This window comes from Janthinobacterium sp. NKUCC08_JDC, from assembly GCF_019345575.1.
GTDB classification, from domain to species: Bacteria; Pseudomonadota; Gammaproteobacteria; order Burkholderiales; family Burkholderiaceae_D; genus Janthinobacterium; species Janthinobacterium aestuarii.
In genome coordinates, this window is record NZ_JAHKQW010000014.1 from 1 (window position 1) to 57671 (window position 57671).

The following is a 57671-nucleotide window of genomic DNA, read 5'->3' on the forward strand; positions in this document are numbered from 1 at the left end:
GCCTTGCGCGCAGGCCGCCACCGCGCATGGCGCCGCGCCCACCGCCAGGGCGCGCACGCTCGCCTTCCCATTCGCTCTCCCATTCACCTTCCCACTCGCCCTCGTCCTCCCCCTCTTGCGTCCCTTCTTGCGACCACTCCTGCGACCATTCCCCCAGCCACTCCTGCTCGCCGGCCGCTCCCGCCTGTCCCCCAAAGGGCAGCATTTCAAACGCTTCGTTCATATCGCCTCCTCGTATGATGTTCAAGCAAGTTCATTGCCTGTTCCAGTTGCCGGGGCGTCTGGTCGGCCCGCAGCAGAAAAGTCAGCGCGCCGGGACCGTCCCCCGCTTGCGCCAGCGCCAGCACGCCCGCGGCGCGCAAGGCTAGCTGCAAATAGGCGCGCCCGGGCAGGCGCTGCACGGGAAAGCTGCCGCCCCGGCAAGCGATGCCGGCCGCCGCCATTCCCGCCCGCCATTGCGCCACCCTGTCCGCCAGGCTGGCGCGCAAGGTGTCGCCATGGCGCGCGTTGAGCGCCAGCGCCCGCCGCGCCGCCGCCAGCACGGCGGCCGAAGGCGGACTGGCATGCACGCGCGTCTGGCTATGCGCCGCGAAGCGCCGCAGCAGCTTGCGGCTGCCGGCCAGCACGGCCAGCGGCACGCCGAAGCCCTTGGCCAGCGAGGCGCCGATGATCAGCGATTCCCCTTGCAAACCATGCAGCCGCGCCGAGCCGCCGCCCTGTGTACCCGCCACGCCCAGCACCTGCGTGTCGTCGAGCAGCAGATAACCGCCGCCCTGGCGCGCCAGGACGGCATAGCCGGCCAGCGGCAAGACCTGTTCGCTGCCCGGCACATAGCCATCGGCCAGTATCAATGGACGCCGCCCTTGCCTGCCCCAGGCCGCCACCAGTTGCCGCAGCGCCGCCATCTCGCCGCTGGGAAACACTTGCTGCGGCAAGCCCAGGGCCTGCGCCCGCTCGGCGCCCCAGCGCGCGATGGCGTAACTGCCGCCATCGACAAGGATCACCAGGCGCTCGGCAGCCAGCATGCCGAACAGGTCCCAGAACAGGTGCAGGGTCGACGGCAGCACGCAGGCCGCCTCGCAGCCTTGCAGGGCCGCCAGATCCGCGGCCAGGGCCAGCGCGCCGGGCGGCTCCTGCAGCGCCGCCGGCTGGCCCAGGGTCAGGCTGCTCCACGGCGCCAGCGCGGCCGCCGGATGGCGCATGCCCAGATACAGGGCACTGGTAAAGTCGAGCATGCACGCGCCCCGCTCCCGCCCTAGACGCTGCGCAGCTGCTGGCTCAGGCGCTGGCGCAGCAACACCGAGGGCATCGTCGATTCGACCACCGGGTCGCTGCTGTCGACGGACAGGTCGACCCCGGTGGCGGCACGGTAGCCGTGGATATAGCCCTGCACTTGCGGGCGCCAGAAACGCGCCCAGTTGAACGCCTGGGTCGGCTCATAGATGTCGCTCCAGTTGCCGTAGCGCACGGAGAGCAGCAATTGCTCGCCAAAGATGGCCAGGTTACGGAAATGCATCACGCTCGTATCCGTCCAGCCCTGCAGTTTCTTCATGGCGTCAACCCTGTCCATCCACGGTTCCGGATACGCGACCATCACACGCGTCGGTAAAAATTCACGGAATTCGGGGCGCGCCAGCATCCATTGCTGCATCAGCATCTCGATGCGCGCCGTCGACGGCAAGTCGCCGAACTGGTTGTGCGCGCCCTGCGACAGGATCAGGTGGATTTCTTTCAAGGCATTGAGCACAGGGAAGGCGTCGGCCTTCACGGTGGTGTCGTCATCCTGCTTGTAGAACGAAGTCAGCAGGCGCAGCAAGTGGTGGAACGCTTCCAGGAATTTGGAGCGGCTATCGGCTGGCCGGAAGTGCTGCACTGCCTTGCCGTCCAGGCGCACACCGTAGTGATGGTCATACTCATAGTTCCGGCGCATCACGGTCAGCCGATGCTGTTCATCCTGCGTGTATCCCCACAGCAAATTATTCAGCGGACGCAGCATATCGATTTCCGTGTTCGACAGGGGATCGAGATGGTTGCCCGGCGCGCGCAGGTTCTGGAAGCGTTGCGCGATGGCGTTCATGGTTTGCACCAGCATGCCCTCTTCATGCCAGTACGACCAGATCAGTTCCAGCAGGCAAGGATTGGCCAGCTTTTCCTGGATGATGCCAAAGCACAGGTCCACTTCGCCTTCCTGGCCGCGCGGGATGCTGATGGGAATGTCGGGCAGCTTGCGGCGGATCACGGCCAGGTAGGGCAAGGTCTGGAAGCCGTCGATGTTTTCCAGGTAGTCATTGCGCAGCACGGTTTCCAGGTCACGCCCCTGGGGGATGTCGCGCCGGTCCAGGTAAGCGTTGTCCTCTGCCGGATTGAAGGCCAGCGGCTGGTTCAGCACGCCGCAATTGACCATCACGAACGCTTCCGTCGCCACTTTCAGCACGCGGTAGGAATCGGCATCGGAAAACGGCAGCGCGCGGCGCTGCTTGAGCTGCTGGAACATCTCCGTCTTTTTGACGAAGCGTTCCTGCTCGAAGCCGCGCACGCTGGCCAGGTCGCCGCAAAACAGGCTGTCCATGAAATGCAGGTAATTTGTAAACGACATCGCCTCGGTGCTGTTGCGTATCAAGGTCCACAGCGGCAAGTCTTCCGTCGGCTCCGTTTCCGTGCGCGTCAGTGACACGCCCACATTGCCCGAGATCGGTTGCGGCTGGCGCTCTTCCGTCTCGTATTCCGCATCCAGCGCCAGCATGGCGTTCGGGCTCAGCCCTTCCGGCACGGGCAAGGCGCTGCGCAGTTCGGGCCGCTGCGACAGCATCATCTGCCCCATGAAGCGGTGCATGCCGGCGCGCCGCACCGGGGTGGAGAAAGCGTTCGGCGTGCCGCGCAGGGGTACCCATGGCGCGGCGGCCAGCACCTGCACCTGGTCGCGACCATCGGCGCTTTGATCGCCGTCAAACGAAATGGTGGCCACGGCGCGGTCGCCCACCCTGCCGAAATTGCAGTCGCTGGGATGGCAGTCGGCCGTTTCAAACGCCAGCGTCACCTGCGGATTGAGCTGTGGCGTGAAGCACAGCACGGCGCTGCAGCCGGCCTGCACCGTCACGCACTGGGGCGGCGTGGCGGGGAAATTGCCATACACCCCCACGTAGCTGCCCGTCGCCAGGTCGGTAAACACGGTGCCGCCACGCCCGTCCGTCCAGCGCACGCCCACCAGCATGGCGGGGTCGGGCACCCAGGTGCCGGCATTGAACAGATGGCAATCAGCATCATTGCCCCGGTACAGGCTGATGGCGGCATTGACGACCATGGCCCCGCTGTCCTGCTCGTGTACGGTGACGGCGATGCTGCCGCCGTGGTGTTTCGGACCCGCCTGGCCCGCCCCTCTGTTCTTGCCCATATTGCTGCTCATCTTGCTGCTCATGTCATTCTCCTCAATGGATAATCAAACGGGATGCCAGGGGCGGCAGCGGCCTGCCGGACTGGCGGCCATGCCGCACGACATCGGCGCACAGCTCCGACGTGTCCAGGGTGCTGCGCAGGGCCCAGTGGGTCAGCAAACGCCCCAGCAGCTCGCTTTCGTCTTCCGGGCTCAAGGTGCCGCTGGCGCGCGCCTGGCCCAGCACGGCGAAGACCAGGGTCGGCGCGGCCTGGTACATCTGCGCCGGCGCCAGGGTCCAGCTGCGAAACAGCTGCGCCAGCATGGCCGGCTGGCGTGTGCGCACGGCCATGGCTTCGACCAGCGAGCCGCCGCGCAAGGCCGGCGGCCGGTGCTGCACCAGTAAGCCCACGAGGGCCGCCATGCTGGCCTGCAACTGTTCCAGCAGCCGCTGCCGGGCCGGCGGCAGGCCGGTCAGCGGGTAGTACGACAGCCACAGCTGCTCCAGGCGGTCCCATTGCGGATGCGGATACAGAGCCCGCCCCATGGCGCAGCTCAGGCGTACCCGCAGCCATGGCACCGGGTGCGGATCGTCGATATTGAGGCGGAAGACAAACACGCGCGGCAGGCTGACCACGCCGATCAGGCCCAGCGTGGCGGCCACGCCGACCCGCGCCAGCGACCAGAAATCGGCCACGATCTCGGAAATCCACCGTTCCCACAGCTGCCACACGTGCACGGCACCGCTGCCGCCGTGCTGCATGGCTTGCAGCACGGGCCGCAAGGACGCCACCAGATCCAGCAGCGCCGCGCCCTGGTGGCCCACCTCGTGCACGAGCGACGAGGCGATGCTGCTGCCGATCATGCGTTCGCGCGGCAGACGGATGATGGCGACGGGATTGTCGCCGCCGCCGGGCAGGCGCGTGCGTGCGCGGCGGATGGCCGCGCCCGGGCCCCGGTCCAGGTAGCAGATCACGGGCGGCGCCTGGTACACATTGCCGGGCAGCGCCAGCGCGTCGGCGGCAACAATGTCGAGGCCGGCCAGCCACACGCCCGTCTTGTGCTCGCTGCGCTGCGTGATGACTTCGTTGAACAGGTCGAACTGGGTCAGCGCGGCATTGAATTTCAGGCGCAGGAAGGTGAAGCGGCGCTGTGCCTCGGCGGCCGTGGCCATGCTGGCACCGTCGGCGTGCTCGCGCCGCAGCCACCACTGGAACTGGGCCACCATGCGCCGCAGTGCGCGCCGTCCCTGCACCAGCTGGCTTTCGATGGCCGACTGGGCGCTGGGCATCAGGGCGGCCGCCAGCACCGTCGGCTCGATCAGCGCGAACGGTTCCAGCCGCGCCAGCCGCGTCAGCAGCGAGCGTGCTTCCTGCGCCAGCATCCAGGCAGCGTAAGCGCCGATGGCCATGATGTCAGACGCCGTACAGGACGATTTTGTGGCCCTGGCGCGCCCAGCGTCCGCTGGACTGGCGCATGCCGCCCTGGCCTTGGCCCTGGCCGCGTCCGCTGCCCTGCGTCATGCCGCCGCCCGCACCGGCACCACTGCCGCCCTGCGTGGCGAGCTGGCTGCCGGGGCGTCCCAGCAGGCCGGGCGCGAACTGGCGCGCCGCCGCGCTGGCGGCCGCCTGTGCGATGGCGCGCGGGTCGCCTGAACCGCGTGCCTGCGCGGCGCGGTTGACGGTATCGGCGGCCAGGCGCACGAATTGCTTGGCGCCCTCGAATTCACGGTCTTCATTCGACGACGCTTCCGCTTCCAGCCCCAGCGCGTTGCCGGCGGCCGAGGCCAGGCCGCTGCCGATCTTGGCCCCCAGTGGGCCGCCGAAATAGCCGCCGATGGCGCCACCGGCCAGCGGTATGGCTTTTTTCGCTACACCCTTGAGCACGCCGCCGATGGCTTGGCCCACGGGCGACTTGATGATGCCGCCCGCCACCGAGGCCGCCTTGCGCAGGAAATTGCCGAGAAACTGTTCCAGTTCGGCTTCATTGCTGACCGACAGCAGTTCATTGGCCAGTTCCATCTCCTCGGTCTCGGAAAACATGGCGCTCGCGCCCCCCTCGCCGCTCCACTCGCCTTGGCCAAACTCGAACTGTTCCGCTTCAAAGCCGGACATCTCCTGCCCGTATTCCAGGGTCGTACGATCTAAGTCATGCATGATGAGCTCCTAAAAGTTAGCACCTTGGTTGAGACCTCAGTTGACACTACAGCGCCGGACAGATGGTCGTCCGGCTAACAATCGAGCACGACGATGTGCCCGCCCTCGCGGCGCCAGCGGCCACCGTCCCGCACCGGCGTTTGCGCCGCCTGCCTGAGCAAGCCTGGCGCCACGCCGCGTGCCACTTGCAACAGGGCCGTTTCCACCCGCGCCCTGGGCGTGCGCGCGCCCGTGCCGCCGTCCTGCGCCAGCGCCGTATTGACGGCATCGATCAGATGCACGACCTGGCGCGCCAGTTCGAATTCCTTGTCTTCCGGGCTCAGTCCTTCCAGTTCCATGCCGAAGATGCCGGCGGCGCGCCGCTTGAGCGCCTGCGACGAACCGCCATGCAGGGGCAGCAGGGGCGCCACCACCTTGCCCAGCAACTGGCGCAGCGGCCCTTCCAGCGGCGTGCCGCGCACTTGCTGGCCCGCGGCCGTGGCGCCCAGCTGGCGCGCCAGAAAAGCATCGAACTGGGCCGGCGCCTGCAATTCCAGCAACTGCGCCGCCAGTGCCAGTTCATCTTCCTGCTGCAAAGGCAGCGTGCCCGGTGCTTCAGGCAATTCCATTTCGGGACGATAGGCGAGCAGACGGCTGGTCATGGCAGGCTCCGGCAAAACACAAGGGAAGGCACGCGGCCCATGCCCTGTTATCGCAAGGGCCGTGCCAGCAAGGACAAGGGAAAAGGAGGAGGAAGCGGCGAACGGCGTTTCGCCGATAGCGTAAAAACCATGGTTTCCGGCGAAGCTGTTTTCGCTCTGTCCATGAGCTTTCAAACAAGCTTAATTCGATGAAATTGATTACGTCGTCTATCCACCACAGTGGCCACGATCGGCAAAAAATATTTTTTATTTTCAAACAGTAAAGTTCGCTCTACAGCATCAAAACCAGCCGTAACACCACGCCAACGTCCGGCAACTGAAAACGTGGCCAACACGTAAATAGTTAATTGAAAACAGGATTTTGGTAGCTAAGGCCTACAATTAACGGGCTAGAATTTTATTGCCTGAAAGAAACTGAATGACTGACCCTACTTTGCGCCGTTTGCTGGCCATCACATTGTTCAGCCTGCTTTCCGCCTGCGGCGGTGGCGGCGACAGCAAAACCAGCTCCACCCAGAACTCGGACGTCTCGGCCGTGTCGCCAGCGACCACCGCCCCCGGCGATACGGCGGCCCCCGGCAGCACGACGGGCGATACCATCCCGCCACCGCCCCTGACCACGCCCCCAGCCAGCCGGACGGCCGTCACCTTCACGCGCCAGGAAGCGTCGCGTTTCCTGGGCCGCGCCACGTTCGGGCCGAATATGGCCGCCATCGATGCGCTGGCCGCCAGCGACAGCGAGGCCTGGTTCCGCGCACAGTTTTCCAAGCCGCAAACCTTGCACCGGAAATATATCGACGCCATGCTGGCGGCGCAGGCGGCAGGCGGGCAAGCGGTCGGCTTTACGGGGATGTATGAAACGTTCTGGCAGCAGGGCATCCGCGGCGAGGATCAATTGCGCCAGCGCATGGCCTTTGCCCTGTCCGAAATCTTCGTCATTTCAATGCAGAACGAGTCCGTGCGCCCAAGAGTGCGTGGCGTGGCCAGTTACTACGACATGCTGGGCCAGCATGCTTTTGGCAACTTCCGCAATCTGCTGGAAGGCGTGGCCCTGCATCCGATGATGGGACTGTACCTGTCCCACCTGCGCAACCAGAAGGAATCGGCGACGCGCACGCCCGATGAAAACTTCGCCCGCGAAGTGATGCAGCTGTTTACCATCGGCCTGTACCAGTTGAATGGGGATGGCAGCCTGAAACTGTCCGGTGGCAAGCCCATCGATACCTACACGCACGATGATGTGGCGGGCCTGGCTCGCGTCTTTACGGGCTGGAGCTGGGCCGGTCCGGACCAGAGCGACGCGCGCTTCTATGCCAGCACTACCGACCCCGACCGTGACTGGAAGCCGATGCAGAACTACGCGGCCTTTCATTCCAGCGGCGACAAGCGCTTCCTGGGCCAGAGCATTTCCGGCGCCAGCAGCGGCCAGGCCGACCTGAAACTGGCGCTCGACACCCTGTTCAACCATCCGAATACGGGGCCGTTCTTTGCCCGCCAGCTGATCCAGCGCCTGGTCAGCAGCAATCCCAGCGCCGCTTACGTGGGCCGTGTGGCAGCCGTGTTTGCCAACAATGGCAGCGGCGTGCGCGGCGACATGCAAGCCGTCATCCGCGCCGTGCTGCTCGATCCGGAGGCGCTGGCCCCAGGCGGCACCACCCTGCGCACGGGCAAGCTGCGCGAGCCGCTGATGCGCCTGGCTGGCTGGATGCGCGCCTTCGATGCCAAGCCGGCCAGTGGCCGCTACAACCTGTATTACCTCGACGACCCATTGAGCGGCCTGGGCCAGAGTCCCTTGAATCCGCCCTCCGTGTTCAGTTTTTTCCGCCCCGGTTATACGCCGCCCAACTCCACCCTGGCCAGCGCGGGCCTGGTGGCGCCGGAACTGCAGATCACGGCAGAGCCATCGGTGACCGGCTATCTGAACTTCATGCAGGAAGCCATCAATAGCGGCGTGGGCGACGGCCGCGATATCAAGCCCGACTACACGCGCGAACTGGCGCTGGCCGCCGACCCGGGAGCCCTGCTCGACCGCATCAACCTGCTCCTGATGCATGGCAGCATGCCTGCCAGACTGCGCGGGCAAATCCTGACCGCCGTCAATGGCGTCAGCATCCCTGCGGCCACGGCCAGCAATGCCTCCCAGGTAGCCGCCGCCCAGGCCAGCCGCGTCAAGCTGGCCATTTTCCTGACCATGGCCTCGCCGGCCTACCTGGTACAAAAGTAAGAGCGATCACATGCAAAACACCCCTTTTTCCCGCCGCCGCTTCCTCGGCTCCATGCTGAGCCTGGCCGGCACCACGGCCGCACCCTTCGCCCTGAATCTGGCCGCCATGGGCAACGCCGCCGCGCAATCGGCCGGCGACTACAAGGCCATGGTCTGCCTGTTCATGGCAGGCGGCAACGACGCCTTCAACACGGTGCTGGCCACCGATCCCACGTCATGGGCTGAATACACGCGCCTGCGCAACACGGGCGGCGGCGATTCCATCCATCTGCCCGACGTGGGCCAGACGGGCGGCGTCTTGCCCATCGTGCCCGCTACCGCGCAAACGGGCCGCGCCTTCGCCCTGCATCCCCAGCTGGCGCCTTTGAAAGGCCTGTTCGACAATGGCCGCGCCGCCATCGTGGCCAATGTGGGCACGCTGATCCAGCCGGCCACCCTGGCGCAATACAAGGCGGGCAGCGTGGCCTTGCCACCCAAGCTGTTTTCGCACAACGACCAGCAATCGACGTGGCAGTCGGGTTCGCCGGAAGGCGCCACCGTGGGCTGGGGCGGCCGGGTGGCCGACGTGGCCGGCTCGCTGAATACGAATGCCATGTTTACGGCCATTTCCGCTGCAGGCAATACCGTCTTCCTCAGCGGGCGCCAGGTGCGCCAGTTCCAGGTGGGCCAGGCAGGCGCCGTGCCCATCCGTGGCATGAGCGGCAGCCTGTATGGCAGCACGGGCGGCGCGGGCGCGCTGCAAGCCATCATCAACGAGGCGGGCAGCGACCTGATCGAACAGGAACACGTGGCCGTCGTGCAGCGCGCCATTTCCAGCCAGAGCGTACTGAGCGGCGCCATGCTGGCGGCCGGCACGGGCGGCGTGCCCAATCCGCCGCCCTACATCAATCCGAACACGGGCGCGTCCGGCGTCAATCCGCTGGCCGTACAATTGCAGACGGTGGCGCGCATCATCGGCGGGCGCGGCGCCCTGGGGGCAAAACGGCAAGTGTTTTATGTGACCCTGGGCAGCTTCGACACGCATGACCGGCAAAAAGTGCTGCATGGCGACCTGATGGCGCGCCTGGCCCATGCGCTCGCGTACTTCGACACAACCCTGGCAGCCCTGCAGGGTGTGGATCTGCGGCGCCAGGTGACGACGTTTACGGCGTCGGACTTCGGCCGCACCTTCAGCAGCAACGGCGATGGCACGGATCACGGCTGGGGCGCCCACCACTTTGTCGTGGGCGGTGCCGTGAAGGGCCGCGACATCTATGGCGCCTTCCCCGTCACGGGCGTCGGCCATGCGCTCGACGTCGGTTCCGGCGCCCTGCTGCCGACCACGTCCGTCGACCAGTACGGCGCCACCCTGGCCAAATGGTTCGGCGTGGCCGACAGCCAGCTGGCCGAGGTGTTCCCGAACATCGGCAACTTCAGCCGGCGCGACCTGGGTTTCATGACGGTGACTTAACCGTTCACGGCGATCACCAAGGTGGCGACGTAGCCATCGGTGGCATTGCCCGACACCGTGGCCATCTGCAGGCGGGTGCCGTCGCTGAAAACGTTGTCGCTCGCATAGCTGATCTGCGCCAGGTTGCGCACGCTGGCCGTGTAGCCGCTGGTTGCGTAGGCCTCGTTCAACGTTGCCATCGGGAACGTGAATTGCGAGGTCTTGATGCGGTTCGAGGCAGAGGCCGCCCTGGCCAGGCTCGGGTAGACCTCAAGATGCACGTGCGGCATGCGTCCCGCGTAACAGCCGGGAAAGATGGTCGTAAAGCTGACGTTGCCGGTGCTGTCCGTTTCCTGCACGCCGCGCAGGTAATTTTGCGCCGTGACGCCGCTCGAATACAGCGAATACAGACCGTCGCGGTCGCAATGCCACAGATACACGGCGTAGCCGGCCAGGCTGGCGCAGCCGCCGCTGGCGTTGAGCAGCTGCAATTCGATAGTCAGTGGCACGCCCGCCGCCACACCGGTGGCGCCATTGAAACTGGCGCGGATATCGCCGCGCATGACGCCCGACTGGTTCAGCACGTTGACGATGCTGCCGCCATGCGTGTTCGTGCCATCGGCCGGATAGGGCCCGCCCGTTTCTTCGGGGATCACCGTGCAGGCGCCCGCAGTCGGTATTGTGACGGTGCCGGCATTGCTGCCTGCCGTCGTATCGCTGGCGTCCGAGCTGCCGCCGCAACTGATCAAAGGCAAGGTGGCGGCGCCGGCCAGCAGCCAGCGCAGCACTTGCCGCCGTTCAGCCGCCTGCCGGCGCATCATTTCGAGGTCGGATGCCAGACCGTGATCATGTAATTCCATATATATTCCATCAAATGGGGCAAGCCCGCTAGGGCGGGGCTCAGGCTGGCGCACAGGTACAACACCTGCGTGGCCCGTCGCGAGAGCGCCTGGATGCGCATGCTGGCTCTCCCTGTGCTCGCGCCTGCCGCTTACTCGGCGCGCTCAAGGTGGCGCGGGCCCGGGCGGCCGTCGTGCAGCTGCTGCGCCTGCTGGCGCTGTTCCGGCGTCAGCACGGCCAGCAATTGCTGCTCGAGACGCGCATGTGCGTAGGTGGCGGCAAAAACCTTGTCCTGCTGTGCTTCGTTCAACTCGATGCCATGCAGAAACGGCGGCAAGCCGGGCGGCGGTCCTGGCTGGGCCAGCGCCAGCAAGGGCATGCTGCAGGCGGACAACAGCAACAGGGATAGCATGATGCTCAGGTATTTCATCGGGATTTCCTTTCGTAACGGTCAGCCCTGATTGTCGGCGCCTGGCGTGTAAAGCAACGTCAGGGCCGCGTAAAAGCACGTAAAGGAAGGGCAGCAAATGTAAGCGAACGTGTGTAAAAGCGGGTAAAACCACGCTGAACAGCGCCTGTTGACTGCTATCATCGGACGATATTCACCCGAAAAAAGCACAGGCATGAGCAAGGTTTTGTTAATCGATGACGACGTGGAACTGGTCGGCATGTTCCAGGAATACCTGACGCAGGAAGGTTTTGACGCGCGCGCCGTGCATGACGGCGAAAGCGGCGCGGCCGAAGCGCTGACGGGCCTGTACGCGATCGCCATCCTCGACGTCATGATGCCGCGCATGAATGGCCTGGAAACCCTGCGCCGCATCCGCGCCGGCAGCAACCTGCCCATCCTGATGCTGACGGCGCGCGGCGACGATACGGACCGCATCGTTGGCCTGGAGCTGGGCGCCGACGATTACGTGACAAAACCGTGCACGCCGCGCGAGCTGACAGCGCGCATCCGCGCCATCCTGCGCCGCGCCCAAGCGGCGCCGCACGATGCGTCGGGCCTCGCGCCCCTGACCGTGGGGCAACTGACGATGTGGCCCGAACAGCGCCGCGTTGCCTGGGCCGGCGCGCACCTGGAGCTGACGAGCACGGAATTCAATTTGCTGGAAGTGCTGGTGCGCCATGCGGGCAAGCCCGTGAGCAAGAATCAATTGTCGGAACTGGGTCTGGGCCGCCCGATGGCCCGCTTCGACCGCAATATCGACGTGCACTTGAGCAGCCTGCGCCGCAAGCTCGGCAGCCTGGCTGACGGCCGTTCCTGCCTGCAGACCGTGTACCGCCTCGGCTACCAGCTGATCAAGGAGTAAGCGTGGGCCGTTTGTTCTGGAAGTTTTTTCTGTGCATCATGCTGGCGCAAGTGACGGCCACCATCGGCATCGGCGGCACCTTCTGGCTGAAAAACCGCGCCGCGCAGCAGGAGCGGGCCCTCGACATCGACACCAGTCCGCCCGCGCAAATGATCATCGAGGCCGCCAGCGCCACCCTGGAAGCGGGTGGCAGCCAGGCATTGCGGCAATTCCTCGGCAAGCTCGAACGCATGCGCGTATTTGCCGTCGATGCCAAAGGACAAGAATTGATGGGCCGCACGGTGCATGCCACCATGCTGGCCAAGGCGCGCGCCATGCTAGGACAGGGAGAGGGCCAGGCCCATCCCGTCGTGCGCGACGCGGCCGGCAGCGACGGCAAGCGCTACCTGCTGTTCCTGCCCTCGTCCGAACGCTTCCGCAATGCCGAGGCGGGCGCCGCGCGCGACACGCTGAACGCCGTCGCCATGAGCGGCCCGCGCGCCATGGGACCCGGTCCGCAGCCCCACGCAGCGGGCGCGCCGCCGCCGCGCGGCGAATTCAGCCGCGGCCCGCCCCCGCGCATGGACACGCCCTACCGCACCTTTATTCCCCTGGCCGCCGCCATCGCCGCCAGCCTGCTGTTCTCTTTCCTGCTGGCCTGGTATTTTGCGCGCCCCATCCGCGACCTGCGGCAGGCGTTCGAGGCCGCCTCGCACGGCAACCTGGCGCCGCGCTTTCAGGCCAACGGCAAGCGCGGCGATGAATTGACGGACCTGGGCCGCGATTTCGACCGCATGACGGGCCGCCTGCGCAACCTCATGGATAGCCAGACGCGCCTGCTGCATGACGTCTCGCACGAACTGCGCTCGCCGCTGGCCCGCTTGCAGGCCGCCATCGGCCTGGCGCACCAGCAGCCGGAAAAGATGGCTGCCTCGATGCAGCGCATCGAACGCGAAAGCGAACGCATGGATAAACTGATCGGTGAGTTGCTGACCCTGTCGCGGCTGGAAGCCGGGGCCGGGCACACGCACAGCGAAGACGTCGGCATCGCCGACCTCGTGCACGACATCGTGGACGACGCCCGCTATGAAGCGCGGGCGCGCCAGCTGGATATCGCGCTGGCGGGCGACGCGGCCATGGCCGACGCCAGCGTCACGGGCCAGCCCGAATTGCTGGCGCGCGCCGTGGAAAACGTCGTGCGCAATGCCATCAAGCACAGCCCCGATGGCGGCACGGTGGAAGTGGATCTGTCGCGCCAGACCGGCTGGCTGCGCATCGCCGTGCTGGACCGGGGCCCCGGCGTGGCCAGCGCCGATCTGGCCCGCATCTTCGAACCGTTCTTCCGTGCCAGCAATACCCAGCACAGCACGGATGGCCACGGCTTGGGCCTGGCCATCGCCCAGCACGTCATCAGCGCCCATGGCGGCCGCATCGGGGCCAGCTTGCGCAGCGGTGGCGGCTTGTGCGTGGAAATGCTGCTGCCCGTCAAAACGCCAGGCTGACCTGTCGGCGAGCCTGGCGTCTTATTTGTGATGTGCTGTTAGGCCTGCGTATCGATGATGCTGCCCAGGGTCGACGCGCTTGACCTGGCCGGGCTGGCCGCCGTCTCGGCGCTGCCGGCCGTCTGAGCATCCTGTTGCGCCGCCTGTTGTGCTGCCGCCGCTTGCAACTGAGCAATCTGCGCCTGCAAGGCCTGGATTTGCTGCGCCAGCTGCTGCTGCAGCTTTTGCGACGCCTCCGTCTGCTCGCCCTTCTGCGATTCCGTCAATTGCTTTTGCGCCGCCGTGATCTGCTTTTGCAGCGCCGCGATCTGCGAGCCGCTGCCCGCACTGGCGCTACCGGCCGCGCCGACTGCGCCGCCCGAACCGATTGCCGCTACCATACTGCCTCCTCAGTGTTTCGATACCAAGGTTAACGGCAGGCATGGGGTGCGGAACTAGTGCGGCCGGTGTAAAGGCAGGTAAAGGCAAGTAAAGAGGCGGTCACCCCGCCCTGCACCGCAATCAGGTCTTCGGCAGAGTCACGCCGACCTGGCCCTGGTATTTGCCGCCACGGTCCTTGTACGACGTTTCGCACACTTCATCGGACTCGAAGAACAGCACTTGCGCCACGCCTTCGTTGGCGTAGATTTTCGCCGGCAGCGGGGTCGTGTTGGAAAACTCCAGCGTCACATAGCCTTCCCATTCCGGTTCGAACGGGGTGACGTTGACGATGATGCCGCAACGCGCATAGGTGCTCTTGCCCAGGCAAATCGTCAGCACGTTGCGGGGAATGCGGAAATATTCCACGGTACGGGCCAGCGCAAACGAGTTCGGCGGGATGATGCAATAGCCCTTGCCCGACACGTCGACGAAATTGTTCGCGTCAAAATCCTTGGGGTCGACAATGGTCGTGTTGATGTTGGTGAACAGCTTGAACTCGTCGGCGCAGCGGATGTCATAGCCATAGCTGGACGTGCCGTAGGACACGATGCGGTTGCCGTCGCGTTCCTTGACCTGGCCCGGTTCGAACGGCTCGATCATGCCCGTTGTTTCCGCCATGCGGCGTATCCATTTATCGCTTTTAATCGTCATCGCAGGGGTATCTTTCTAGAATATCGGAATGGCTGGGGCTGCACATCTGGTGCAGGTGCAGCCCGGATGGCAGGATTTTACGCGAAAATCCTCCGCTGTTGGCCCCCATCCCCTGAAAATCCTCGGCGATATTCTATTGTTTCGCCAGCAATGCCGTAATCATCTCGCGCACCACTTGCGCCGTCAGCTCGGGGTTTTCCATGGGAAACAGATGGCCGCCCGGCACCTGGCGGAAAAACTTGCCGACCAGCTTGCGCGTGGCCGTCAAGCCCGCCTGGCGGCATTCCACCGATTCCGTGCCGCCGATAAAACCGATGGGTACTGGAAAACCGTCCTTGACGAGGCCGCCGATATGGTGCGGCAAGCTGCGGTACACCTGCGTTTCCACTTCCCGCGTAAAGCGCAGCTGCACCCCTTCCGGATGAGGAACCAGACCGCTGTCGATGTAGTCGCGCAATACCTGCGGCGCCCAGATGGCGAACATGTCCTTGGCCGCGAAGTGCTCATACGCGGCTTGCGCATCGGGCCACAGCTTGCGCCGCCTGGCGGAAAAACGCGATGGAGAGAAGCGCTCGCCCAGCGCCGTGTTGCGCGCCAGCCGCACCAGCAAGGCGCGCCAGCCCGCCACCACGGGCGAATCGAGCAAGACCACGCAGCGTACGAGGTCGGGCCGCTGCTTGGCCACCATCACGCTGAGCATGCCGCCGAGCGAGTGGCCGACGAGGATCACGGGGCCGCTGTAGCGGCGCTCGAGGTCGTCGATATACTCGCGCACCAGTTCGGGCCAGCCCGTGCTGACCGGGTATGCGGGGTCGTGCGCATGCATGTCGAGCGCCTGCACGGTGTAGTGGCGGCCCAGCAAGCCGAACAGCTTGCGGTAGGTGCCGGCAGGATAGCTGTTGGCGTGGGCAAAGTGCAATTGCGGGAGGGTCATCGTGGGACGGTGCCGGTGAATGCGATAGGCAATTGTAATGGCATGCCAGCAAGACGGATCAGAGGAAGGCCTCTAATTGCGGACGCACTGGCGCCATGCCGGGCACGAACGAAGCCAGCACTTCGCCCAGCTCGGCCATCGATTCGACTACACAGAATGCCCCATCAAATGCATGCTCGCGGTTCATGTGATTGCGCACGATGATGCATTCCAGCCCGGCCGCATTGGCGGCGCGCAAGCCGCGCGGCGAGTCTTCCACGGCCACGCAGTCGGCGGCGGCCAGGCCCAGTCGCTGCAAGCCCAGCTCGTAGCCGTCGGGCGCCGGCTTGCTCTCGCCATACATTTCACGCGTCAGCACGAAGTCGAAGTGGTGCAACAAGCCCGTGGCCGCATGGCTGATCCGGAAATGCTGTTCGTAGGCGCTGGTGACCACGCCCATGGCCACGTGCGGACGCAGCGCCGCCAGTACTTGCCCGATGCCGGGCATGGCCAGCCGGCGTGCCTGGCGCAAGCGTTCGGCAAACAGCTCCGTGCGCTCGGCCCGCAGGCGCTCGACCAGTTCGATCTCGTGGCCTTGCCCCAACAGCAGGTGCCAGGCGCCGTAGTTATTGTCCAGGAACCAGTCAAAGAATTGCTTTGGCGTCAGGTCTATGCCGTAAGGCAAGAGCAAGTCGCGGTTGCTTTCGTAAAACAGCTGTTCGGTATCGACCAGCACGCCATCGTTGTCCCACAGCACGCCCTGGATGGTTTTCATGGCTTGTTGTCGCTCTTGTTATCTATCAATACTTACTTGAAGAAGATGTCGTAGGACAACTTGACGATCAGCAGCACCAGCAACACGAGGAAGAGGATGCGCACGAAGGCGGCGCCGCGGCGCACGGCGATCCAGGTGCCCGTCAAGGCGCCCAGGATATTGCATACGGCCATCGGTGCGGCCACCGCATACACCACGTGGCCGGCGGGAATGAAGAAGGCCAGCGCGGCCACGTTGGTGGCGATATTCACCAGCTTCGAGCAAGCCGAGGCAAGGATGAAATCGAAGCCGAAGACGCGGATGAACAGGAAAATCAAAAAGCTGCCCGTACCTGGCCCGAACAGGCCGTCATAAAAGCCAATGGCGCCGCCGATGACGATGGCGAGGATGCGTTCGCGCGGACCGATGGGACGCGCTTCGCGGGTCGTGCCGAAATCCTTCTTGATGAAGGTGTAGATGGCCATGATGATGATCAACACCAGCACCATCGGGCGCACCACTTGCTGCGGCACGTAGGACACGGCCGCCGCGCCGATGAAGGACATGACGAAGGCGCTGGCCACGGCCGGCAGCACCAGCAGCCACGGGATATGCACCTTGCCGACAAACGAACGGGCGGCAAACGTGGTGCCGCAGGCGGACGCCAGTTTATTCGTGCCCAGCAAGGACGTCGAGGCCATGTTCGGCATCAGGTTGAACAGGGCCGGCAGCTGTATCAGTCCGCCCCCACCCACGGCGGCATCGATGAGGCCGGCAAAGAAGGCAAATAAACACAGCAGCGAGATGGTCAGCATGATAGGCAAGAAGGAATGATCGACAGCGGCAGTATAGGCGCCGTGGATTTTTTCCGATGCAACTTCAAATTGCGGAAAACGCAATCAGGCGTAACGCTTGACGGAATGCGCCCCATGCGGTCTACTGGCCTCTTTTGCCGGGAGTCACGATGTCGATGAAACTGATGTGGGAGATCCGCGCCTTCTGCACCGTGGTGGAAAAGCGCAGCTTCATCCACGCGGCGCGCATGCTGGGGCGCTCGCCGTCGGCCGTCACGCGCGCCATCCAGTTCCTCGAGGAAGCCATCGGCGCCGAGCTGATCCTGCGCACGCAAAAGCAGTTCACCCTGACGACGGCTGGCGAAACGTATTACGCGTCGGCCAAGCACTTGCTGGAAACGCAGGCCGAGGCGGAAGACCAATTGGCTGAGCTGAGCAACTCGCCGCAAGGCTGGGTGCGCCTCTCCGCGCCGGAAATTTTGTCGCTGGGCTTCTTGCCGAAAGTGGTAGCGCAATTTTCGCGCGACTACCCGAACGTCTCGGTGGACATCCATTTCTCGGACAAATCGATCGACCCCATCCAGGAAAAGCTCGACTTTGCCATCCGCGGCGCCTTTCCCCAGTCGAGCGAGCTGATCGGCTACCCCCTGTGGAATTACCGCCGCTACATGTACGCCTCGCCCGACTATATCGCCCGCATGGGCGCGCCCGAGGAACCGGAAGAGCTGGCCGGCCACGACATCATCATGCACTCGGCCCCCCGCATCCTGCGCGACTGGCATTTCGTCTCCGGCGAACGCAACGTGCGCTACCAGGTGCAGCCGCGTTTCCGCTTCACGTCGGGCATCGCCACTTTTCAAGCGGCCTTGGAAGGCGCCGGCATCGTGCGCCTGGCCAGCTGGCTGGCGGAACCCGCCGTGGCCGCCGGCACCCTGCGCCGGGTTTGCACGGCGTACCGGCTGACGTCATCGAAGGAGCTCGATCCCAGCATCCATGCGGTCTACGGCACCTCGCGCATGGCCAAGGGGGCGCGGCTGTTTCTCGAATATGTGCGGCAGCGGGGGCTGGAGATACCGGATGAGCGGCACAGCTGACGCTGCGCCGATGAATGGCGGCTATGGCTTGATGCGAACAGAAACAGGGGTTTTCAGGACCCACGCCACGTCATAAATCGGCGCCGTGCCACGAAACGATATCGCGATGAGCTCCAGCGGCGTCACCGTGCCATGCGCGATAAACGTTTCCACATAGCCGTCGGAACCCACATGGTGGTAAGCCACCGCCTTCGCTTTCGCCAGCGGTGCCGGCCCGACACTGACCTGCCCCTGAAAGCGAAAAACCAGCACGCAGCCGGTTCTTTCCGCCTGCGAAAGTGCCCCCTGCAATCCCTGCGACAGCGTCACGTAGGCAAAAGCGCCTTGCAGCTGCCGCTGCTTCACTATGGCCTCGGCGGTTGGCACGTCCGTTACATGATACAAATACGGATGCCGCAGGCGAACGGCGTCTGCTTGCCGTCCCTGCAAATCATATGACAGCGTCTTCGACTGCTTGCTTTGGGAACGGATCCGCGCCTCAAAGCCGATCGCTGGCACAGTCGCCTTTTTCTTCCAACTAAACCAGCCCATCTTTATCCTTTCAGAATAATGCAGGCAGCTCCCGGGCTGCCTAGCCTGCCAAGCCATGACCGATATATACCATTAATGCAGCAGCGTCCGCTAGCGCCCATGCCAGTACCGCGGCCGGCTGGCCCGATACCGCGTCACGTCGATATTGCCCCCGAACTCCAGCACCGCCGCCCCCGTCACATCCGTGCGCAGCCGGGCAATGCCCATGTCGCCATAGCGCGCATACACTTGCGGCTTCGGATGTTTATAGCGATTCCTGTGTCCCACCTGGAAAATCGCCAGACTGGGATGGACAGCACTCAAAAATGCCGGCGTCGAGGACGTACCGCTGCCGTGATGGGGCGCCAGCAGCACGTCGGCCGCCAGTTCCCCCTCGGCAGAACGGGCCAGCAATTGGGCCTCCTGCGCCGCCTCGATATCGCCGGCCAGCAAGATCGCGTGCTTGCCAGCCGTGATTTTCACGGTGCAGCTGCGGGCGTTTGGCTTCAGGGCAATGTCCGTGTGACTGGCGGGCAATGGGTGCAGCATGGCGAAGTGCACGCCTTCCCAGGTCCAGCTCTGGCCCGCCGTGCAGTGCAGATAAGGCCGGTGCGATTCCCGCTGGAACTCGACGGCCGGATGGCCATCGAACAGCGACGAGGCCAGCCAGCCCACCTGCACGTTCTCGAGCAGGGACATGGCGCCGCCCGCGTGATCGAGGTCGCTGTGGGAAATGATGACACCGTCGAGTTTGGCGATGCCGCGTGCGCGCAAGTAAGGCACGATGACCCTGCTGGCGCCATCGGAATCGAGGCTGTAGGCGGGTCCCGTGTCGTACAGCAGACGGTGGCCATGCGTTTCCACCAGCACGGCCATGCCTTGTCCCACGTCGAAGGCCGTCACCCACAGTTGGCCCGGTGGCGGGCTGGACGGCAAGGCCGTCAGCAGCGGCAGCCAGCCCAGCATGCCGGCCCAGCGGTGCGGCCATCCGCGTGGCGCCAGCAGCCATGCCGTGCCAAACAATGCCCAGCAAAAACTCCACATTGGCGGCGCGGGCGCCGTCCACACGGCAAAGCGGCGCGCGCCCAGCCATTCGAGGACCTGCGCCAGCATCTGCACGATGGCGTGCGCCAGCTGCAACAGTCCATCGGACAAAGGCGCAGGCAGCAGGCTGCCCGCCAACGACAAAGGCGTGACGACCAGGCTGATGACGGGGATGGCCAGCGCATTGGCCACAGGGCTGACCAAGGACACTTGCGAGAACAGCAGCATCGTCAACGGCACCAGCCCCACCGTCACCACGTATTGCGTGCGCGCGCCCAGTGCCACGGCCGCGCGCAGGCGGCGCCAGCGGCCAGCCTGCTGCGGCATGGGCGCCGTGGTACGGCCCGCCGTCGCGTACAGCATGGTGGCGACGGCACCGAACGACAGCCAGAAACCGGGCCACAGCACGGCCCACGGATCGAGCAGCACGACCACGCCCAGCGCCAGGCACAGGATATGGACGATGCTGGTGATGCGTCCCAGCCACAAGGCCAGCGCCACCACCAGCAACATATACAAGGTGCGCTGCGCTGGCACGCCGAAGCCGGCCAGCAGCACATAAAGAAAGGCCGCCAGCGCACCGGCCAGCGCCGCCACCTTTTGCGCCGGCAGCCGCAAGGGCAGCTGCCAATCGGTAAAGAATGAACGGCGCCACAGCGCACCCGCGCCCAAGGCGAACAGTCCCGCGATCATGGTGATGTGCAAGCCGGAAATCGAAATCAGATGGCTGACGCCCGTGCGGTTGAACACTTGCCAGTCCGACTGGGGAATGGCGCGCTGATCGCCCACCACCAGCGCCACGATCACGCCCGCATACTGCTTGCCTTCCAGGCTGCGGGCGATGCGCGCGCGCAGGGCTGCGCGGCTGGCCTCCACCACGTTGCCGAAGCCGGGCACGAAGGCAGCCAGGCGCAGGTTCGGCATGTCCGCGCGCGGCTGCGGCCGCACATAACCGGTGGCGCGCACGCCCTGCTCCAGCAGCCACGCCTCGTAATCGAAACCCATGGGATTCGCATTGCCGTGCGGACGCTGCAGCCGCACCGTGAGGCGCCAGCGCTCGCCCGGCTGCACGTCGCCCACGGCGTTCGTCACTGCATCGCGAAAACCCGCGTACCAGGACAGGGCGATCAAGGGCGGCACCTTCGCCCCAACCGCCTTTTCTACGGCAAAGTTGAAGCGCACGCCCTGCTCGAAGCGGTAGGGCAAGCTGGCGATGGTGCCCGTAACAACAATGTCCTGCCCTTCGTCAGCCAGCGCCAGTTGCGGCGCCATGGCCGCCTGGGCCAGCCACGCGGCCCAGTAAAAGCCGAGGCCTACGCCAGCGGCGAGCGCAACAACGCAGCGCCAGCGCGCGTAGCGACGCAGCGCCAGACTAGCCGTCAACCCTGCACCAGCAATTACCCACAGCAGCGCGCCCGCCTGCGCAGGCAAGCTTGCCTGCGTCTGCAACCAGGCGGCGCCAGCGGCAAAGCCGAGTATCAGGGTGCGCATAGGGAGGCAGAATCAAGGCAGAATCAGCTCGTTGCGAAAAGGGCTCAGCTACTGTGATCGCTTTCGACTGTTTGCCGTCTGATCTGGCGCAATGATGCCAAGGATAGAAGTTCAGCACACCATCCGGCACCACCGCAGGCGAAACTTCCCCCATGCTAAGATGGCCATCCGGCGCCTGGGCGCCACGACTTAGCGGACCTGGCATGACCCCACTGACAGCGGCCGAAACCTATTTGCAAGACTTTCACCAAAGACAAGTCGGCGCGACCAGCGCCGCGTTTGCCCATCTGCCGGCCAGTTCGCCTGTCGGGAGTTGGGCTTCGTCCTACGAAGTGTTGACCAGCCTGATACCGGCCGTGGACACGCCCTTGACCGTACTCGACCTGGCCTGCGGCGATGGCCATCTGCTGGGTTTGCTGGCAGCCAGGCGGCAGCCCCGGCTGCAACTGCTCGGCGTCGACATGAGCCAGGGTGAACTGGCTGCCGCGCGCGCCGCCCTGCCGGCCTCCGTGCGGCTGCTGCATGGCCGCGGCCAGGCGCTGGAACTGCCATCGGCCAGCGTCGATTATCTCGTCTCGCACATGGCGCTGATGCTGATGGACGACATCGAACGAGTCGTGCGCGAAATGCGCCGCGTGCTGCGTCCCGATGGTCACTTTGCGGCCATCGTCGGCCGCACTTTCCTGCTGGGCGAAGTCAACGACGTTTTCATGCGCGTGTTCAAGCCCATCGCCAGCACCGAGCTGCCGCCGCTGCGCTTTGGTGACCGCCGCACAGGGTCCGAAGCGGGCTGGCGCGGGCTGCTCGATGGCGCGTTTGCGGACGTCGAATTCGACGACATCGACGTACCATGGACGCCCACGCCGAGCGAACTGTGGACGGCCCTGCTGGACACCTACGATATCGACCGCCTGGACGACGGCGCCAGGCAACGCCTGCGCAACGCGTTCCTGGATGCCGTGGCGCCGCTGCAAACCGGTGACGGATTGATCGCCACCGGCTGGGGGCTACGCGCCGTACGCGCTCGGGCGGCCTGAACTGCCATCGTCGCCAGTGACTGCCGGCATCACCGGCAACAGGCCGCGATAGTGGCTGCCACTGCGCGCAGCACTGCTACTGTCCATTGCAGGTTTGCTGGCAGGCGGACCGTTCGGCGTTGCACTCTGCTTGAGCGGTACCGCCAGCAATGCAAGCACGCCATTCGGCAGCACAGGCGCTAGCGCAGCTTGCAAAGGCTGGCGTCGCGGTCACCGCCAAACCAAGGCCGGACGCAAAAAGAAATGCAGCGAGCTTTTTATTCATGGTGTTCTCCAAAGTTGGATGGCTGATGAATCCCTGCGCGCGCCATCGACTGGCGCAGGGCCACATACACAAGTATGTCGGGTGTCATCGCAAGCTGGCCGTGCGTCAGCGCGAAGTGAAAAGTCCTGCGGCCGCCAGCGGATACTGGAGCACCGCCAAATCAAAGCCGTTCATATAAACGCGGCGCGTCCCGGCCGATAGCCAGACCAGCATCCATAATAATGCCGCGCATCGCCGTCAATTTCCGATATGTTGAAAACATGCGAAAATTCTCCTCGCGAAATCTGAGGTCATGATCAGCCCGCCATTATTAATTGTCAAGACAATTCAATTCATTTCGTACTATCGAATAATTTCTCGCGCAATGAAAAATACGGTCGCAATAAAATCGATAGAATGGGAAGGTTCGCTCAGTCATGCCGGCTGCTGCTGGCGCATGGGAGCGCGACGACAACGACTCACTGCCTGGCAGACGCAAGAAAACAATCTGCACGTGATACGAATATCATCACCATGGATATCAATAGAAACTTACTCTTTGTCATTATCGGCAGTTAAATTTTAATAATAAAATTCACAGAATAAAACAAACTTAATAAAAATACATTCACTAAATTCCGGACGAATAAAATTCAGAGAAAAGAAAATGATAAAACACGAAGCACCAGATATCGCACTCCGTGTTCAAGCAAATTGAATTCGACACAATGGAAGCGCCGCGCTGAATGCCTGCCAGTTTTTTATCCGGGCCGGGGAATCAGCACTTTAAGAATCAGCGCTCCTGCCACAGCCACTCCGTGCGCCGCAAAAAATCTTTGCCCGGCGCACGGTATAATCGGCCTCGCTTACTTCAACACCCAGGCACGACATGACTTCCTCCCCGCTTCCTCCCGATACATCCACCGACATCTCCGACAGCAGCGACGACAATAACGACGCTACCCTCGTCGCGGAACTGGGGGAGCTGGCCGAGCATATCCGCCTCGTCAAGATGGAAGGCCGCGTCTTCGTGCGCTTTTCCGGCGTAGTCAAGGCGGCCCATCTGGTGGTGCCGTATGCGCTGGTGCCGGCACAGGGCGTGCTGGCGCGACCGGCCAAGTGGCGCAAAATGGACCGCGAGGCCAAGCTGGCCCTTGTGCGCGAACGGGCCGGCGCGGCCGTGTTCGAGGAGCTGCGCCAGCATGTGATCGACTTCGTCGCCGATATCGCAGGCCTGAGCGAGGACGTGGACACGGACCCGATGGTTTTCCTGCACACCTTGGCCGACATGCAGACGTCGGAGCCGGCGGGCATGGTGTTCGACCGCATCCGCCAGCGCTTCAATCACGCCATCGAGCGCCAGCAGGAAGAACAGCACGCGGCGCGCACGCGCCAGAGCATCAACCTGGCCGAGTATCCGGCCTCGTTCGAGATGGCGCGCCGCCTGCCGCGCCGCTTCATCGCGCTGCTGGGTCCGACGAACTCCGGCAAGACGCACCGCGCCATGGAAGCGCTGGTCAAGGCAAAGAGCGGCATCTACCTGGCGCCCTTGCGATTGCTGGCCCTGGAAAACTACGAGCGCTTGCAGGAAGCCGCGCCGCACGGCAAACCGCTGGCAGTGAGCCTGATCACGGGCGAGGAACGCCGGGTCGTCGACGGCGCCACGCACGTGGCCAGCACGGTGGAAATGCTGGACACGAAAACCGTCGTCGAAGTAGCCGTCATCGATGAAATCCAGATGCTGGCCGACCCTGATCGGGGTGCCGCGTGGACGGCGGCCGTGTGCGGCGCGCCGGCCCACACCGTGTATCTGGTAGGAGCCCCCGAAGCGCGGCGCGCGATCGAGGCGCTGGCCGAGCGCCTCGAATGCCCGCTGGAAGTGCACGTATTAAAACGCATGGCGCCCTTGTCGATGGAGCCTACGGCCGTACGCAAGGTGCGCAACCTGCGCCGCGGCGACGCCGTCATCGCCTTTTCGCGCCGCGAAGTGCTGATGTGGCGCGACATGATCACGGAAACGGGGCTGTCGGTGGCCACCGTCTACGGCAACCTGTCGCCCGAAGTGCGGCGCGCGCAGGCGCAGCGCTTCCGCGACGGCACGGCCGATATCGTTGTCGGCACGGATGCGCTGGCGATGGGACTGAACATGCCGATCGCGCGCATCGTGATGACCACCTGCGTCAAATACAATGGCCGCGAAGAGGAAGAGATTTCGGCCGCGCTGGCGCGCCAGATCGCCGGGCGCGCGGGCCGCTATGGCGTGCATGAAGAGGGACTCGTGGCCGGCTACGACAACGAGACGCATGAAGTAATGCGCGCCCTGCTGAAGGAAAAACTGCACCCGCTGAACACGAGCGGCTTTGCCGTGGCGCCGTCGCTCGAGCATCTGCACCGCATTTCATCGGTGACGGGCGAACTGTCGCTGTCAAAACTGCTGCGCCGCTTCATCCACAATATCGACGTGCCGGACGGCTTCTTCTTCCCCCGCATTACGGAAGACCAGAAGGAACGCGCCGTCTGGCTCGATACCCTGCCCCTGTCCGTGGCCGACAAGTTTACCTTGTCGCTGGTACCGATATCGAGCAAGGTGCCGTCCTTGCAAACGGCGTGGGAACACTGGGCGAAGAATCTGTCGCAGGGAAAAGTCAGCACCCTGCGCCAGCATGCGTACGGCGGAGGGACGCAGAATCTGCAGCAGGTGGAAGACACTTGCCGCTACTACTCGGCGTATGCGTGGCTCAGCTACCGCCTGCCCGAATTCTTCCCCGATATCGACGTGGCGCAAAACCTGTCGCGCGATGCGTCGGAGCGGGTCGATTCCATCCTGCGCGCGCACAATGCGGCCTCGCGCGGACGCTCGAAGAAATTCAGGTAAACGTCAACGGATTGGCCAGAACCAGACCTCGCCACAATCCCAGTAGCATTCGGTGCCGCAGATCTTCACGTCGATGGAGGGCAACAGGATGTCGATATGCCCACCGGCACCACCCAGGTAGCCGGGAATGCGGAAGAAGGCGACGATGCCCTGGCGCTGGCCGATGCCTTCGATGGCCGCATCGGCAGCGAATTTTTCGGGTGCGCCAAACATCGACGGGCTGGCCAGCATGTGCGCCAGCTTGGCCTGCCCCGGCTCGATCAGCGCGCCCTTGAACGGTCCCTTGCGGATGGCCATGCGGCCCTTGACCTGGACGCCGGCCTTGATCAGGGCCAGGCTGACGCGGATGGCGCAGGTGTTGGCAAAGCTGTCCTTGCCGATCAAGTCTTCCCAGCCGATTTCGCGGAACAGGGCCGCCTGGTCGACGGCGTCCACGCTCGAGTAATTTTCATGCAGATTGATGAATGCAGGTTTCACGCCAGCCTCCCGTCGTCCCTGGTCGACAGGAACATCAGGCCGATTGTAGGACGATACGGCCGCCCTGCACTGAGCGAGGTCAAGCGTAAGCCGACAACACCTGTAACGCCAACAATGATGTCGGATTACGCGCGGCCTTGCCCCGCTAATCCGACCTACACGTACGAGACCGGTGAAAGTTATGGTTTGCCCGGCGCCGTATAATGCAATTTCAGCACCAGCCCATTATGGTCGTCAGCCATATAAATATCGCCGTCCTGCCCCAGCTTCACGTCGACGGGCGCGCCCCTGCCCTGCTTGCCCTTGCGCTCCCAGTTGCTGATCAACTCGACGGACTTGCCCAGCGGCGCACCGGCCTTGTCGGGCAGCAGGGCCACCAGGCGGTGGCCATTGCTGCGGTAGCCGTGGTAGCCGATGATCAGGCTATTCTTGTACAGCGCCGGGAAGCGGCTGGCCGTGTAAAAGGTCATACCCAGCGGCGCGGCGTGGCCTGGCAGCAGGCGCTCGGGCGCCGCATATTGGGCGTCGCAAGCCGTCTTCGGATATTCGGGACTGGCGACATTGTCGTCATAGCAGTACGGCCAGCCGTAGTGCCGGTCGGACTTGATCAGGTTGAGTTCCTCGTGCGGCAGGTTCTCGTCGCTTTTCAACTGCGGCATGGCGGCCTGGATGGCGTCGCGCGAGTTTTCCGCCTGCCACAGCTCGCCCGTCGCAGGGTGAAAAGCCAGTGCCATCGAATTGCGCAAGCCGCGCGCATGCGTGCGCCAGCTTGTCACCGTGCCAGCCGGCCAGGCCATCGTGTATTCGCGGATGGCGCCCAGCGCTTCCAGTCCCTCCGCCGAAGGACAGGCTTTGGTTGGATCGGGCGCCTTGCCGTCGTTCTCGCAATGGTCGGTGCTCGAGCCCACGTTCACGTACAGGTCGCCCTTGGGGCTGAAGCGCATATTCGTCAGCAGGTGCAAACCGAGGCCCGGCAGGCGCGGCGTCTTGGCCGTGCCGCCGATCACGTCGGTGAGCTTGCGGGTGGTGTCGCGCAGGTCGAAGCGGAAGATGCGCCCTACTTCGCCCACGTAGACCATGCCGTCCGGTCCCTGCACGATGCCGTTCGGGCGATCGAGCTTGTCGAGCAGCAGCTTGCGCTCGTAGCCGCCACCGGCCGCCTTGGGCTGCAACAGCCACAATTTACCCTGCTTCGGCGCCCATCCCGTCATGTCGGTGACGAGGATATCGCCATTCGTCAGCGGCAGCACGCCGCGGGGGAATTTCAGGCCGTCGGCCAGCACGGCCACGCAAAAGCCGGCCGGCGTGGTCACGTCGAGGCGCGGCAAGCCATCGCACTGGGCGCCGGTCGCCGCCATAACGGGAGCGAACGCACCGGACAGGCAGGCGGCCAGGATGATCTTGTTATTCATTGTGGTCTCATTCCATCAAAGGTAGTCGGGGCATGACGGCGCGCGCATTGGCGCTGGTGGCAACGGCCACGTCGGCCAATGCCAGGCCGCGCAGCTCGGCCAGCACGGCGCCGATGCGCGGCAATTCTTCGGGGCTGTTGCGGCCAGGGTGTATCCAGGCCGGGGAAATATCGGGCGCGTCCGTCTCCAGCACGATGGCGTCCAGTGGCAATTCCGTGGCCATGCGGCGTATCTGCAGCGCCCGGGTAAAGGTCATGGCGCCGCCAAACCCCAGCTTGAAACCGAGGTCGATATAGCCCTGCGCCTGCTGGAAGCTACCATTGAACGCATGGGCGATGCCGCCGTTCGGACGGATCTGGCGCGCGTGCTTGAGGACGATATCCTGCGAGCGGCGCACGTGGGTGAGCACGGGCAGGTCGAAGTCGCGGGCGATTCTCAGCTGCTCGCGCAGGAAGTGTTCCTGCTTGGCGCGCATGGCCGGTTCGCACAGCATGGGAATGAAGAAATCGAGGCCGATTTCGCCGATGGCGACAAAACGCGGGTCATTCATGGCCAGCGCCACGGCCTCGCGCAGCGCGATCAAATCGTCATCCGTAGCGTGCGGCACGTAGATCGGGTGGATGCCAAGCGCATAGCAGGCGTTGGGCGCCGCTACCGCCAAGTCGCGCACGATGGCGAAATTGGCCCGTTCGACGGCGGGAATGACGATCATGCCCACGCCCTGCTGCTGGGCGCGCGCCGCCACCTGCAGCGATTCGCTGCCGAATTCATGCGCGTCGAGGTGGCAGTGCGTGTCGATCCACAGCATGGCGGCTCCTTAGTATTGGTACGGTTGCAGCCCTTCGTCCGTCAGACGCAGCACGCGGTCGCAGCGCTTGGCCAGTTCGATATCGTGCGTGACGATGACGAAGGCCGTGCCCAGGGTACGCGACAGTTCCAGCATCAGGTCGAAAATCTGTTCGGCCGTGGCGTGATCGAGATTGCCCGTCGGTTCATCGGCCAGCACGCAGGCCGGCTGCGTGACGAGGGCGCGGGCCAGGGCCACGCGCTGGCGCTCGCCGCCCGACAATTCACCGGGCGTGTGCGTGACCCGCTTGGCCAGGTTGACGCGCGTGAGGATCTGCTGCGCCAGCTCGGTGGCGGGTGCGCGCTTCATGCGCCGTATCATCAGTGGCATGGCGACGTTGTCGAGCGCGGAAAACTCGGGCAGCAGGTGGTGGAACTGGTACACAAAACCCAGCGAGGCGTTGCGCAAGTCGCCGCGCGCCTTTTCGCTCAGATTGGCGAAGTCCTTGCCCAGCAAGGTGACCTTGCCGCTGGTGGGCGTATCGAGGCCGCCCAGCAAGTGCAGCAGGGTCGATTTGCCGGAACCGGAGGCGCCGACGATGGCGACGCGTTCGCCACGGTGAACGTCGATATCGATGCCGGCCAGCACCTGCACCTTATAGCTGCCCTGCGTGAAAGTCTTGCCCAGGCCGCGGCAGGAAAGGACGGCGGAATCGGCGGAAGCGCCGTTGGAGGCAGGTTTGTTCAGATCGGTCATGGTCGTAGTCAGTGGTTTATTCATAGCGCAGGGCTTCCGCAGGTTTCACGCGGGCAGCCCACCAGCTTGGGTACAGGGTCGCCAAAAAGGCGAGGATCACGGCCAGCACGCCGATCTTGGTGACGTCGGGCCAGCGCAGGTCGGACGGCACGGTGCTGATGAAATAGATGTCCTTCGAGAGGAACTGCACGCCCAGCAGATGCTCGATGAAGGGCACGATGACGTCGATGTTCATGGCCACCAGCACGCCGCCGCCCACGCCCAGGATCGTGCCCAGGATGCCCACCAGCGCGCCCTGGATCATGAAGATCTTCATGATGGAACGGGGCGACGCGCCCAGGGTGCGCAGAATCGCGATATCGGCCTGCTTGTCCGTCACCGTCATCACCAGGGTCGAGACGAGGTTGAAGGCGGCCACCGCGATGATCAGGGTCAGGATGATGAACATCATGCGCTTTTCCGTCTGCACGGCGGCAAACCAGTTGGCGTTCAGCTTGGACCAGTCGCGCAGCCACAGGTCGCCCGGCATGGTTTTTTTCAGCTCCGCCGCCACTTGCGGCGCCTGGTTCATGTCGGCCAGGCGCAGACGCAGGCCCGACGGGCCGTCAAGGCGCAGCAAGCGCTGGCCGTCTTCGATATTGATGAAGGCCAGGCCCGCATCGAATTCATTGTGGCCCGCCTGGAAGATGCCGCTGACGGTAAAGCTGCGCATGCGCGGCAGCACGCCGGCCGGCGTGACCTGGCCCTGAGCCAGCATCAAGGTGACTTTTTCGCCAAGGTTGACGCGCAAAGCGCGCGCCAGCTCGATGCCCAGCACGATATTGAAGGTGCCCGGCTGCAGCGCCTTGAAGCTGCCCATGCGCGTCTGGCCAGCCACGTCGGAAACGTTCGGTTCTTCCTCGGGCAGCACGCCGCGCACGATGGCGGGGCGCAGCGCATCGTCGCGCAGCAGCATGCCCTGCGTTTCCACGAACGGCGCGGCGCCCTTCACGGCCGGATTCTTGAACGCTTGCGCAGCTTCCGCGCGCCAGTCCGGCATGCTGCCGCTGTTGTCGAACACTTCCACGTGGGCCAGCACGGACAGCATGCGGTCCGTCACTTCCTTCTGGAAGCCGTTCATCACGGACAGCACGACGATCAGCGCCGCCACGCCCAGGCCGATGCCGGCCATGGAAATGAGCGAGATAAAGGAGATAAAACTGTTGCGGCCACTGCGCTTGCCAGCCCGCGTGTAGCGCAGGCCGACCAGCCATTCGAAGGGAAGATTTTTTAACATGCTCATTGATTCGTTAATTCTCAGGGGTCTGACCCGCCGGGTCTGACCCCGGCAGTTTGTTGATCAGCCAATTACTCATACCGCAGCGCCTCGGCCGGCTTGACACGCGCGGCGCGCCAGCTCGGGTAGATGGTCGCCACCAGCGCCAGGCCAAAGGCGATCAGGCCGATCTGCGCCACGTCCAGCCAGTGCACGTCCGACGGCACGGCGCTGATCTGGTAGATTTCCTTCGAGATGAAGTGCAGGCCGAAGATGCCTTCGATGAAAGGCACGATGACGCCCACGTTCAGCGCCAGCACGACGCCGCCGATCACGCCCAGGGCACTGCCCAGCAAGCCGACCAGCGCGCCCTGGATCATGAAAATCTTCATGATGGAGAATGGCGAGGCGCCCAGGGTGCGCAAAATCGCGATATCGGCCTGCTTGTCAGTGACCGACATCACCAGGGTCGAGACGAGGTTGAACGCGGCCACGGCGATGATCATGCTGAGGATGATGAACATCATGTTCTTCTGGCTTTGCACCAGCGCATACCAGCTGGCACTGGCGCGCGACCAGTCGCGCATCCACAGCTGGCCCGGCATCGACGCTTTGAGTTCACGCGCCACCTGCGGCGCCTTGTTCATGTCATGCAGGCGCAAACGCAGGCCGGACGGGCCGTCGAGCTGCAGCAGCTGCTCCGCATCCTGCATGTTGACGAAGGCCAGGCTGCCATCGAGTTCATTGTGGCCCGCCTCGAAGATGCCGGCGACCTTGAGCGCGCGCATGCGCGGCATGACGATGCCATTGGCCGGATCGCCCGCCCTCGGCTCGCGTTCCAGCATCAGGGTGACGTTCTGCCCCACTTTCACATCGAGCGCCTTGGCCAGGTCGATGCCCAGCACGATGTTGTACGAACCTGGCGTCAGATCGTTGAAACTGCCCTGCTTCATCTGGCTCGCCACGCTCGAGACGGTGGCTTCCTGCTGCGGCAGCACCCCGCGCACGACGGACGGGCGCATGGTTTCGTCGTTGAGCAGCATGCCCTGGGTTTCCACGAACGGCGACACGGCCTTGACTTGCGGGTTGGCGTAGGCGGCGCGCTCCTGCGCCTGCCAGTTCGGCATGGAGCCGCTGGTATCGAACACCTCGACGTGGGCCAGCACCGACATCAGGCGGTCCGTGACCTCCTTCTGGAACCCGTTCATGACGGACAGCACGACGATCAGGGCGGCCACGCCCAGGCCGATGCCGGCCACGGAAATGAGGGAGATGAAGGAAATGAAGCTGTTGCGGCCACTGCGTTTCCCGGCGCGCGTATAGCGCACGCCGACCTGCCACTCGAAGGGAAATTGTTTGATGATGCTCATGCGCTCCCGCGACAACGATGATATGCGAGCGCGCAGTGTGCCACATAATGGGCATTTCATGCATCAAGTCTGCGTGATCCATGTGTGAAACCGCGCACGCCGGCCCTATTTTGCCTCCTGCGCCAGGCCGAACGCGTCCAGCAGCCGCCCCGCCAGCGCGTACTGGCGCATCTGCGCCACGGTCAGACGGTGCAGCTGGTCGCTGCGCCGCTGCTGTATCGTGAAATAGCTGTCGCGCGTCTGGATGACCTGCTGCAGGTTGCGCCGGCCTGCCTCATATTGGATGGTCCCGCCGCGCACGACGAAGGCCATCTTTCTTTCCTGCTCGTCGAGCAGGGCCAGGGTGCGCTGCGCATTGGCGATGCGCGGCAGCATGCTGGCCAGGTCGGCGCGCGTGCCCTGCTCGGCGCGCGCCACGTCCGCCTCGGCCGCCTGGGCGCGGCTGATGCTCTCGTCGCGCTGCGCCAGGCTGCCCCCGCCCAGCGGGAATTCCCAGGAGACGCCCACCGACCAGCCCCGCTGCTGGATGGTCGACGGCGGCGGCGTGGTCTTGTTATTCAACAGGTGGCTGACATTCAGGTCCACTTTTGGCGCCAGGGTGGCCGCCACGCTGCGCACGCGCAGCTGGGCCGCCGCCGCCCGCTCGCGCGCGGCGCGCAATTGCGCGTGCTGCGTATCAGCATTCTCCAAAGCCTGCGCCGGCAGCGGCGCGAAGGCGAAATCGGCAAACTGCGCCACCGGCTCGAAGGCCAGCGCTTCGAGCTTGATGCGCGCCGCCTGCTGGTCCGTCAGCAAGCCGTCGTGCACCAGTTCCGCGTCCAGCTGCGAGCTTTGCGCCAGTTCGCGGTCCACTTCCGACGCTTTGCCCAGCTCCGCCTGGCGCGTCACCTGCCGCACCAGTTGCGTCACGTCGCGCAGCCGTTCCTGCGACTGCTGCAGGCTGCGATCCAGGCGCTGCATGTCGAAATACGCTTCGGCCAGCTTTTCCGCGCTGTCCGCGCGTGCGCGCTCCACGTCGAAGGCGGCACCCGCCATCTCGCGCTCGGCCGCATCGAGTTCGGCGCGGTCGGCGCCGCCGTTGTAGACATTCCAGCGCACGCTCGCTTCCACCTGGTGCGTGCGGCGTTCCACGTCCAGGGTGCCGTCGAGGTCGTTGCTGCGCCCCCGCGTGGCCTGCAGCGCCGCCGTCGGGAACAAACGCGAGCGGGCCTGCTTGTAGCGCGCTTCGGCGGTGGCCAGCGCCGCCTGCGCCGCGATCACCTGCGGATCGCGCGGCACGGCGCGGGCCAGCAAGGCCGGCAAGCCGCGCACGGACTGCGCCTGGAAAGCGGCCGGTGGCGCTGGTTGGGCGGCCGCGTTTGCGCAGGCGAATGCCATGCAAAGTAAAAAAGCACGCATCACCGCTCCTGCAGGGAAGACTGCAAGCCGCGCAGCACGGGCTTGAACACATATTGCAGCACCGAGCGGCGCCCCGTCAGGATGCCCACGTCGACGGGCATGCCGGGCGTAATCGGCAGCACCTTGCCGTGCGCCGTCAACTGGCTGCGGTCGGTACTCAGCTGCACCTCGAAATACGGCTCGTTGCGTTCATCGGGAATCGCATCGGCGCCCACGCGCACCACCTGCGCCTGCATGCGTCCATACGTGGTGGCGTCATACGCCAGCACATTGGCCGATGCACGCTGCCCCACGTGGATAAAACCGATGTCCGACGGCTTGACGCGCACGGAGATCAGCATTTCCGAATCGGCGGGCACGATTTCCAGGATAGGCTTGCCCGGCTGCGCCACGCCGCCGACGGTTGCCACCAGCACCCGGTTGACGACGCCGTCGACGGGCGCCGTCACGTCGCGCCGGCTCACCTGGTCTTGCTGGCCCTTGACGGTGCTGGCCAGGGCCCCGGCCTTGGTTTCATATTCGCTGCGCTGGGCGCCCCACTGGCCGCGCATGCGCGCTTCCACTTCGCCAGCCTGCGCCTGCGCCTCGGCCAGGGTAGCCGCCAGGCGCGGCACGGACGCGCGCAGGCTGTCGAGTTCCGTGCGCTGCTGCTGCACGCGCTGCTGGGCATTCAGGTAGTCGCCGCGCGAACCGGCGCCCTCCTTGAACAAACGCTCTTCGATCGACAGGCTTTCCAGGGCGATTTTCAAGCCCGTATCGAGTTGGGCGATGCGGCTGTGCGCCTCGGCCAGCTCGCCGCGCCGGCGCGTCACGCCTTCGCGCGCGGCCGCCGTGGCCGACGCGAATTCGCGCTGGCCATCGCGCCACAACTGCGTTTCCTTGGCGATCAGCTCGGGCGCTTCCTGCTGCCATTCCGGCGCAAACCGGGGCGTGCCGCCAGACAGCAGCGCGTCGAGGCGCGCCCTGCCCGCCAGCGCGGCCAGGCGGTTTTGCACGCTGGCGCCCAGATTGGCCTCGTACTGGGCCGTGTCCAGGCGCAGCAGCAAGTCGCCGCGCCGCACGCGCTGGCCCGGTTTCACGAGCATTTCGCGCACGATGCCCCCTTCCAGGCTTTGCACTTCCTGCAGATGCGACGGCGGCGTGATGGCGCCACGGCCATTCACGGACACGTCGAGCTGGGCGAAGGTGGCCCAGGCGAGGGTCAACACCAGCAGCACGGCGATCAGCGCCAGCATGCACAGAACAATGCGCTGCGGTTCGCGTTCCGGGTCCGGGTGGGCTGTTGGCAGCGGGCGGGCGTTCAGGGCGCTCATGCCGCCACTCCCTGTTCCGCCGCAGGCCTGGCCGCCTGGCTATTGAGCACGCGCATGACCTCATCGCGCGGGCCGTCGGCCACGATGCGTCCCTTGTCAAAGACGATCAGGCGGTCGACCAGCGCCAGCATGGCCATGCGGTGGGTGACCAGCACGATGGTCGTGTCTTTCAAGGTGCGCAGCCGGCCGATCAAGCGCTGCTCGGTGGCCGGGTCGAACATGCTGCTCGGTTCATCGAGCAGCAGCATCGGCGGTTTCGCGAGCAAGGCGCGGGCCATGGCCACGGCTTGCCGCTGGCCGCCGGACAGGCGTTCGCCCCGCTCGCCCACTTCCGTCGCCACGCCGTTGGGCAGCTGGGTAATGATGTCGTCGAGGCAGGCCAGGCGGATGGCGTCGAGCAGGCCCGCGTCGTCGGGCTGGCTGCGTCCCAGTTCGATGTTTTCGCGCAGGGTGCCGTGGAACAGGGTCACGTCCTGCGGCACATAGCCGATCTGGCGGCGCAGGCTCAAAGGTTCGAGCTGGGTGCTGGCCAGGTCGTCGAACAGCACGCTGCCGCTTTGCGGCCCGTACTGGTTCAACAGCAGGCGCAGCAAGGTGCTCTTGCCGGAACCGAGCTTGCCGATCACGCCGACCCGTTCGCCGGGGCGGATGTGCAGGTTGAGTTTATCGAGCAGCGGCGGCGAATTCGGGTAGGCAAAGCCCACGTCGCGAAACTCGATGCGCCCGGACAGGGGCGGCGCCTGCAGGCTGGCCGCGTCGTCATCGGTCGGCGCTTCCATGATTTTATTCAGAGCGTGGTAGGACAATTTGGTCTGCTCCCAGCGCATGATCAGGCCCGCGATCTGGCTCACGGGCGCCAGCGCGCGGCCTGTCAGCATGCTCACGGCGATGATCTGGCCCAGGGTCAGCAGGTGTTCGCCCATCAGCAAGGCGCCCGTGGCCACCACGGCCACGCCGGACAGGGCCAGCACGGCCGTGTTGATGTAATTGACGCGGCTGACGATTTCGCGCGTCTCGACGCTGTTGGCGGCGATGGCCACCGTCAGGCTCTCCCATTTGCGCCGGCTCCACGCTTCGGCGCCCAGCGCCTTGATGGTGTCGAGGCCATTCATGGTTTCAAACAGGTGCGCCGTGCGCTGCGCGCTTTCCTGCATCGAGGCGGCCACGTGGCGCGCCAGGGCCGCGCGCGAAGCAAAGGCCACCAGCAGCAAAATCGGGATGACGGCCAGGGGCACGAGCACGAGCCAGCCGCCCACCAGGGCGATCACCAGCAGGAACAGCAGCAGGAACGGCAAGTCGCCCAGGGTCGTCAGGGTGGTCGAAGCAAAGAATTCGCGCACGGATTCGAAATCGCGCACGGTATTGGCCAGGGTGCCGCCAGAGGCCGGCCGGCTGGCCGCGCGCAGGCGCAAACACTGGGCAAAGATGTTCGACGACAGCGCCACGTCCATGCGGCGCGACGCCGTTTCCACCAGTTCGCCGCGCAGCAGGCGCAGGGCCAGCTCGAAGCCCGTCAGCACCACGACGGCGATCGTCAGCACCCACAGGCTGGAAGTGGCATTGTTCGGGATCACGCGGTCATACACGGCCATCGCATAGAACGGCACCAGCACGCCGATGACGTTCAGCACCAGGGTGCCCAGCAGGGCCCAGCGGAAGACCCAGCGGTTACGGTTGAAGACATCCCAGAACCAGCGCCCCGCCACCGGCATGCTGTAGAGCAAGCTGCGCTGGTCGAAAAACAGCACGGGCCGCACGGCCACCCAGCGTGCGTCCGGCACTTCCTGCGCCAGCGCGGCCGCGTCCAGCCAGGCGCTGCCTTCGATGCCGGGCACGTGGCATTCATATTTGCCATCAGCAATAGACAGTATCACCAGCGCCTGCCCTTCCCCGTTGAGCAGCAAGGCCGGCATTTCCGTCGGGCGACGCGGCGTGCCTGCCGGCAACGCGGTGCCGGCCAGGGTGGCTTGCGCCAGCACCTGGTCGAGGAAATCGGCGGCGGCCGGGTTGGTCTGGGCCGCCACGCTGGCGCGCAGGCGCTCGGCCTGCACGGCCACGCCGAAAAAGCGCGCGAGGAAGACGATGGCATCGGCGATGGCATCGGTGGACGCGCCGGCGGAAGCGGTGGAAGTATCGGGGGGTGGGGTCATGATGGATTCACAATAAAACGCTGCGGCGCACCGGTCGGGCGCGCCGCAGCGGGAACGCTATCGCTTGCGCGATGAGCGATAAGCAATAATTAATGAGCAATAATTAAATCAGCGCGGAAGCGCCCTTGCGGCGGCGCGCCATGAAGCCCAGCAGGCCCAGGCCCGCGACCAGCATGGCCCAGGTCTGCGCTTCCGGCACCGGCGACACAGCCAGCAAGGTTTGCGAAGCCGGGTTGACGCTGCTCAAGCTCGTGTAGTTGTACAGGTTCTGGATGGCGCCATTGCCCGTGGCCACGCCCAGCATGGTGTTGGCCTGGCTGACGACGGCATTGCTCAGGCTTTTGAAGCGCAGGTCGCCCGTCAGCAGGTTCGTGTTGTCGTTATTCAATTCCCACAGGGCCAACTGGAAGGCGGCGGCGCTGTTGGCGCTGGTCGACACACTGGCGACGGACGAGGCGTAATAGCCTTCATACAAGCGCTTGACGGAATCGCTGGCGGCGAAGGCGCCGCTGCTGTAGCTGTTCGAATTGTTGCTCAGTGCGACATGGGGATCGAGGCAAAACGCCAGGAAGGTGTTGCTGTCGTATTTGACTTCCCACAAGGTTGGCGAGATGGCGCTGCCCGAGCCGAAGGCGCCGCCGGCAGCCGTAAACAGGCTGACGCTGTGCGAATCGACGACTTGCAGGTTGGAGGCGGCCAGGGCGCTGCCGCTGGCAAGGACGAACGTGGCGGCGGCGATGGCGCCGCGGACGAACAGGTGCATGGATTGTTTCATATTGGTTTCCCTATTTCTATTGTCAAGTGTGAAAAAAGCGTGGAAAGCGCCGGCGCCCCGTGACGGGTGCGCCGGTGCGGCATTGCCGGGCAGGATTACGGGCCGGCAAGGGACATCAGGCAGCCATTTCCTGGGGCTGGACATGCGCGTGGGCCATGGCGCGGCGCAAGAGGTCAGCCATCTCGCACTGGGCCTGGGCTTCGGCAGCCGGGGCTGCCTGAGCGGCAGCGACCGTGTTGACCGTGCCGTCCTGGCCCAGCACCACGTCGAGCGTGCTGTCGTCTCGCAGCAGGTCGGCCATGCTTGGCAAGGTCACGCCGGCGGCGGCCGCATCCTTGGCATCGACGTTGAAATACACGTCCGTCATGTCGACCGTCTTGCCGTCGGCCAGGGTGGCGCTGCTGCGCTCGAGGTGCAAATTGCTGTTGGCGTCGAGGAACGGCAGTTCCGTGTAGCTGACCGTCAGGCTGGCCACGCCGGCGTCGTTCAGCGACATCAATTCGCCGTCGTCCGTCACGCCGTTGCTGTTGGCGTCGCGCCAGATGCGCAATTCCGCGAACTTGTCATCGTGCGCATCGACCACGCCGTCGCCGTTCGAATCGTAGCCGGACAGCTTGGCAAAGCCCGTGCCCTTCTCGTTGCCGCCGAACAGTTCGGAGATGTTATCGATCTTGCCATTGCCATTGCCGTCGATGGCCAGCAAGCCGTCCTGGGCCGAGACCCAGCCCGTCTGGATGGCGCTGCCCGTGCCCAGCAAGTCGAAGCTGCCGTGGAAGTCCGCGCGGGCGATCGTGTGCACGCCGTCACCGTTGAGGTCGATGACGATGGGCGTGATGGCCGCATCCCAGCTCATGTCGTTCTGGCCCGACGCCAGTTTCAGGATGTCCGTGTAGACCACGTTGCCCGTCGTGCCATTGCTGTTGACGTCAGAATCGATGTTGTCGTTCGTGCCCACGTTCTTCGCGCCCCAGCGCCACGTATCCATGGCATAGCCCGCGTGATACACGCCCGACTTGTCGAACTTGAGCGAATAGCTGCCCGGATCGAGGTTGCTGAACAGGTAGTTGCCGTAGGCATTCGTGTAGGTGGTGGCCAGCAGCACGCCGCTGCCCGAGTACAGCTGCACCTTGATGTTGGCGATGCCCGCCTCGTTGTAGTCCTGCACGCCGTCATGGTCGGCGTCGCGCCACACCTTGTCGCCCAGGCTGGCCTTGCGGTAGATGCCAGCATCCCAGCTCATGTCGTTCTGGCCTGCGGCCAGGTTGATCAGGCCCGAGCGCCCCGTGCTGACATCGACGTCGGAATCGGCCGTGTCAACGCCCACATTGGCCTTGGTGTAGTAAAAGCCCGATGGACGGATGACTTCCACCTTGTAGCCGCCGGCCGCCAGTTCGCTGAACAGGTAATTGCCGCTGGCATTCGTTGTCGTCGTGGCGATGACCTGGTTGTACGCGTTGAGCAGATTGACTTTCACGCCCGCCACGCCCAGTTCGCCCGCCTCCTGCACGCCGTTGTAGTTCTTGTCTTCCCACACGCGGTCGCCGATGGAAGCCGTGTTGAGTTTCACCAGGCCCGCATCCCAGTCCAGCTGTACGTCGCCCGACTTCAGGGTGGTCCACGTGGTGGTGAAGCCAGTGGCCGGATTGACGTCCGAATCGGTGGCGTAACCGCCGATGTCGGCCTTGGTGAAGCCGTAGCCGGCCGGCGGCACGAAGCCCAGGTAGTAATTGCCGGGAACCAGGTTGCTGAACAGATAATTGCCGCTGGCATCCGTGGTGGCGCTGGCCACGACGGCACCTTGCGCGTTGTACAGGTTGACTTTCACGCCACAGACGCCCGCCTCGCCCGCATCCTGCGTGCCGTTGCCGTTCGCATCGAACCACACGCGATCGCCGATGGAGGCCGTCTTGTAGAGGCCGGCATCGAGATCCCTGTAGTTCTGGCCGGCAGCCACCGTCACCTGGCCGCTGTTGCCCAGCGTATTGATGTCGCTGTCGAGCGCATCGTTGCCGCCCGCATCCTTGACCGTCGTCAGATAGCCGGCGGGGGCGACGACGGCGATCGAATACGTGCCGGGGTCGACATTGAAGTTGTAATAGCCGGTGGCGTCCGTCAAGGTCGAGCCGATCACGCTGCCGGCCGCGTTTTTCAGCTGCACGGTGACGCCGACCATGCCCGCTTCGCCCGCATCCTGCACGCCATTCATATTGCTGTCATGCCAGACCCGGTCGCCCAAGGTGGCTGGCAAGGCGACAATGCCGGCGTCGAGCGAGTGGTTGCTGTCGCCCGAGGCCAGCAGCACTTGCGCCGTGCGGCCGTCGGCATTGGCGTCCGAGTCGCGCTGCTCGTCGCCGCCCTGGTCCTGGCCCGTGAAGGCGTAGCCGGATGGCAAGGTGGTTTTGTCGAACTGCACGCTGTAGGCGCCTGGTTTCAGGTTCGTGAACAGATAGTTGCCATTTGCGTCCGTGATGAGCGGGCTGCCGACGGCGTTGCCCGACGCATCGAGCAAGGTCACTTTCACGCCTGCGGCGCCCGCTTCACCCGCATCCTGCACGCCATTCTTGTTCGTATCGAACCAGACGCGGTCGCCCAGCTCGGCCGTGCGGTACAGGCCCGCATCGAGGGTCAAATTGGTCTCGCCCGGCGCCAGGGTGACGGGCGCCATCTTGCCGGCCGCATCGATATTGCTGTCCTTGCCCGTGTCGCCGCCCTGGTTCGCCGCCGTCGGCACGTAGCCGGCGGGCGCCACCACGGTCACCGAATAGGTACCGGGATTGACGTCGAAGTGGTAGCCGCCACTGGCGTCCGTCGTGGTGGAGGCCACCACATTGCCGGCCGTATCCTTCAGTTGCACGACGACATTGGCGATGCCCGCCTCGCCCGCGTCTTGCACGCCGTTGGCGTTCTTGTCTTCCCACACGAAGTCGCCAAGGTGGGCCATCGGCACCTTGAAGGTCAGGTAATGGGGCGCCAGGCTCAGGTCTTGCGCATTGCAGCCGTCCATGCCGCCATTATCGCGCACCTTGAAACCGAGGTCGAAGTCGCCGGCCACGGTCTGGCTGGGCACGAAGACCAGGTGGCCCGCGCGGATATCGTCGATGGAGACCTCCGTGCCCACCGCCACGGCCACGCCGTTGAGCAAGACCTGGCCCGCCGTGGTCGTATTCGTGATGACGATGGACTTGAAGCCGTCGTGCTCGACGTCGTCGTGGAAGCCGAAATCGCTTTCGCTCAGCACCACGCTGGAACCGTCGACCAGGGTGAAGGTCTTGTCGGCCGCATCGGGCGCGTCATTGACGGGGTCGATGATGACTTGCAGGCTCAGCTGGACGATGTCGCCATTGCCCTTGTCGATCGTCACCTGGATGGTCGAGAAGCTGCCATTGTAGTTGGCGGCCCAGTCGCCGGGACGCACGTACACGGTGTCCGCGTCGAGCATGCCGAACAGCGGCGTGTTTTCCGTCGATTCCGTATCGCCCGGCAACAAAACCGTGAAATTCTTGATATTCAGTTCGCCTTGCACCGAGTAGCCGGCCTGGATCAGCAGGTCGCGGATGTCGAAATTCTTGTTGATGTCTTCGCAGACGTGGACCGTGGTCGACAGGTTGTAGGTAGTCATGCGGCCTCCTGACGGCATGCCACGGCGGCGGCAGGAGCGGAGATACGGGGGGCCAGGGCGCGATCAGCCTGGCCGTGCAAAGCGGCGAATGTATACATAGGTGGGCTTCCAAGAAGGGACTTGTTTAAAAATGAAGCCGGCAGATCTTGTATACAGTTTCGAGGGACACAGGAGCCAGACGACGCAACCACGCAGCAGGGGGTGATTGTCTTTCTAATATTTAAGTTGTCGCAATTATATCCACTATATTTTCAAAAGCAAATTAATTTCCATCAATATCAATAAAATTTTTATAATTTTTCCGCATTTCCGGCGCCTCCGGTGTTGCCATCGCGGCCCTGAAAATACATGCGCCTTCTCGGCCCCCACTACAATCGCCTACAATCTCGGGATGAATCAACTTACCCTCGTCCTGCCCTTCGCCTTGCCCACTGCCGAACTGGCTGCCGACCTGCTCAAGGTCTTGCAGGCGCCCGCGCTGGCGGCGCTGCTGTCGCGCACCTCCACTTGCAATTTAGAAAATTTTGACAACGCCAACCGCCTGCTGCCGCACGAAGCGTGGCTGGCGCACGCCTTGACCCTGTCGCCCGCACCCAACGGCGAGGCGGCGCAATCGGCTTTTGCCGCCCAGTCCATGCGCGGCTACGGCCTCGTGCCGGAACCGGGCGCGCGCTACTTCCTGCTGCATCCGGCCCACCTGGCCATCGCCCGCAGCCATATCAGCCTGGAAGACTTGCGCCAGCTCAAGCTGAGCGAGGCGGACGGCCGCGCCCTGTTCGACATTGCGGCCCCGTATTTCGACGAGATCGGCCAACCCCTGGCGTATGGCGACGCGGGCACCTGGTTCATGCGCGCCGACGCCTGGTCCGACTTGCAGTGCGCCACGCCGGACGCCGCCACCACGCAAGACCTGTCCGTGTGGATGCCGGAAGGCGAGCATGCGCGCGCCGCGCGCCGCCTGCAAAACGAAGTGCAGATGCTGTGGCATGAACATCCGGTCAATGCGGCGCGCGAAGAGCGGGGCTTGAAAGCCATCAATTCCTTCTGGATCTGGGGCGGGAGCCTGGCCACGGCCACGGCCGCACCTGCATCGGCGCGCTGCGCGGCCAGCCTGCATACGCAGGACGCACCGGGCTGGCTGGCCGCGCTGGCGGAACCGGCGCAGCGCGATGCCAGTCCAAACAGTGTGCTGGCAAGCGAACAGGACGCGATCGTCGTGCTCGGCGGCCTGACCGAAGCGGCGCAGGCGCAGGAATGGGGCATGTGGCTGCAGCAGTTGCAAGCGCTGGAAGCGGACTGGTTCGCGCCCCTGCTGGCGGCCCTCAAAGAGGGCCGCCTGGGCCAGTTGCGCCTGGTGCTGAGCCACCGCGACGCCTGGCTGGACTGCACCACCAGCAAGCACGCGCAGCGCAAATTCTGGCGCGCGATTACCCTGAACAAGTTGAAAGCATCATGACCCGTACCCGCATCGCCACCCGTCCCTGTCCCTACCGCGAATCCGAATTGCTGCGCCAGGGCGGCATCCACCCCGTGCTGGCCCGCTTGTACGCGTCGCGCGGCCTATCCGACGCGAAAGAACTCTCGATCGAGCCGAAAGACTTGATACCGCCGTCCGGCTTGCTGCACATCGGCGCGGCCGGTGTCTTCCTGGCCGACGCGATTGCCGCCAAGAAACGCATGGTCATCGTGGCCGACTACGATTGCGACGGCGCCACCGCCTGCGCCGTGGCCATACGCGGCTTGCGCGCCATGGGCGCCGACGTCGATTTCATCGTGCCCAACCGCTTTGAATACGGCTATGGCCTGACGCCGGAAATCGTCGAACTGACGGCGCGCGAAAAGTCGCCCGACATCATCATCACCGTCGACAACGGCATCGCCAGCATCGATGGCGTGGCCGAAGCGAACCGGCGCGGCATCCAGGTGGTCGTCACCGACCACCATTTGCCGGCCGACACCCTGCCCGACGCAGCCGTCATCGTCAACCCGAACCAGCCCGCCTGCGGTTTCCCCAGTAAACATCTGGCGGGCGTGGGCGTCGTGTTCTACGTCTTGCTGGCCCTGCGCGCGGAAATGCGCCGGCGCGGCCTCTTTGATGCGCAAACGCAACCGAAGCTCGACAACCTGCTCGACCTGGTGGCCTTGGGCACGGTGGCCGACGTCGTGCGCCTCGATACGAACAACCGCATCCTCGTCGCGCAAGGTCTCAAACGCATGCGCAAGGGCCATATGCACGCGGGCGTGGCCGCCCTGTTCCGCGTGGCGGGCCGCGAAGCGCGCAGCGCCACGCCGTTCGACCTGGGCTTTGCCCTGGGACCACGCCTGAATGCGGCCGGCCGCTTGCAAGACATGTCGCTGGGCATCGAATGCCTGGTCACGGACGACGAAGGCCGCGCCTGGGCGCTGGCGCAGCAATTGAACGACATCAATCTGAAGCGCCGCGAGATCGAAGCGGAAATGCAGGATACGGCCCTGCTGCACCTCGACGCTTTCGAGCCGGTCAACAGCAGCACCATCAGCGTCTTCGATGAATCGTGGCACCAGGGCGTGATCGGCATCGTGGCCTCGCGCCTGAAGGAAAAGTTCTACCGCCCGACCATCACGTTCGCACCGGGCGCGGACGGCTGGATCAAGGGTTCCGGCCGCTCGATTCCCGGCTTCCACTTGCGCGACGCGCTCGACCTCGTGTCGAAACGGGCACCTAGCCTGATCGACAAGTTCGGCGGCCACGCCATGGCGGCGGGCTTGACCATCCGCGCCGACGCCTTCGACGCCTTTTCCAAGGCCTTCGAAGCCGTGGGCCAGGCCTGGCTCAGCCAGCAACAGCTGGAGCGGGTCGTGGAAACGGACGGCCCGCTGGAAGACGCCTATTACACGACGGCCTTCATCGAGCTGATGGATGGCCAGGTGTGGGGCCAGGGCTTCGCCCCGCCCGTCTTCTGCGACGAATTCCGCGTCGTCAGCCAGCGCATCCTCAAAGAGCGCCATCTGAAACTGCTGCTGGAAAAGAACGGCGTGCGCTTCGACGCCATCTGGTTCGGGCATACGGATGCCTTGGGCGAACGCACGAGGGTCGCGTTCAGACTGGATGCGAATGAATACAATGGCACGACAAAAGTGCAGCTCATGGTGGAGCACGCCGAACCTGTGTGATGGCACCTGCCCAAACCTATTGATCGCCTTCGAGACGCCTTCCAACCCATGCTGACCGGCCTGAACCACATCACCCTGTCCGTGCGCGACCTGGCGCGCAGCGTCGCCTTTTACCGTGACACCTTGGCCCTGCGTCTGCATGCGCGCTGGGACAGGGGCGCGTATCTGTCGGCCGGGGAGCTGTGGCTATGCCTGTCGCTTGACGGGCAAGACACGCCTGTGCTGGCCAGCCCCGGCTACACGCATTACGCGTTTTCCATCGCGTCCGCCGACTTCGCCCCGTTTGCCGCCCGCCTGCGCGCCGCCGGCGTGCTCGAATGGCAGCAAAACCGCAGCGACGGCGATTCCCTGTATTTTCTCGATCCGGACGGCCACCGGCTGGAAGCCCATGCGGGCAGTCTGGCGCAGCGGCTGGCAGCCTGCCGGGCGGCGCCCTATGCTGGCATGCAATTCTTTGACGGCTAAGGGTATAGGCGCGCACATTTGGACGAGGACAGCACAAATTCCCGAAAAGGAGTAATATTATTCCATAAAAGGAGTTCATCATGAATCTTGCCTACGCCTACCCCAAGAGCCGCTTCGAACCGGCCGTGCTCGTCGACCTGAACGCCAAAGCCGAGCGCGAGCGATTGTCGCAGGCGGCCTTGAAGGGCTTTTTCAAGCTGGCCGCCGCCTGGAAACTGCGCGACGACGATGCGCGCGAATTACTGGGCGGCCTGTCCAGCAGCGCCTATTATGAGTGGAAGAAACACCCGGACCGCGTGCTAGAAGTGGACCGTATCACGCGCATTTCCTACTTGCTGGGCATTTATAAAGCCCTGCACATCCTGTATGGCGACAAGCTGGCCGACGAATGGGTGAGTTTGCCCAACAAGAATCCCGTGTTTGGCGGCCGTACACCCCTGTCGCAGATGCTGGCTGGCGGCTTGCTGGCCATGCAGACGGTGCGCAAGCTGCTCGACGCGCGCCGCGGAGGACTGTAATCGTGCCTGCAGCCCCGAATACCCACCTGCCGCCGCTGGCCGCGCTGCGCCAGATCGACACTTGCCGGTTGATTCCATCGCGCTTCGCCGACATGGAAGACTCCGTACTGGCGCCGCTGGCCGAGGATGACGATCACCTGCGCGAGCTGTTCGAACTCGATAACGCCACCAACGCGCGACTGGTCGCCGAGTATGGCGGCGCGCCAGGAATTGGCGTGGACGAACTGGTTTTTGGCGTGCCACACTTTCGCATCATCAACGCCGCGTACACCTATGCCCGGCCGGAAGGGGCACGTTTCAACGATGGCGAACGGGGCGCCTGGTATTGCGCCTTCGACATGAAAACGGCGCTGGCCGAGATCATTTTCCACAAGACCGTGGAATACCAGGAAATCGACTATTTCGCCGACAGCGTCAGCTACCAGTCGCTGCTGGCCGATTTCTCCGCCAGCTTCCACGACTTGCGCGGCCAGGAGCGCTATGCGGCCTGTCTCGACCCGGCCAGCTACATCGCTTCGCAAGACCTGGCCGCCATCCTGCTCGAGGCCGGTTCCATGGGCATCATCTTCCCCAGCACGCGGCTGGCGGGCGGCACCAACCTGGCCTGCTTCCGCCCTGCTCTGGTCGGCAATGTTCGCAAAGGCACCGCCTATCGGTTAACATGGCGGGGTACGCCGATACCGCACGTGGAAGCCCTCCCAGGCAAATAAACCGCGCGCATCGGCACCCGACTCACCGCAACCTGATCTCACATGCAAACCAATCCTGAAAAAGACACCGAACTGCGCCTCAAAGTCAACAGCGAAACGGCCCGCCTGGCCTGGAGCGAGCTGGAAAAGCACTTCGCCCAAGGCAACGTCGTCTGGGTCGCCAACGAGCTGGACTTGGTCGAAGTGGCCGTGCGCATCTCGCACGACGACAAGGCCACCATCACGCAATGGATGGCCGACGGCAAAGTAGACAAAGTCTCCGACCAGCAGGCGCTGGACTGGCAGGCAGCCGACGCGGCGCTATGGGCCGTCGTCGTCAGCCCGTTCATTCTGGTGCAGCAGGAAAAGCCGACCAAACACTGACGCTGACAGGCTGCGCCAGAAACAAGGAAAATGTGCGACCAACTAAATTCGGTACGTAATTTGGTCATACGGTGCTATCATCGGCCTGCCAATTTATGGAGGTGAGTATGAATTTTCTAAACATTCAGCCAATTAGTTACTTGAAGACCAACACCAGCGACGTGGTCAAACAGGTACTGGAGACTCATGACCCGGTAGCCATCACGGTAAATGGCAGAGTTCAGGCAGTTGTGCTAGACCCCGTTAGCTATCAAAAGACCCAAGATCAGCTTGCCATGCTCCGCATCCTTGCTCTCGGCCGCAAGCAGATTGAGCAAGGTAAAGTCATCGGTCATGATGACGTTGTGGCCCTTCTGGAAGCCGAAGACGACGACAACTGATTACGCAAATGAAAATCATTTGGACTCAATACGCCCTGAACGATTTACAGGACATTCGCTCCTATCTGAAGCAGAGCGAATCCCTTGCTTTTGCCAGGAAGGTGACACAAGAGATTCTGGCTGAAGTCAGTTCTCTCAAAGATTGGAACATTAAAGGTAGCTTTGTTCCTGAACTTGAAGACCTTCACTTGACGACTCACCGCCAACTGTTGGCCGGCCAGAATCGTATCATCATCGAGTACGGACATAACGATATCGTCCATGTTCATATGATTGCCCATACCAACCGTGACCTGGAAGCATTGATTCGCCATCGCCTGCTCAATTCGTAGCCGGCAAGTCCTGCCAGGCACACGGCTGTATTGGATTTGACAATGCGCAGCAAGCGCATTGTCAGGCCATCATCAATGCCCTCCCCCCAAATACGCCGCGATCACCTTCGGATCGGTTTTCAGGCTTTCCGCCGGGCCGTGCACGGAAATGCTGCCGTTTTCCAGCACATAGCCGTAATCGGCCACGTTCAGGGCGGCGGCGGCGAATTGCTCGACCAGCAGCATGGTCACGCCTTCGGCCTTTAAGCGCGTGATGATGCGGAAGACTTCTTCCACCAGAATCGGCGCCAGGCCCATCGACGGCTCGTCCAGCAGGATCACTTCCGGGTTCAGCATCACGGCGCGGGCCATGGCCAGCATCTGCTGCTCGCCGCCCGACAAGGTGCCGGCCAGCTGGTCGCGCCGCTCCTTCAGGCGGGGGAACAGCTCCAGTGCCTTGTCCAGGTCGCGCTTGATATCGCCTTTCGGGCGCGCCCGTGTAAAGCGGGGAAAGGCGCCCAGCAGCAGGTTGTCCGTCACCGACATTGAGGCGAACACCCTCCGGCCTTCCGGCGAATGGGCCAGGCCCGCGCGCGCGATCTTGTGCGAATCGAGGCCCGTGACGTCCTTGCCGCCCAGGGTGACGGTGCCCGATTTCGGCTTCAGCATGCCGGAAATGGCGCGCATGGTGGTGGTCTTGCCGGCCCCGTTCGAGCCGATCAGCGTCACCAGCTTGCCCTTCGGGACGTCGAGCGAAATGCCGTGCAGGACTTCGACTTTGCCGTAGGCGGCGTGCAGATTACTAATGGTCAGCATGGTCTTCCTCTCAGTGCGCCGCTGGCGCCAGGGTTTCGGCGCTGCCGCCCAGGTAGGCTTCAATCACTTTCGGGTCGCTCTGGACAAGCGCGGGTGCGCCTTCGGCGATCTTCTGGCCGAAGTCCAGCACCGTCACCACGTCCGACAGCGCCATCACCACGTCCATGTGGTGCTCGATCAGGATGATGGTGATGCCATGCTCGCGGATCTTGCGGATGATGGCCATCAGCTCCTTGATGTCGGGCGCCGTCAGGCCGGCCGCCGGTTCATCGAGCAGCAGCAAACGCGGGTTCAGGCCCAGCGCGCGGCCGATTTCCAGCAGCCGCTGCTTGCCATACGGCAGATTGCGCGCCTCCTCGTTGGCCAGGTCGGCCAGTCCCACGAATTCGAGGATGCTGGCGGCCCGCTCGCGCGCGGCCGTCTCTTCGCGCTTGTAGCGCGGCGTATGCAGCATCACGTCCAGCACGTTCGACTTGAAAGTGTTGTGCAGGCCCACCAGCACGTTTTCCGTCGCCGTCATCTCGCCGAACAGCTGCACGTTCTGGAAAGTGCGCGCCACGCCGCCCAAGGCGATCTCGGATGGCGTGCGGCCGGAGATCACGGCGCCGGCAAATTCCACCTTGCCCGCCGTCGGCTTGTAGATCCCCGTCAGCACGTTCATCATCGTGCTCTTGCCCGAGCCGTTCGGCCCGATCAAGCCGTGCACGGAACCTTGCGTGACGTTCAGGTCCACCTGGTTCAGCGCTTTCAGGCCGCCGAACTGCATCAGGGCCTGGTCCACGCGCAGCAGGGTCGCGCCCTGCTGTCCGCCTTGGGCGTGGTCGAACGGCGCCACGCCGTGGGAAGCGACGGCCTGCACATGGCGCCGGCCCTTGCCGATAAAGCTCATCAAGAAGCCGACAATGCCGTCCTGCAGGTAGTACACGACGAACAGCGTCATCAAACCGAAGATGGTCAAACGCCAGTCGACCATGTTCTCCAGTTTGTAGGAAAACGCGGCCAGGCCGATGGTGGCCACCAGGGGCACGATCACGCCGCGCAAGGTGGAGCGCTTTTTCGCCAGCATGAAGGCGGAACCGATCACGCCCAGCACGGCCGCGCCGACGGCGATCTTGCGGAACAATTCGATGTCCGACAAGAGACTTGGCAGCATGACGACGATCAGGGCGCCGATCAGCGCGCCCGAACGGGTCTTGCGTCCGCCCATGATGACGGCCAGCAGGAACAATATCGTCAGCTCGAAGTTGTAGGTATTGGGCGAAATATACTCTTCCGAATACGCATACAGGCTGCCGGCCAGGCCCGCGAAACCGGCGCTGATGACGAAGGCGTACACCTTGTAGCGGTACACGGACACGCCCATGCAGTCCGAGGCGATGGGGCTGTCGCGCAAGGCTTCGAACGCGCGGCCCAGGTTTGATTTCAAGATGCGGTGCACCACCACCAGCGAGATCACCAGCAGCGCGGCGACCATGTAGTAGTACTCCACTTCCGTCAGTTTGTGGCCGAACAGGACGGGCTTGTGGATCTTGATGCCCATCGGCCCTTCCGTCAGGAAGCTCATTTCATTGATCAGGATTTGCACGATGGTGCCGAAGGCCAGGGTCACCATGGCCAGGTAGGGCCCCGTCACGCGCAGGGCCGGCAAGGCCAGGATGGCGCCAAACACGGCCGCGCCCAAAATACTGGCGGGGATGGCCAGCCAGAACGACACGCCCAGCTTGAACACCAGCACGCCCGTGACGTAGGAGCCGATGCCGAACAGGCCCGCGTGGCCCAGCGACACCTGCCCCGTGTAGCCGACGACGATATCGAGGCCGAACAGCAGGATGGCGTAGATCAGGATGGTCTCGGCCAGATGGATGTAATACGGGTTCGGGATGACGATGGGGAACAGTGCGAGCGCGGCCAGTCCCGCCGCGCTCAGCGCCAGCATGGTGATTTTCTTGTTCATGTCGTCCTCAGACTTTCTTGATCGCGGCTTTGCCGAACAGGCCGGACGGCTTGACGGCCAGCACCAGCAGCAACAGCAGCAGGCCTGGCACTTCCTTGTAGCCGGTGGAGATGTAGTAGCCGGTGGTCGTTTCCGCGATGCCCAGGATCAGGCCGCCGACGATGGCACCCACGCCCGAGGTCAGGCCGCCGATGATGGCCACGGCAAACGCTTTCAAGCCCAGCGAGGCGCCCATGGTGGCTCCGGTCAAGGTCAGCGGCGCCACCAGCACGCCCGCAAAGGCGGCCGTGGCCGACGACAGCGCGTAGGAGAACGTGATGACCATGCCCGTGTTGATGCCCATCAGGCCAGCTGCGTCGCGGTCGTTGGCCGTCGCCACGACGGCCTTGCCGTAGATCGATTTGCGGTTGAACACTTCGACGGCCAGCATGATGGCCAGCGCGCCGACGATGACGGCCACCTGCATCTGCTGCACATTGGCGCCAAACACCTGGAACGGCGCGGCCGACAGCGGCGACGGGAACATCAGGTCATCCTTGCCCCAGATGTTTTCCGCCACGTTCTTGAAAATGATGGCCAGCGCGATGGTCGACATGATCCAGCCGAATTCCGACTTGATCTTGATGGCGGGCCGCACGCCTATCCACTCGACGAACACGCCCTGCAAGGCGCCGAAGACGATGACGATGGGGATCATCAACAGATAGCTCATGTAAGGGCCGCCGTGGATGGTGCCTACCAGGGAGAGGCCCACGAGCGCGCCCAGCATCAGGGATTCGCCCTGGCCGAAATTGAGGGTGCCGGAAGTGGCAAAGGTCAGCTGGTAGCCGAAGGCGATGACGGCATAGATCATGCCCAGCGCGATGCCGCTGAAGACGAGCTGCAGGAAGATTTCCATGGTATTCCCCGGAAGACGAACGATGAAAAAATGGCCAGTCCTGATTCCTCAAGGCTGGCCACTGCGCGGCGAATGTCTGCCAGGCTTATTTCGCGAGGACGACTTTGCCGTCCTTGACTTCACCGAAGACTGTCAGCTCGGCCGTGATCGCTTCATGGTTGGTTTTGCTGAACGGTTTGTTGTAGGTGGTGACGGCGCCTTCCACCTTCTCATTCAGGTTTTCCAGCGCGGCGCGCACTTTCGGGCCATCCGTGCCGCCTGCCTGCTTGAAGGCGGCTGCCAGCAGGTAGATGGAATCGTAGCCTTGCGCGGCCGAGACGGCCGATGGCATGCGTCCGCCCGATGGCTTGTAGGCGGCCACGTAGGCGTCGATGAAGGCCTTGCGTTTCGGCGTGCTGGCATCCTGGATGAAGGTTTGCGGCATGCGCGTGCCATTGCCGTTCTTGCCCGCGTTGTCGATGAAGTTACCCATGGCCAGGGTCCAGCTGCCGATCAGCGGCACTTTCCAGCCCAGTTTTTCCATGCCGTTGGCGATCTGCGCCAGTTCCGGGCCGATGCCGTAGGTCAGCACGACTTCCGCACCCGCCTGCTTGGCTTTCAGCAGCTGGGCCGTCATGTCGACGTCCTTGATGTTGTATTTCTCAACGACGACGGGCTTGATGCCCTTCTTGTCAAGCGCCTTTTCCAGGTCTTCACGGCCCAGCTGGCCGTAATTGGTGGAGTCGGCCAGGATCGCCACTTTCTTGAACTTGCGGTTCTCGATCGCCTCATGCACGATCATGCCGGACTGGATGGTGTCATTGGCCGCATTGCGGAAGACGTAGTTTTCCGGCTGGTCGGCGAATTGCTTGGTGACGATGGAACCCGTCGCCACATTGTTCATGACGGGAATTTTCGCTTCTTGGTAGAAGCGCTGCGATGCCAGGGCCACGCCCGTGTTGATGTAGCCGACGGTGGCGGCGACCTTTTCCTTGTTGATGAGCTCTTGGGCGATCTGCACGCCGCGTTCGTTTTTCGCTTCGTCATCGCGCTCGATCAGCAGCAGCGAACGGCCCAGTACGCCACCCTTGGCATTGATTTCAGCGACGGCCAGCTTGACGCCGTCGCGCATCGACACGCCCATCGGCGCGGAACCGCCCGTGAACGGACCGGACACGCCGATCTTGATGGGGTCGGCTGCGACTGCCGCCTGCGAGAAACCCAAAACCAAACTTGCTACGAGCAATTTCTGTTTCAAATTCATTGTCATCTCCTCTGTTACAACGTTTTTAATGCCACTTATTTTTATTGTCGTACGCTGGATAACCGCCCCATCGATAAATCATTGTAGGTGAGTAAACATGCCCCAGCAACAACTACATATGACGCGTCGCAACATGCGAAAAAGACCAGATTGCTGGCCCGATGTCAGTCTTTTGTAAGGAAAATATGGCGCAAATTGGTGCACCTTGCGCCATCGGGCAACACTGCTGTGGCAAAACGCGACAGGAAAAAGGCGAGCTCGGCGATTCATCAGGACGCTGATCTGGCGCAATACTGGCACTGCCCAGCATGCTAACGTCGCCCTTGCCAGCGCGTACGCGCAGGTCCGATCAGCCACTCCCACCGCATGGAGGCGATATGCAGCGCCCGTCGAACTCGTCCATTTCTCCCCTGCTACTTGGCGCCATCGCCAGCCTGCTGCTGGGCGGCTGCGCCACCAACCTGGCGCCCGTGCGCACGTTTGCCGAACAGACGCAAAAGATGTCGGTCCAGTTCGAACCCATGCTGGCGGGCGGCGTCCACAGCTGCATGGACAAGGCCATGCGCAAGCGCCTGATCCTGGCCGAGCGTTTCGATGCGCAAGCGAGCGAACAGGCGGCGCGCACCGATTGCGCCGCCATCGCGCAAGCCAGCACCTCGATCGCCAGCCTGAACGACCTCCTGCTGCGCTATGCTCACACCATGGCAGCGCTGGCCGATGACAAGCTGCCCGTCTACAAGGAAGAGATTGCCGGACTCGGCGATGCGCTGGGCGGCCTGGCGCAGCCAGGTGGCGGCGCGCCCCTGCTCGATGCGGGCAAGCTGTCGAAGGTCGTCAAATTGAGCGAGCACCTGAGCCGCCTGGCCACGCAGCGCCTGCAGAAATCGGCCTTGCGCGAATTGCTCGACGAGCAGGAGGCCGTCGACATCGTCAGCAACGCGCTCAAGGAGTATGCGCAGCGCAGCTACCGCGCCGGCTTGCAGGATGAATTGCGCGACCTGGACCTGCTGCGTGGCGCCGTCGACAAGGCCGCGCCGCGCGAACCGCTGGCCGCCAACTACATCCGCACGCGACTGCACTTGGAAGGCCGGCAATTGCAGGAAAGGGAAAAGATCGTCGCCGCATACGTCGCCGCCGTCGACGCGCTGCAAGCGAGCGTGGCCGCGCTGCGGGCCAATCTCGACCACCTGCAGGCGCCCGAACTGGAGCGGCAGTTGGCGCAATTTTCACGTCAGGTCGAGACGCTGCAAAAACAGGCTGTTTTCTATGGCCCCGCCCGCTGGTAAGCGGCGCGCACACAGGAGTATCCCATGGCCCAACTGACCGAACTGACAAAAGACCAAAGCTACGCCATCGCCGACAGCCTGGCGCAGGCGTCGAGCCTGGTGCTGGAATTGCGCATCCGCGAACGCGAGGCGCTGGCGCCGGACGAGCGCGCGCTGCTGGAGCAATATGAAGACCACCTGGACCAGATGGTGTCCCTGTTTCGCGCGTATGGCATTTACCTGACGGCCGAAGGGGCGGAGCAGGCACGCGGCGATATCGAGGGCGCCATCGTCAAGGGCAAGCTGCAGCTCAAGCGCATCGCCGACATAAAGGCCGCCATCGGTGCGGCGGCCAAACTGGTCGACCTGGGCGCCGCCATTTTGTCGCGCGACCCGTTCGCTATCGGCGAGGCGGCGGCCAGCCTGCGGGCCAAGCCTAAAAAAGACGATCAGGCTTGACCCAGCCGGCAGACAAGCGGCTTACTCGATACTGAGCACGCCCTGGTCGGAACTCAGGTGCGTGCCTGTCCCTTCCTGCGTTTCAACCAGGCTCCTGGCAAAGGCGCTACCCGCCGCTGCCGACGTCAACGCATAATGGACGCCCGGTTTCAGGCCCGTGGCCAGGATGGCGCCGGCGGCCAACGGCGAAGTCCAGTCCATGCGGGCGGCTGGCGCCACGTCGCGGTTGAACAGCACCTGCAATTGCTCACCCAGCAACAAGGCTTCGGTAGCGCCAGTCACGGCTAAACGCAAGGCAGCAGGCGCGCCGGCAGGCGCTGTGGCGCCGTCATTATCGGCCACGGCCAGCACGTGCAGAAAATACTCGGGCGCGTTCAACGCAGGCGCTGCGGGCGCTGTCACTTCCAGGCGCCAGGCGCCGACGTCGCTGGTCGAAGACTGCTGCGTGCTGACCAACGCCGTCTGATTGCGCCACAGGTAACTGCCATCGGCCTGACGCCTGCGCACGGTGAAACGGCAATCGGCGCCATTGCCGGCAACCTCGCCAGTGCCGGGATTGATCTGCGCGCAGCCACTCCCCCCTTCCTGCCCGCCACCCACCTTGCGCACGCTGGCATCGAGCGGCAGGATCGTCTGCGCCGTCAGCATGCCGCCGCCATTGCGGATGGTGACGATGCGCTCCTGGCCTGCGCTGTAAGCGAGTTGGTACTGGCCATTGCCCAGCGCCGTCAAGCCCGGCGCAGCGGAGACCGGATCATTTGCCGTATGCAGCAGGAAGGTGGCCGGCAAGGCCTGCTTGCTGCGCACGCTGTCGAAGACGACAGTGACCGGCTTGCCCCAGAACGATGGCGAGCGCAGGAACAGCACATTGCGCACAAAACCGTTGGCCATATCAAGCTTGCTCGAGGCATAGGCCTTGCTTGCGTTGCCGCTGGTGTAGGTGTACTGCGGCGTATTTTCGTAGCGGACGATGCCGTCGAGCGCATTCGGTCCCGCAGGGCTGATTTCCTCTATCGTCGGGTAGCCCTGTCTCGGCGCATAGAACCATTGGCCACCATCATTGCTGAATTCCCTGTCACCGCGCGTAAAACGCTCGTTCTTGTCGAATATCAGCAGCGTATTATGGGCAATGCTGCGCGTATAGTAATTCCACCAGTGGCTGCTGCCATATTCTTCATACAAGCCGGTGTCGAGCAGCAGCGGAGCCTTGTAATTGAGCGAGAAACTATTCTGGTCGAAGTGCTGGTGATTTTCCGCGATAAAGGACGCCGATTTGAATTCCAGTAAAGTGGCATTCGCATAGTCCCAGGTATCGCGCATCAGCACTTGGCCCGACGTCCTGAAATGGCGCGACAGTTCCAGCGATTCCAGCGGCGCCGCAGGCAAGGGAGCGGGCCACAACAACCGTTCCAGTATCAAGGCCTCGTGCGAACTGCGCGACGCCACGACATGTTCGCGATAAAACTTCCCGGCCACGCCATCGGCCGTATCCGTGACCGCGCCAAGCGCCAGCTGTCCTATTAACGTGCTGCCGAGCGGCGTCGTGAAATTATCGCCGCTGGCGGGAAAGCTGCCGTCATGGCGCAAGCCGTAGATATACGGATAAATCAGCCTGGCTTGCCAGTCGGCCTGCAACAGGGGGGCCGCCCCCGTACTTTCCAGCGCGCTGCGCCACAGGAGCAGGCGTTCAGGGATGCTCGATACGCCATAGGCAAAGCCCATATGGTGGCCGCCATCGACCGAAATCAAAGCGCGCGCCGCAAGAAAGCCTTTTTCGTAGTGCGCATACGACGTTTCGATCATCGGCAACACTTCCGGATGCTCGTCAGCGATGGCCAGCAAACCAACGGTGACATTATTGACGGCGCTAAACGGGTGGCCGCTGATATAGAAATTGGCGATGGAAGGCTTCGATTCGCTGCGGTCCCACTGTTCATACACGGGCTTTTTCTTGCAATCAAAACTGGTACTGGTGATATATAGCTGCTGATAGCCGCACATCGAGACAAACAGATTCTCGTGTCCCTTGCCGGTATCCGCGGCGATCGTTTCCTTGATTTTCTGCGCCATCAGGTCGCGGTAGCTGCCAAAGCCCACCGCATCGGGAACGGCGCGGGTGCCCGTCTCGGCAAACAGCCAGTCGTACAGGATGCCCATCGCCCCCACCCGTCCGCCCATCGACCACTCGCCGCCGGCAACGGGGGCCGTCACCAGCAGCTTGTCGAGGTAATTCAGGGCGCCATCCAGATACTTCGCATTACCTGTCAGGCGGTACGCCATGGCCAGCATCTGCGCAGTTTCATAAATCGTGCCGCGGCTACCGGTGGCCACGTTGCACAGCTCCGGTCCGCCGCCGGCAGGGGGAAGCAGCGGGCAAGCCTGAATCGTGGCCACCCGACCATTGACACGCTCCATGAAGCTGTACCATGCCTTGTTGAGCGAAGCATCCATCGCAGGGGCTTGCCACAATTGCTGGCCACCGGCATCGAGCAAGCGGAAATTGCGCATGGTTTCATTGCGCCGCATGCCTATCCTGCTTGTCTGCCCATCCGCCTGCCATTCCATCGGCAGCGTGGCGCCGGTACCATCGACCGTTCTCCAGCCAGTGGGCACGACAAGACCATTGACTTTCAAATCAATTTTATGGGTCTGGCTATTCCATGACAATTGGATGGCCGACCAGGCATCGGCTTTTAAATCGATCCTGGCGACCGACAGATACTGGGCCAGCCCATTGACCTGGAAACCGACCTGGAAACCGATGCTTTCCCCGACCGCACCGGCCGGGCTATCGTAGGAATCAACGTGGCGAATGAAAAAGCCATTGCGGCTCGGATTGAATTCGCCAAAAATCGGCTGGTTGCCGCTATCGAGTGGATCCTTGCGCCTGGCGAATAACTCCAGGCTGATGCTGCCGCCTGCGGCAGGAAATGCCGCTGGCAGATTCGGCAACTGCGGTTTCAGCACATCAAAACTCGCCTGATTGACGAAGAGCCGCGGATGGCCCTGCTTGATGGGCGCGGGTAATTGCGCCATCGCGGAAGTGGTAAGCAGGCAAAAAGCACCCAGCATGGCATGCGCCATTTTCTTGGGCAAGGACGGCACAACGTTTCGGCGCTGCTTGAACATTGTTTTCTGTTGGCGAATCATTTGACTTTGCACTCGGGCTCCCGGAATTATCGAGTTATTAAAAAAACCACATGACATAGTGCCACATAATTTTATAAAAAAGCCAATAAGTACCGTCAAATGACAAACACGGATAGCCAGCGGTGCTCTCAGGGCTCGCCAGCCCGATGCCCCATCGCATGCGTCGCCATCTTCAGATACAGGAACGACTGCTCCTCGTTGTGCGCATAACCCATCTGCCCTTCGGCCAGGGCCACGGATTTCTGCTGCAGCGCTTCCGGGTAGTCGAGGTCGCAGGCGGCGTCGAGCCAGTAACGCGCCCGCACCTCATCGCTGTCCAGCAGCATGTTCGCCACGATGAACATGGCCGGCGCCACGCCGCGCTGCGCTGCCAGTTCCAGCCAGCGCAGCGCGGCGGCGCCGTCTTGCGGGCCGCCCATGCCGTTCTTGTGCATCAGGCCCAGGTAGTATGCGGCCGGGCCGCTGCCCTGCCCCGCGGCCTGCTCGAACAGGGCGCGCGCCTGCGGCTGGCTCGCTTGTCCCACGCGCATCAGGACCTTGGCCTGCCCCGTGACATCGGGCGCAGCCACAACGGGCGACGCCAGCGCGGTGGCCAGCAGCAAGTTTGCCAGCATCATTTCGACAGGTCGAGCTGGTACAGCGCAAAGCCCTTGCCAGCGCCGTCGTCAAGCTTCAGCTGCGTGACGTTGTCGATGCCGGCCGCTTTCGCCAGGTCGATCACGTTTGGCGCCGAGTGGAAAACCACGGGGCCTTTCGTAGCCACCTTGGCGAAGCGCCAGCTGCGCGCCGAGCCGTTTTTCGCGCGTGTCAGGTTTTTCTGCTGCGTGACGTAAGCGATCAGCAGTTCGCGGTTGTTGTCGGGCGAAGCCGCCACCGTCTTGCTGCCGTCCAGGCCAGGGAAATTGCCGCCGCCGCTGGCGCGGTAGTTATTCGTCGCGATCAAAAATTCCTGGCTGGCGTCCACCGGTTTGCCCTTGTAGCTGAGGCCCTTGATGCGCTGGCCGGGCTTTTGCGTGACGTCGATCTGGTAGCGCACGTCGGCGCTGGTGATCGCGTCGAAGTTGTAGCTCGGATGGGCCGTATTGACCAATTCCTGCGCTTCCAGCTTGTTCGGGTCGATGGTATTGAAGCGCTGCGCCGACTGTTCCAGCCAGGCTTTCAGGTCCGCGCCATTCATCTTCACGCCGTACAGCGCGTTCGGGTACAGGTACAAATCAGCCGCGTTATTGAGCGCCACATTGCCCGCCTTGACGTCCGTGTAGTCGGACACGCCGGCCGAGCCGCTCTTGAACGGCGACGACATCGACAGCACGGGCAGGTGCGCGTACTGCGGCAGGTTCGCTTTGACGTAGGCAGCCAGATAGCCGGTTTGCGCCTGGTTCACCACCTCGAT

51 protein-coding genes (1 of these 51 running past the window's edge) are annotated in these 57671 nt (G+C 63.8%); 18 read left to right on the forward strand and 33 right to left on the reverse strand.

The window, feature by feature from the left end; translation table 11 throughout:
- From KO538_RS24105 to KO538_RS24130, 6 genes are all read right to left on the reverse strand, one after another.
- Positions 1-223, reverse strand: a 223-nt coding sequence (locus tag KO538_RS24105; RefSeq protein WP_219329881.1) for a hypothetical protein, incomplete at its 3' end; no start/stop codon positions are given.
- Positions 207-1235 (reverse strand): aminotransferase class I/II-fold pyridoxal phosphate-dependent enzyme, encoded by a 1029-nt coding sequence (locus KO538_RS24110; protein ID WP_219329882.1) that lies wholly within the window; start codon positions 1233-1235, stop codon positions 207-209. The genes KO538_RS24105 and KO538_RS24110, both read right to left, overlap by 17 nt.
- Before the next feature lie 20 nt (positions 1236-1255).
- Complete coding sequence (locus KO538_RS24115; protein ID WP_219329883.1) at positions 1256-3415, reverse strand: hypothetical protein; 2160 nt, start codon at positions 3413-3415, stop codon at positions 1256-1258.
- Positions 3416-3425: 10 nt separating this feature from the next.
- Positions 3426-4781: a hypothetical protein gene (locus KO538_RS24120; RefSeq protein WP_219329884.1), complete on the reverse strand. Its 1356-nt coding sequence runs from the start codon at positions 4779-4781 to the stop codon at positions 3426-3428.
- A gap of 4 nt (positions 4782-4785) precedes the next feature.
- Positions 4786-5526, reverse strand: coding sequence for a hypothetical protein (locus KO538_RS24125; protein WP_219329885.1), 741 nt, complete (start codon positions 5524-5526; stop codon positions 4786-4788).
- 74 nt (positions 5527-5600) lie between these two features.
- Positions 5601-6167, reverse strand: a complete 567-nt coding sequence (locus tag KO538_RS24130; protein WP_219329886.1) for a hypothetical protein — start codon at positions 6165-6167, stop codon at positions 5601-5603.
- A gap of 418 nt (positions 6168-6585) precedes the next feature.
- Here KO538_RS24130 and KO538_RS24135 point away from each other — a divergent pair, with 418 nt between their 5' ends.
- Both KO538_RS24135 and KO538_RS24140 read left to right on the forward strand, forming a co-directional pair.
- Complete coding sequence (locus KO538_RS24135) at positions 6586-8391, forward strand: DUF1800 family protein (protein WP_219329887.1); 1806 nt, start codon at positions 6586-6588, stop codon at positions 8389-8391.
- Positions 8392-8401: 10 nt separating this feature from the next.
- Positions 8402-9841 carry a DUF1501 domain-containing protein gene (locus tag KO538_RS24140; RefSeq protein ID WP_034755498.1) on the forward strand — a complete coding sequence of 480 codons (1440 nt, stop codon included), beginning with the start codon at positions 8402-8404 and terminating at the stop codon, positions 9839-9841.
- Here KO538_RS24140 and KO538_RS24145 read toward each other — a convergent pair.
- Complete coding sequence (locus KO538_RS24145) at positions 9838-10680, reverse strand: intradiol ring-cleavage dioxygenase (protein WP_219329888.1); 843 nt, start codon at positions 10678-10680, stop codon at positions 9838-9840. The genes KO538_RS24140 and KO538_RS24145 overlap by 4 nt on opposite strands.
- 131 nt (positions 10681-10811) lie before the next feature.
- Positions 10812-11090, reverse strand: a complete 279-nt coding sequence (locus KO538_RS24150; protein ID WP_257620551.1) for a hypothetical protein — start codon at positions 11088-11090, stop codon at positions 10812-10814.
- 193 nt (positions 11091-11283) lie between these two features.
- Between KO538_RS24150 and KO538_RS24155 the strand changes: the two genes are divergently transcribed.
- Positions 11284-11973, forward strand: coding sequence for a response regulator transcription factor (locus KO538_RS24155; protein ID WP_070302760.1), 690 nt, complete (start codon positions 11284-11286; stop codon positions 11971-11973).
- A 2-nt stretch (positions 11974-11975) separates the two neighbouring features.
- Entirely contained in the window at positions 11976-13454 is a 1479-nt protein-coding gene (locus KO538_RS24160) for an ATP-binding protein (protein ID WP_219329889.1), read from the forward strand.
- 38 nt (positions 13455-13492) lie between these two features.
- On the opposite strand, the gene KO538_RS24165 is transcribed toward KO538_RS24160, so the two are convergent.
- The 5 genes from KO538_RS24165 to KO538_RS24185 form a co-directional block, all read right to left on the reverse strand.
- A complete protein-coding gene (locus KO538_RS24165; RefSeq protein ID WP_219329890.1) occupies positions 13493-13834 on the reverse strand; it encodes a FlxA-like family protein in 342 nt (113 codons plus the stop codon).
- 121 nt (positions 13835-13955) lie between these two features.
- Positions 13956-14525, reverse strand: a complete 570-nt coding sequence (gene dcd / locus KO538_RS24170; RefSeq protein ID WP_034755486.1) for a dCTP deaminase — start codon at positions 14523-14525, stop codon at positions 13956-13958.
- Between the two features lie 133 nt (positions 14526-14658).
- On the reverse strand, positions 14659-15459 hold the full coding sequence (locus KO538_RS24175; protein ID WP_070302763.1) for an alpha/beta fold hydrolase: 801 nt from the start codon (positions 15457-15459) through the stop codon (positions 14659-14661).
- 58 nt (positions 15460-15517) lie between these two features.
- Positions 15518-16213 (reverse strand): HAD family phosphatase, encoded by a 696-nt coding sequence (locus KO538_RS24180; protein WP_219329891.1) that lies wholly within the window; start codon positions 16211-16213, stop codon positions 15518-15520.
- A 32-nt stretch (positions 16214-16245) separates the two neighbouring features.
- A complete protein-coding gene (locus tag KO538_RS24185) occupies positions 16246-17007 on the reverse strand; it encodes a TSUP family transporter (RefSeq protein ID WP_034756294.1) in 762 nt (253 codons plus the stop codon).
- A 149-nt stretch (positions 17008-17156) separates the two neighbouring features.
- Between KO538_RS24185 and KO538_RS24190 the strand changes: the two genes are divergently transcribed.
- A complete protein-coding gene (locus KO538_RS24190; protein ID WP_139089528.1) occupies positions 17157-18080 on the forward strand; it encodes a LysR family transcriptional regulator in 924 nt (307 codons plus the stop codon).
- Positions 18081-18101: 21 nt separating this feature from the next.
- On the opposite strand, the gene KO538_RS24195 is transcribed toward KO538_RS24190, so the two are convergent.
- Together KO538_RS24195 and KO538_RS24200 are read right to left on the reverse strand one after the other, a co-directional pair.
- Positions 18102-18611 (reverse strand): hypothetical protein, encoded by a 510-nt coding sequence (locus KO538_RS24195; RefSeq protein WP_219329892.1) that lies wholly within the window; start codon positions 18609-18611, stop codon positions 18102-18104.
- A 90-nt stretch (positions 18612-18701) separates the two neighbouring features.
- Positions 18702-21125 carry a DNA internalization-related competence protein ComEC/Rec2 gene (locus KO538_RS24200; protein WP_219329893.1) on the reverse strand — a complete coding sequence of 808 codons (2424 nt, stop codon included), beginning with the start codon at positions 21123-21125 and terminating at the stop codon, positions 18702-18704.
- A gap of 203 nt (positions 21126-21328) precedes the next feature.
- Here KO538_RS24200 and KO538_RS24205 point away from each other — a divergent pair, with 203 nt between their 5' ends.
- From KO538_RS24205 to KO538_RS24215, 3 genes are all read left to right on the forward strand, one after another.
- Positions 21329-22162 (forward strand): class I SAM-dependent methyltransferase, encoded by an 834-nt coding sequence (locus tag KO538_RS24205; protein ID WP_219329894.1) that lies wholly within the window; start codon positions 21329-21331, stop codon positions 22160-22162.
- A 149-nt stretch (positions 22163-22311) separates the two neighbouring features.
- The gene (locus KO538_RS24210; protein WP_219329895.1) at positions 22312-22605 is read left to right on the forward strand and encodes a hypothetical protein; all 294 of its coding nucleotides are present in this window, start codon (positions 22312-22314) and stop codon (positions 22603-22605) included.
- A 690-nt stretch (positions 22606-23295) separates the two neighbouring features.
- A complete protein-coding gene (locus tag KO538_RS24215; RefSeq protein WP_219329896.1) occupies positions 23296-25281 on the forward strand; it encodes a helicase-related protein in 1986 nt (661 codons plus the stop codon).
- 3 nt (positions 25282-25284) lie between these two features.
- Here KO538_RS24215 and KO538_RS24220 read toward each other — a convergent pair whose 3' ends face one another.
- The 11 genes from KO538_RS24220 to KO538_RS24270 form a co-directional block, all read right to left on the reverse strand.
- Positions 25285-25758 carry a T6SS effector amidase Tae4 family protein gene (locus tag KO538_RS24220; protein WP_219329897.1) on the reverse strand — a complete coding sequence of 158 codons (474 nt, stop codon included), beginning with the start codon at positions 25756-25758 and terminating at the stop codon, positions 25285-25287.
- Positions 25759-25937: 179 nt separating this feature from the next.
- Complete coding sequence (locus KO538_RS24225; RefSeq protein WP_219329898.1) at positions 25938-27170, reverse strand: sorbosone dehydrogenase family protein; 1233 nt, start codon at positions 27168-27170, stop codon at positions 25938-25940.
- Positions 27171-27177: 7 nt separating this feature from the next.
- The gene (locus KO538_RS24230; RefSeq protein WP_219329967.1) at positions 27178-27975 is read right to left on the reverse strand and encodes a TatD family hydrolase; all 798 of its coding nucleotides are present in this window, start codon (positions 27973-27975) and stop codon (positions 27178-27180) included.
- 12 nt (positions 27976-27987) lie between these two features.
- Positions 27988-28713 carry a lipoprotein-releasing ABC transporter ATP-binding protein LolD gene (lolD, locus tag KO538_RS24235; protein WP_034788536.1) on the reverse strand — a complete coding sequence of 242 codons (726 nt, stop codon included), beginning with the start codon at positions 28711-28713 and terminating at the stop codon, positions 27988-27990.
- A 16-nt stretch (positions 28714-28729) separates the two neighbouring features.
- The gene (locus KO538_RS24240) at positions 28730-29995 is read right to left on the reverse strand and encodes a lipoprotein-releasing ABC transporter permease subunit (RefSeq protein WP_046682975.1); all 1266 of its coding nucleotides are present in this window, start codon (positions 29993-29995) and stop codon (positions 28730-28732) included.
- Positions 29996-30060: 65 nt separating this feature from the next.
- Positions 30061-31338: a lipoprotein-releasing ABC transporter permease subunit gene (locus KO538_RS24245; RefSeq protein WP_034755457.1), complete on the reverse strand. Its 1278-nt coding sequence runs from the start codon at positions 31336-31338 to the stop codon at positions 30061-30063.
- A 105-nt stretch (positions 31339-31443) separates the two neighbouring features.
- Entirely contained in the window at positions 31444-32736 is a 1293-nt protein-coding gene (locus KO538_RS24250) for a TolC family protein (RefSeq protein WP_257620552.1), read from the reverse strand.
- Positions 32736-34049 (reverse strand): HlyD family type I secretion periplasmic adaptor subunit, encoded by a 1314-nt coding sequence (locus KO538_RS24255; RefSeq protein WP_219329899.1) that lies wholly within the window; start codon positions 34047-34049, stop codon positions 32736-32738. Before KO538_RS24255 ends, KO538_RS24250 begins: the two co-directional genes overlap by 1 nt.
- Positions 34046-36199, reverse strand: coding sequence for a type I secretion system permease/ATPase (locus tag KO538_RS24260; RefSeq protein ID WP_219329900.1), 2154 nt, complete (start codon positions 36197-36199; stop codon positions 34046-34048). Before KO538_RS24260 ends, KO538_RS24255 begins: the two co-directional genes overlap by 4 nt.
- Positions 36200-36302: 103 nt before the next feature.
- A complete protein-coding gene (locus KO538_RS24265; protein WP_219329901.1) occupies positions 36303-36974 on the reverse strand; it encodes a PEP-CTERM sorting domain-containing protein in 672 nt (223 codons plus the stop codon).
- Positions 36975-37089: 115 nt separating this feature from the next.
- A complete protein-coding gene (locus KO538_RS24270) occupies positions 37090-40593 on the reverse strand; it encodes an SdrD B-like domain-containing protein (RefSeq protein WP_219329902.1) in 3504 nt (1167 codons plus the stop codon).
- Positions 40594-40984: 391 nt separating this feature from the next.
- On the opposite strand from KO538_RS24270, the gene KO538_RS24275 reads away from it, so the two are divergent.
- The 8 genes from KO538_RS24275 (at position 40985) to KO538_RS24310 (ending at position 46514) form a co-directional block, all read left to right on the forward strand.
- The gene (locus tag KO538_RS24275) at positions 40985-42049 is read left to right on the forward strand and encodes a hypothetical protein (RefSeq protein ID WP_219329903.1); all 1065 of its coding nucleotides are present in this window, start codon (positions 40985-40987) and stop codon (positions 42047-42049) included.
- Entirely contained in the window at positions 42046-43746 is a 1701-nt protein-coding gene (gene recJ / locus KO538_RS24280; RefSeq protein ID WP_219329904.1) for a single-stranded-DNA-specific exonuclease RecJ, read from the forward strand. The genes KO538_RS24275 and recJ overlap by 4 nt, the downstream gene beginning before the upstream one ends.
- 48 nt (positions 43747-43794) lie before the next feature.
- Positions 43795-44211, forward strand: coding sequence for a fosfomycin resistance glutathione transferase (gene fos, locus KO538_RS24285; protein ID WP_219329905.1), 417 nt, complete (start codon positions 43795-43797; stop codon positions 44209-44211).
- Positions 44212-44291: 80 nt separating this feature from the next.
- Positions 44292-44729 (forward strand): MbcA/ParS/Xre antitoxin family protein, encoded by a 438-nt coding sequence (locus KO538_RS24290; protein WP_034755432.1) that lies wholly within the window; start codon positions 44292-44294, stop codon positions 44727-44729.
- 2 nt (positions 44730-44731) lie between these two features.
- Positions 44732-45439 carry an RES family NAD+ phosphorylase gene (locus KO538_RS24295; protein WP_034755430.1) on the forward strand — a complete coding sequence of 236 codons (708 nt, stop codon included), beginning with the start codon at positions 44732-44734 and terminating at the stop codon, positions 45437-45439.
- Positions 45440-45481: 42 nt separating this feature from the next.
- On the forward strand, positions 45482-45802 hold the full coding sequence (locus KO538_RS24300; RefSeq protein ID WP_219329906.1) for a DUF2288 domain-containing protein: 321 nt from the start codon (positions 45482-45484) through the stop codon (positions 45800-45802).
- A gap of 107 nt (positions 45803-45909) precedes the next feature.
- The gene (locus KO538_RS24305) at positions 45910-46182 is read left to right on the forward strand and encodes a type II toxin-antitoxin system Phd/YefM family antitoxin (protein WP_034756273.1); all 273 of its coding nucleotides are present in this window, start codon (positions 45910-45912) and stop codon (positions 46180-46182) included.
- A gap of 8 nt (positions 46183-46190) precedes the next feature.
- Positions 46191-46514 (forward strand): type II toxin-antitoxin system RelE/ParE family toxin, encoded by a 324-nt coding sequence (locus KO538_RS24310; protein ID WP_219329907.1) that lies wholly within the window; start codon positions 46191-46193, stop codon positions 46512-46514.
- 72 nt (positions 46515-46586) lie between these two features.
- Here the strand turns inward: KO538_RS24310 and KO538_RS24315 are convergent, their stop codons facing one another.
- The 4 genes from KO538_RS24315 to KO538_RS24330 form a co-directional block, all read right to left on the reverse strand.
- Positions 46587-47309, reverse strand: coding sequence for an ABC transporter ATP-binding protein (locus KO538_RS24315; RefSeq protein WP_046682988.1), 723 nt, complete (start codon positions 47307-47309; stop codon positions 46587-46589).
- A 10-nt stretch (positions 47310-47319) separates the two neighbouring features.
- Positions 47320-49263, reverse strand: a complete 1944-nt coding sequence (locus KO538_RS24320) for an ATP-binding cassette domain-containing protein (RefSeq protein ID WP_034755420.1) — start codon at positions 49261-49263, stop codon at positions 47320-47322.
- 7 nt (positions 49264-49270) lie between these two features.
- Entirely contained in the window at positions 49271-50161 is an 891-nt protein-coding gene (locus KO538_RS24325) for a branched-chain amino acid ABC transporter permease (RefSeq protein ID WP_010398938.1), read from the reverse strand.
- An 85-nt stretch (positions 50162-50246) separates the two neighbouring features.
- Positions 50247-51404 (reverse strand): ABC transporter substrate-binding protein, encoded by a 1158-nt coding sequence (locus KO538_RS24330; protein ID WP_034755418.1) that lies wholly within the window; start codon positions 51402-51404, stop codon positions 50247-50249.
- 377 nt (positions 51405-51781) lie between these two features.
- On the opposite strand from KO538_RS24330, the gene KO538_RS24335 reads away from it, so the two are divergent.
- Complete coding sequence (locus KO538_RS24335) at positions 51782-52690, forward strand: hypothetical protein (protein WP_219329908.1); 909 nt, start codon at positions 51782-51784, stop codon at positions 52688-52690.
- Between the two features lie 24 nt (positions 52691-52714).
- The gene (locus KO538_RS24340; RefSeq protein WP_219329909.1) at positions 52715-53128 is read left to right on the forward strand and encodes a hypothetical protein; all 414 of its coding nucleotides are present in this window, start codon (positions 52715-52717) and stop codon (positions 53126-53128) included.
- A 21-nt stretch (positions 53129-53149) separates the two neighbouring features.
- On the opposite strand, the gene KO538_RS24345 is transcribed toward KO538_RS24340, so the two are convergent.
- The 3 genes from KO538_RS24345 to KO538_RS24355 all read right to left on the reverse strand — a co-directional run.
- Positions 53150-56200 carry a heparinase II/III family protein gene (locus tag KO538_RS24345; protein WP_219329910.1) on the reverse strand — a complete coding sequence of 1017 codons (3051 nt, stop codon included), beginning with the start codon at positions 56198-56200 and terminating at the stop codon, positions 53150-53152.
- Between the two features lie 206 nt (positions 56201-56406).
- A complete protein-coding gene (locus KO538_RS24350; RefSeq protein WP_219329911.1) occupies positions 56407-56895 on the reverse strand; it encodes a tetratricopeptide repeat protein in 489 nt (162 codons plus the stop codon).
- A protein-coding gene (locus KO538_RS24355; protein ID WP_219329912.1) for a bifunctional 2',3'-cyclic-nucleotide 2'-phosphodiesterase/3'-nucleotidase crosses the window boundary here: on the reverse strand, positions 56892-57671 show its 3' portion. 1251 nt of this gene lie beyond the right edge of the window; the window shows 780 of its 2031 coding nt (coding positions 1252-2031); its start codon lies off the right edge, out of view; its stop codon occupies positions 56892-56894. Before KO538_RS24355 ends, KO538_RS24350 begins: the two co-directional genes overlap by 4 nt.

Excerpts from the sequence above, each read along its gene's own strand:
- KO538_RS24245 (WP_034755457.1), bottom strand. The coding sequence starts at position 31,338 with ATGAGCATCATCAAACAATTTCCCTTCGAGTGGCAGGTCGGCGTGCGC.
- KO538_RS24240 (WP_046682975.1), bottom strand. The coding sequence starts at position 29,995 with ATGAGCATGTTAAAAAATCTTCCCTTCGAATGGCTGGTCGGCCTGCGC.
- KO538_RS24110 (WP_219329882.1), bottom strand. The coding sequence starts at position 1,235 with ATGCTCGACTTTACCAGTGCCCTGTATCTGGGCATGCGCCATCCGGCG.
- KO538_RS24150 (WP_257620551.1), bottom strand. The coding sequence starts at position 11,090 with ATGAAATACCTGAGCATCATGCTATCCCTGTTGCTGTTGTCCGCCTGC.
- KO538_RS24210 (WP_219329895.1), top strand. The coding sequence starts at position 22,312 with ATGCAAGCACGCCATTCGGCAGCACAGGCGCTAGCGCAGCTTGCAAAG.
- KO538_RS24270 (WP_219329902.1), bottom strand. The coding sequence starts at position 40,593 with ATGACTACCTACAACCTGTCGACCACGGTCCACGTCTGCGAAGACATC.
- KO538_RS24225 (WP_219329898.1), bottom strand. The coding sequence starts at position 27,170 with ATGAATAACAAGATCATCCTGGCCGCCTGCCTGTCCGGTGCGTTCGCT.
- KO538_RS24310 (WP_219329907.1), top strand. The coding sequence starts at position 46,191 with ATGAAAATCATTTGGACTCAATACGCCCTGAACGATTTACAGGACATT.
- fos (WP_219329905.1), top strand. The coding sequence starts at position 43,795 with ATGCTGACCGGCCTGAACCACATCACCCTGTCCGTGCGCGACCTGGCG.
- KO538_RS24215 (WP_219329896.1), top strand. The coding sequence starts at position 23,296 with ATGACTTCCTCCCCGCTTCCTCCCGATACATCCACCGACATCTCCGAC.
- KO538_RS24205 (WP_219329894.1), top strand. The coding sequence starts at position 21,329 with ATGACCCCACTGACAGCGGCCGAAACCTATTTGCAAGACTTTCACCAA.
- KO538_RS24335 (WP_219329908.1), top strand. The coding sequence starts at position 51,782 with ATGCAGCGCCCGTCGAACTCGTCCATTTCTCCCCTGCTACTTGGCGCC.
- KO538_RS24345 (WP_219329910.1), bottom strand. The coding sequence starts at position 56,200 with ATGCTGGGTGCTTTTTGCCTGCTTACCACTTCCGCGATGGCGCAATTA.
- KO538_RS24115 (WP_219329883.1), bottom strand. The coding sequence starts at position 3,415 with ATGAGCAGCAAGATGAGCAGCAATATGGGCAAGAACAGAGGGGCGGGC.
- KO538_RS24315 (WP_046682988.1), bottom strand. The coding sequence starts at position 47,309 with ATGCTGACCATTAGTAATCTGCACGCCGCCTACGGCAAAGTCGAAGTC.
- KO538_RS24290 (WP_034755432.1), top strand. The coding sequence starts at position 44,292 with ATGAATCTTGCCTACGCCTACCCCAAGAGCCGCTTCGAACCGGCCGTG.
- KO538_RS24195 (WP_219329892.1), bottom strand. The coding sequence starts at position 18,611 with ATGGGCTGGTTTAGTTGGAAGAAAAAGGCGACTGTGCCAGCGATCGGC.
- KO538_RS24250 (WP_257620552.1), bottom strand. The coding sequence starts at position 32,736 with ATGCGTGCTTTTTTACTTTGCATGGCATTCGCCTGCGCAAACGCGGCC.
- KO538_RS24265 (WP_219329901.1), bottom strand. The coding sequence starts at position 36,974 with ATGAAACAATCCATGCACCTGTTCGTCCGCGGCGCCATCGCCGCCGCC.
- KO538_RS24190 (WP_139089528.1), top strand. The coding sequence starts at position 17,157 with ATGTCGATGAAACTGATGTGGGAGATCCGCGCCTTCTGCACCGTGGTG.
- KO538_RS24330 (WP_034755418.1), bottom strand. The coding sequence starts at position 51,404 with ATGAATTTGAAACAGAAATTGCTCGTAGCAAGTTTGGTTTTGGGTTTC.
- KO538_RS24275 (WP_219329903.1), top strand. The coding sequence starts at position 40,985 with ATGAATCAACTTACCCTCGTCCTGCCCTTCGCCTTGCCCACTGCCGAA.
- KO538_RS24340 (WP_219329909.1), top strand. The coding sequence starts at position 52,715 with ATGGCCCAACTGACCGAACTGACAAAAGACCAAAGCTACGCCATCGCC.
- KO538_RS24350 (WP_219329911.1), bottom strand. The coding sequence starts at position 56,895 with ATGATGCTGGCAAACTTGCTGCTGGCCACCGCGCTGGCGTCGCCCGTT.
- KO538_RS24135 (WP_219329887.1), top strand. The coding sequence starts at position 6,586 with ATGACTGACCCTACTTTGCGCCGTTTGCTGGCCATCACATTGTTCAGC.
- KO538_RS24320 (WP_034755420.1), bottom strand. The coding sequence starts at position 49,263 with ATGAACAAGAAAATCACCATGCTGGCGCTGAGCGCGGCGGGACTGGCC.
- KO538_RS24145 (WP_219329888.1), bottom strand. The coding sequence starts at position 10,680 with ATGGAATTACATGATCACGGTCTGGCATCCGACCTCGAAATGATGCGC.
- KO538_RS24155 (WP_070302760.1), top strand. The coding sequence starts at position 11,284 with ATGAGCAAGGTTTTGTTAATCGATGACGACGTGGAACTGGTCGGCATG.
- recJ (WP_219329904.1), top strand. The coding sequence starts at position 42,046 with ATGACCCGTACCCGCATCGCCACCCGTCCCTGTCCCTACCGCGAATCC.
- KO538_RS24185 (WP_034756294.1), bottom strand. The coding sequence starts at position 17,007 with ATGCTGACCATCTCGCTGCTGTGTTTATTTGCCTTCTTTGCCGGCCTC.
- lolD (WP_034788536.1), bottom strand. The coding sequence starts at position 28,713 with ATGACCGATCTGAACAAACCTGCCTCCAACGGCGCTTCCGCCGATTCC.
- KO538_RS24300 (WP_219329906.1), top strand. The coding sequence starts at position 45,482 with ATGCAAACCAATCCTGAAAAAGACACCGAACTGCGCCTCAAAGTCAAC.
- dcd (WP_034755486.1), bottom strand. The coding sequence starts at position 14,525 with ATGACGATTAAAAGCGATAAATGGATACGCCGCATGGCGGAAACAACG.
- KO538_RS24180 (WP_219329891.1), bottom strand. The coding sequence starts at position 16,213 with ATGAAAACCATCCAGGGCGTGCTGTGGGACAACGATGGCGTGCTGGTC.
- KO538_RS24200 (WP_219329893.1), bottom strand. The coding sequence starts at position 21,125 with ATGCGCACCCTGATACTCGGCTTTGCCGCTGGCGCCGCCTGGTTGCAG.
- KO538_RS24175 (WP_070302763.1), bottom strand. The coding sequence starts at position 15,459 with ATGACCCTCCCGCAATTGCACTTTGCCCACGCCAACAGCTATCCTGCC.
- KO538_RS24140 (WP_034755498.1), top strand. The coding sequence starts at position 8,402 with ATGCAAAACACCCCTTTTTCCCGCCGCCGCTTCCTCGGCTCCATGCTG.
- KO538_RS24165 (WP_219329890.1), bottom strand. The coding sequence starts at position 13,834 with ATGGTAGCGGCAATCGGTTCGGGCGGCGCAGTCGGCGCGGCCGGTAGC.
- KO538_RS24255 (WP_219329899.1), bottom strand. The coding sequence starts at position 34,049 with ATGAGCGCCCTGAACGCCCGCCCGCTGCCAACAGCCCACCCGGACCCG.
- KO538_RS24130 (WP_219329886.1), bottom strand. The coding sequence starts at position 6,167 with ATGACCAGCCGTCTGCTCGCCTATCGTCCCGAAATGGAATTGCCTGAA.
- KO538_RS24260 (WP_219329900.1), bottom strand. The coding sequence starts at position 36,199 with ATGACCCCACCCCCCGATACTTCCACCGCTTCCGCCGGCGCGTCCACC.
- KO538_RS24305 (WP_034756273.1), top strand. The coding sequence starts at position 45,910 with ATGAATTTTCTAAACATTCAGCCAATTAGTTACTTGAAGACCAACACC.
- KO538_RS24120 (WP_219329884.1), bottom strand. The coding sequence starts at position 4,781 with ATGGCCATCGGCGCTTACGCTGCCTGGATGCTGGCGCAGGAAGCACGC.
- KO538_RS24125 (WP_219329885.1), bottom strand. The coding sequence starts at position 5,526 with ATGCATGACTTAGATCGTACGACCCTGGAATACGGGCAGGAGATGTCC.
- KO538_RS24325 (WP_010398938.1), bottom strand. The coding sequence starts at position 50,161 with ATGGAAATCTTCCTGCAGCTCGTCTTCAGCGGCATCGCGCTGGGCATG.